The 57,671-nt window shown below is 43.6% G+C and carries 50 protein-coding genes and 1 pseudogene (1 of these 51 running past the window's edge); 36 read left to right on the top strand and 15 right to left on the bottom strand.

From position 1 onward, the window contains the following. Window positions 1-45, bottom strand: partial view of a hypothetical protein gene (locus tag IM475_RS02945; RefSeq protein ID WP_287726631.1) — the 5' portion only. 249 nt of this gene lie to the left of the window's left edge; 45 of the gene's 294 nt are visible here — the first part of the coding sequence; the start codon lies at window positions 43-45; the stop codon falls past the left edge of the window. 240 nt (window positions 46-285) lie between these two features. Here IM475_RS02945 and IM475_RS02940 point away from each other — a divergent pair, with 240 nt between their 5' ends. Continuing rightward, window positions 286-786, top strand: a complete 501-nt coding sequence (locus IM475_RS02940; protein ID WP_287726630.1) for a helix-turn-helix domain-containing protein — start codon at window positions 286-288, stop codon at window positions 784-786. Window positions 787-800: 14 nt separating this feature from the next. On the opposite strand, the gene IM475_RS02935 is transcribed toward IM475_RS02940, so the two are convergent. The 6 genes from IM475_RS02935 to IM475_RS02910 all read right to left on the bottom strand — a co-directional run bounded on the left by IM475_RS02935 (window position 801) and on the right by IM475_RS02910 (window position 6,609). After that, a complete protein-coding gene (locus tag IM475_RS02935; RefSeq protein ID WP_287726629.1) occupies window positions 801-983 on the bottom strand; it encodes a hypothetical protein in 183 nt (60 codons plus the stop codon). Between the two features lie 167 nt (window positions 984-1,150). After that, complete coding sequence (locus tag IM475_RS02930) at window positions 1,151-1,825, bottom strand: dual OB domain-containing protein (protein WP_287726628.1); 675 nt, start codon at window positions 1,823-1,825, stop codon at window positions 1,151-1,153. Beyond that, window positions 1,813-2,259: a DUF488 domain-containing protein gene (locus tag IM475_RS02925; RefSeq protein WP_002804177.1), complete on the bottom strand. Its 447-nt coding sequence runs from the start codon at window positions 2,257-2,259 to the stop codon at window positions 1,813-1,815. Before IM475_RS02925 ends, IM475_RS02930 begins: the two co-directional genes overlap by 13 nt. Next, complete coding sequence (locus IM475_RS02920; protein ID WP_287726627.1) at window positions 2,195-2,896, bottom strand: DUF488 domain-containing protein; 702 nt, start codon at window positions 2,894-2,896, stop codon at window positions 2,195-2,197. The genes IM475_RS02925 and IM475_RS02920 overlap by 65 nt, the downstream gene beginning before the upstream one ends. 117 nt (window positions 2,897-3,013) lie before the next feature. Continuing rightward, window positions 3,014-5,647, bottom strand: a complete 2,634-nt coding sequence (gene cphA / locus IM475_RS02915; RefSeq protein WP_287726626.1) for a cyanophycin synthetase — start codon at window positions 5,645-5,647, stop codon at window positions 3,014-3,016. A 107-nt stretch (window positions 5,648-5,754) separates the two neighbouring features. After that, the gene (locus IM475_RS02910; RefSeq protein WP_287658041.1) at window positions 5,755-6,609 is read right to left on the bottom strand and encodes a cyanophycinase; all 855 of its coding nucleotides are present in this window, start codon (window positions 6,607-6,609) and stop codon (window positions 5,755-5,757) included. A gap of 373 nt (window positions 6,610-6,982) precedes the next feature. Between IM475_RS02910 and trmD the strand changes: the two genes are divergently transcribed. The 8 genes from trmD (at window position 6,983) to IM475_RS02870 (ending at window position 18,563) form a co-directional block, all read left to right on the top strand. After that, on the top strand, window positions 6,983-7,678 hold the full coding sequence (gene trmD, locus IM475_RS02905) for a tRNA (guanosine(37)-N1)-methyltransferase TrmD (protein ID WP_287726625.1): 696 nt from the start codon (window positions 6,983-6,985) through the stop codon (window positions 7,676-7,678). Between the two features lie 530 nt (window positions 7,679-8,208). Further along, window positions 8,209-9,933, top strand: a complete 1,725-nt coding sequence (locus tag IM475_RS02900) for a diflavin flavoprotein (RefSeq protein ID WP_287726624.1) — start codon at window positions 8,209-8,211, stop codon at window positions 9,931-9,933. Between the two features lie 142 nt (window positions 9,934-10,075). Next, window positions 10,076-10,576, top strand: coding sequence for a phosphate-starvation-inducible PsiE family protein (locus IM475_RS02895; protein WP_287657987.1), 501 nt, complete (start codon window positions 10,076-10,078; stop codon window positions 10,574-10,576). A 51-nt stretch (window positions 10,577-10,627) separates the two neighbouring features. Next, on the top strand, window positions 10,628-12,373 hold the full coding sequence (locus IM475_RS02890) for a diflavin flavoprotein (protein WP_287726623.1): 1,746 nt from the start codon (window positions 10,628-10,630) through the stop codon (window positions 12,371-12,373). A 122-nt stretch (window positions 12,374-12,495) separates the two neighbouring features. After that, window positions 12,496-13,203, top strand: a complete 708-nt coding sequence (locus IM475_RS02885) for a hypothetical protein (RefSeq protein WP_287726642.1) — start codon at window positions 12,496-12,498, stop codon at window positions 13,201-13,203. A 5-nt stretch (window positions 13,204-13,208) separates the two neighbouring features. After that, window positions 13,209-13,481 (top strand): hypothetical protein, encoded by a 273-nt coding sequence (locus tag IM475_RS02880; RefSeq protein ID WP_002804170.1) that lies wholly within the window; start codon window positions 13,209-13,211, stop codon window positions 13,479-13,481. Between the two features lie 352 nt (window positions 13,482-13,833). Beyond that, window positions 13,834-14,577: a DUF1995 family protein gene (locus IM475_RS02875; RefSeq protein ID WP_287726622.1), complete on the top strand. Its 744-nt coding sequence runs from the start codon at window positions 13,834-13,836 to the stop codon at window positions 14,575-14,577. 173 nt (window positions 14,578-14,750) lie between these two features. Next, window positions 14,751-18,563, top strand: coding sequence for a class I SAM-dependent DNA methyltransferase (locus IM475_RS02870; protein ID WP_287726621.1), 3,813 nt, complete (start codon window positions 14,751-14,753; stop codon window positions 18,561-18,563). 56 nt (window positions 18,564-18,619) lie between these two features. Here the strand turns inward: IM475_RS02870 and bioD are convergent, their stop codons facing one another. Then, window positions 18,620-19,294, bottom strand: coding sequence for a dethiobiotin synthase (gene bioD, locus IM475_RS02865; protein ID WP_002763308.1), 675 nt, complete (start codon window positions 19,292-19,294; stop codon window positions 18,620-18,622). Window positions 19,295-19,541: 247 nt separating this feature from the next. Between bioD and ilvB the strand changes: the two genes are divergently transcribed. The 4 genes from ilvB (at window position 19,542) to IM475_RS02845 (ending at window position 25,336) form a co-directional block, all read left to right on the top strand. Beyond that, on the top strand, window positions 19,542-21,395 hold the full coding sequence (gene ilvB / locus IM475_RS02860; protein WP_287726620.1) for a biosynthetic-type acetolactate synthase large subunit: 1,854 nt from the start codon (window positions 19,542-19,544) through the stop codon (window positions 21,393-21,395). A 499-nt stretch (window positions 21,396-21,894) separates the two neighbouring features. Next, window positions 21,895-23,472 carry a phosphoglycerate dehydrogenase gene (gene serA / locus IM475_RS02855; RefSeq protein WP_287726619.1) on the top strand — a complete coding sequence of 526 codons (1,578 nt, stop codon included), beginning with the start codon at window positions 21,895-21,897 and terminating at the stop codon, window positions 23,470-23,472. Window positions 23,473-23,591: 119 nt separating this feature from the next. Beyond that, complete coding sequence (gene prmA / locus IM475_RS02850; protein WP_287726618.1) at window positions 23,592-24,488, top strand: 50S ribosomal protein L11 methyltransferase; 897 nt, start codon at window positions 23,592-23,594, stop codon at window positions 24,486-24,488. Window positions 24,489-24,892: 404 nt separating this feature from the next. Continuing rightward, complete coding sequence (locus IM475_RS02845) at window positions 24,893-25,336, top strand: molybdenum cofactor biosynthesis protein MoaE (RefSeq protein WP_287658471.1); 444 nt, start codon at window positions 24,893-24,895, stop codon at window positions 25,334-25,336. 2 nt (window positions 25,337-25,338) lie between these two features. On the opposite strand, the gene IM475_RS02840 is transcribed toward IM475_RS02845, so the two are convergent. Both IM475_RS02840 and IM475_RS02835 read right to left on the bottom strand, forming a co-directional pair. Then, window positions 25,339-26,418 carry an AOC03_06830 family ribosome hibernation factor gene (locus tag IM475_RS02840; protein ID WP_287726617.1) on the bottom strand — a complete coding sequence of 360 codons (1,080 nt, stop codon included), beginning with the start codon at window positions 26,416-26,418 and terminating at the stop codon, window positions 25,339-25,341. A 260-nt stretch (window positions 26,419-26,678) separates the two neighbouring features. Further along, window positions 26,679-28,241, bottom strand: a complete 1,563-nt coding sequence (locus tag IM475_RS02835) for a B12-binding domain-containing radical SAM protein (protein WP_287726616.1) — start codon at window positions 28,239-28,241, stop codon at window positions 26,679-26,681. A 258-nt stretch (window positions 28,242-28,499) separates the two neighbouring features. Between IM475_RS02835 and IM475_RS02830 the strand changes: the two genes are divergently transcribed. From IM475_RS02830 to IM475_RS02725, 22 genes are all read left to right on the top strand, one after another. Then, entirely contained in the window at window positions 28,500-28,661 is a 162-nt protein-coding gene (locus tag IM475_RS02830) for a CAB/ELIP/HLIP family chlorophyll-binding protein (protein WP_487353236.1), read from the top strand. A 1,131-nt stretch (window positions 28,662-29,792) separates the two neighbouring features. Beyond that, complete coding sequence (locus IM475_RS02825; protein ID WP_287726615.1) at window positions 29,793-31,244, top strand: phage tail sheath C-terminal domain-containing protein; 1,452 nt, start codon at window positions 29,793-29,795, stop codon at window positions 31,242-31,244. A gap of 31 nt (window positions 31,245-31,275) precedes the next feature. Continuing rightward, window positions 31,276-31,785: a hypothetical protein gene (locus IM475_RS02820; RefSeq protein WP_287726614.1), complete on the top strand. Its 510-nt coding sequence runs from the start codon at window positions 31,276-31,278 to the stop codon at window positions 31,783-31,785. 11 nt (window positions 31,786-31,796) lie between these two features. Beyond that, window positions 31,797-32,147, top strand: coding sequence for a hypothetical protein (locus tag IM475_RS02815; protein WP_287726613.1), 351 nt, complete (start codon window positions 31,797-31,799; stop codon window positions 32,145-32,147). Window positions 32,148-32,282: 135 nt separating this feature from the next. Continuing rightward, on the top strand, window positions 32,283-33,815 hold the full coding sequence (locus IM475_RS02810) for a hypothetical protein (RefSeq protein ID WP_287726612.1): 1,533 nt from the start codon (window positions 32,283-32,285) through the stop codon (window positions 33,813-33,815). 2 nt (window positions 33,816-33,817) lie between these two features. Continuing rightward, window positions 33,818-34,399 carry a DNA circularization N-terminal domain-containing protein gene (locus IM475_RS02805; protein ID WP_287726611.1) on the top strand — a complete coding sequence of 194 codons (582 nt, stop codon included), beginning with the start codon at window positions 33,818-33,820 and terminating at the stop codon, window positions 34,397-34,399. 62 nt (window positions 34,400-34,461) lie between these two features. Continuing rightward, window positions 34,462-34,878: a PIN domain-containing protein gene (locus tag IM475_RS02800; RefSeq protein ID WP_287726610.1), complete on the top strand. Its 417-nt coding sequence runs from the start codon at window positions 34,462-34,464 to the stop codon at window positions 34,876-34,878. A 148-nt stretch (window positions 34,879-35,026) separates the two neighbouring features. Then, window positions 35,027-38,290 carry a hypothetical protein gene (locus tag IM475_RS02795; RefSeq protein ID WP_287726609.1) on the top strand — a complete coding sequence of 1,088 codons (3,264 nt, stop codon included), beginning with the start codon at window positions 35,027-35,029 and terminating at the stop codon, window positions 38,288-38,290. A 12-nt stretch (window positions 38,291-38,302) separates the two neighbouring features. Continuing rightward, the gene (locus IM475_RS02790; protein ID WP_016515959.1) at window positions 38,303-39,295 is read left to right on the top strand and encodes a phage protein D; all 993 of its coding nucleotides are present in this window, start codon (window positions 38,303-38,305) and stop codon (window positions 39,293-39,295) included. Then, on the top strand, window positions 39,295-40,146 hold the full coding sequence (locus tag IM475_RS02785; RefSeq protein WP_287726608.1) for a phage baseplate assembly protein V: 852 nt from the start codon (window positions 39,295-39,297) through the stop codon (window positions 40,144-40,146). Before IM475_RS02790 ends, IM475_RS02785 begins: the two co-directional genes overlap by 1 nt. Before the next feature lie 4 nt (window positions 40,147-40,150). Continuing rightward, window positions 40,151-40,786, top strand: coding sequence for a hypothetical protein (locus IM475_RS02780; protein ID WP_287726607.1), 636 nt, complete (start codon window positions 40,151-40,153; stop codon window positions 40,784-40,786). Between the two features lie 26 nt (window positions 40,787-40,812). Further along, complete coding sequence (locus IM475_RS02775) at window positions 40,813-41,256, top strand: contractile injection system sheath initiator (RefSeq protein WP_016515962.1); 444 nt, start codon at window positions 40,813-40,815, stop codon at window positions 41,254-41,256. Window positions 41,257-41,261: 5 nt separating this feature from the next. After that, window positions 41,262-43,304: a baseplate J/gp47 family protein gene (locus tag IM475_RS02770; protein ID WP_287726606.1), complete on the top strand. Its 2,043-nt coding sequence runs from the start codon at window positions 41,262-41,264 to the stop codon at window positions 43,302-43,304. After that, window positions 43,297-44,403: a hypothetical protein gene (locus IM475_RS02765; RefSeq protein ID WP_287726605.1), complete on the top strand. Its 1,107-nt coding sequence runs from the start codon at window positions 43,297-43,299 to the stop codon at window positions 44,401-44,403. Before IM475_RS02770 ends, IM475_RS02765 begins: the two co-directional genes overlap by 8 nt. An 83-nt stretch (window positions 44,404-44,486) precedes the next feature. Next, window positions 44,487-44,957: a hypothetical protein gene (locus IM475_RS02760; protein ID WP_287726604.1), complete on the top strand. Its 471-nt coding sequence runs from the start codon at window positions 44,487-44,489 to the stop codon at window positions 44,955-44,957. A 9-nt stretch (window positions 44,958-44,966) separates the two neighbouring features. Continuing rightward, entirely contained in the window at window positions 44,967-47,099 is a 2,133-nt protein-coding gene (locus IM475_RS02755; protein ID WP_287726603.1) for a hypothetical protein, read from the top strand. A gap of 9 nt (window positions 47,100-47,108) precedes the next feature. Beyond that, window positions 47,109-47,285: a hypothetical protein gene (locus IM475_RS02750; RefSeq protein WP_287726602.1), complete on the top strand. Its 177-nt coding sequence runs from the start codon at window positions 47,109-47,111 to the stop codon at window positions 47,283-47,285. 133 nt (window positions 47,286-47,418) lie between these two features. Next, on the top strand, window positions 47,419-47,520 hold the full coding sequence (locus IM475_RS02745; protein WP_287726601.1) for a BrnT family toxin: 102 nt from the start codon (window positions 47,419-47,421) through the stop codon (window positions 47,518-47,520). After that, window positions 47,486-47,800: a hypothetical protein gene (locus tag IM475_RS02740; RefSeq protein WP_287726600.1), complete on the top strand. Its 315-nt coding sequence runs from the start codon at window positions 47,486-47,488 to the stop codon at window positions 47,798-47,800. Before IM475_RS02745 ends, IM475_RS02740 begins: the two co-directional genes overlap by 35 nt. A 6-nt stretch (window positions 47,801-47,806) precedes the next feature. Continuing rightward, window positions 47,807-48,022, top strand: coding sequence for a hypothetical protein (locus tag IM475_RS02735; RefSeq protein ID WP_159254313.1), 216 nt, complete (start codon window positions 47,807-47,809; stop codon window positions 48,020-48,022). Window positions 48,023-48,048: 26 nt separating this feature from the next. Beyond that, window positions 48,049-48,840 carry a hypothetical protein gene (locus IM475_RS02730; RefSeq protein WP_287726599.1) on the top strand — a complete coding sequence of 264 codons (792 nt, stop codon included), beginning with the start codon at window positions 48,049-48,051 and terminating at the stop codon, window positions 48,838-48,840. A 431-nt stretch (window positions 48,841-49,271) separates the two neighbouring features. Beyond that, entirely contained in the window at window positions 49,272-50,708 is a 1,437-nt protein-coding gene (locus tag IM475_RS02725; RefSeq protein ID WP_287726598.1) for an NADP-dependent isocitrate dehydrogenase, read from the top strand. A 69-nt stretch (window positions 50,709-50,777) separates the two neighbouring features. Here the strand turns inward: IM475_RS02725 and IM475_RS02720 are convergent, their stop codons facing one another. The 4 genes and pseudogenes from IM475_RS02720 to IM475_RS02705 all read right to left on the bottom strand — a co-directional run bounded on the left by IM475_RS02720 (window position 50,778) and on the right by IM475_RS02705 (window position 55,037). Beyond that, window positions 50,778-53,498 carry a valine--tRNA ligase gene (locus IM475_RS02720; protein WP_287726597.1) on the bottom strand — a complete coding sequence of 907 codons (2,721 nt, stop codon included), beginning with the start codon at window positions 53,496-53,498 and terminating at the stop codon, window positions 50,778-50,780. 31 nt (window positions 53,499-53,529) lie between these two features. Then, window positions 53,530-53,850: pseudogene (locus IM475_RS02715) on the bottom strand (IS30 family transposase); the annotation flags it as partial. A gap of 24 nt (window positions 53,851-53,874) precedes the next feature. Continuing rightward, a complete protein-coding gene (locus tag IM475_RS02710) occupies window positions 53,875-53,976 on the bottom strand; it encodes a DUF2281 domain-containing protein (RefSeq protein ID WP_256377588.1) in 102 nt (33 codons plus the stop codon). A gap of 278 nt (window positions 53,977-54,254) precedes the next feature. After that, window positions 54,255-55,037 carry an aldolase/citrate lyase family protein gene (locus IM475_RS02705; RefSeq protein ID WP_287658502.1) on the bottom strand — a complete coding sequence of 261 codons (783 nt, stop codon included), beginning with the start codon at window positions 55,035-55,037 and terminating at the stop codon, window positions 54,255-54,257. A gap of 220 nt (window positions 55,038-55,257) precedes the next feature. On the opposite strand from IM475_RS02705, the gene aspS reads away from it, so the two are divergent. Beyond that, window positions 55,258-57,045, top strand: a complete 1,788-nt coding sequence (gene aspS, locus IM475_RS02700) for an aspartate--tRNA ligase (RefSeq protein ID WP_287726596.1) — start codon at window positions 55,258-55,260, stop codon at window positions 57,043-57,045. A 22-nt stretch (window positions 57,046-57,067) separates the two neighbouring features. Here the strand turns inward: aspS and IM475_RS02695 are convergent. After that, a partial coding sequence (locus IM475_RS02695; RefSeq protein ID WP_287726595.1) for a Uma2 family endonuclease occupies window positions 57,068-57,671 on the bottom strand: 604 nt, incomplete at its 5' end.

Genomic DNA, 57,671 nt, shown 5'->3' with positions numbered 1-57,671 from the left:
TTCATACTGACGACGAGATTGGCTAATTAAAATATCATTACTCATATTGTTTGCTTGTATGGGAGCAGAATGAATTAATCCCAACCCAATGAACATACAGAGGATTTTAATGGCTCTCATAGTGAGTAGTTACTGCAAAAACAACCATAAACAGTACCATCCTAACTAATAAGTTTAAACATTTTCAAGACGGAAAAAAACGGATATTGTCGGAAGTTTTGTTAACTATGTCGGAAAATAACGGATAATGACGGTATTATGTCCCCAAATCTTAACATTACTCCCATGGATACCCAAGAAGTCTTCTCACTTATTGATAATCTGGTTTTTGACCACACGGGAAAGCATCTCGATACATTGCAATTAGGGATTTTAAAGAACGTTTTTGATGGTCAGAAATATGCAAAAATAGCAGAAAAATATAATTGTTCTGAAGGTCATGCCAGAGATAAAGCCTATGAACTTTGGCGCATTCTTTCGGAAGTGTTAGGGGAAGAATTAAATAAATCAACTGTTCGATCAGCAATTGAAAGGTTAATTGTCAGCAATAGTATTAATAATTTGGGTAATAAATCTGTAAAAATTGATCAGGTTACTTTTTGTCATAACCCTTCTAATAATCGAGAAATAGAAAATTATCATATTTATAAAACTGAAAACAATGTTATTAAAGCAAAACTAGAAACTGTTCCCAAACTAATAGGATTAGGATTAACAATCGAACAAATTGCTCAAGCTCTTGATTTAGATATAAAATTAATTTTAGATAGTCTCAAACCAGAGTAACTTTGATAATTTTATCAAGATATGGATGTCAAGCTGCTTTGATCCACAATTGACAAGGATAGGGAAATGGGGTTCTTTTGGATTTGGTGGGTAAAATGTATTCTAAGATACAGTCTTGCGGGCGAGGGAGTGGAAGGAACCACAGAGACACAGAGAACACAAAGATCGATCACTACTATATAAGTTAAACTTATCACACAAAGTTGAGAAGAGCCTTATTTTCGCTTGATCGCTCCAGCATTCATGCTAAATTTACCTCGCCCACTTCAGTCTGTTAAACTCAACTGTTCATAGCTCTGAAAATTTCACGAACAGAGATTTTTTCGAGCCAACAACCTATAAAAAAGTTGTCTAGCCGTAATTCCTATAATTCAATTACAGCTGCTATTAATTTCCAGCAGGGAGCTTCTCCTTCCCAATTTGCCGAAGAGATCCAAGGCAGACTAAGACTGACGGTAACAAAACAGTTTTGCTGAGGTTGATAGCCTGTATTTAATTTCTCGACAAATACGGGATCAGTTATCTTTGCTTCTGTCAAACTGTTACCATTCGCTGTTGTAATTGTGCCACGCCACTCAAAATTTCCTTTTGAATTTTCTTTTTGATATACTCTAAAACTCTGCACTTGAATCAACTGGAGAGTATAACGTTGATTGAAATTAAGGTTTTTCAAATAAGAAGGATTAACATATTTAATTGAATTGTGCAGTATTTTTGTTGGGGTTCTACAATACTTTCCCAAATTATTGATATTGAATCTACCTACACATTTCCATTCACCGGGTAAAACGGAAAAATTTTCCGATTCAAACCCAAAATCATTGCCAGTATCAGCAAGGGGAATTTCGAGAATATCTAAAACTTTTGGTTCTTTACCAGAAATTAGTCTAACTGATCGTGGAACCCTGCCATCTTCTGGATAAAGAGAATCACACACAGGACGAACCCAATTTCCTGAACTAATATCAATTCCAGCGATACAGCGTTCATTTAATTTCCATGAATTAGCAAGACAGACAATTTTTTTCAGAGATGACATATATTGATATTCCCCCATTTCTCCTTTAAATATTCCGCCACTAAACGACGGTGACAATTATGAGGTTTTGCCTCACTACAGAGTAAACAAGCGTTATTAATTACATCTGGAGAAACTTTTGTTTCAATCCTGCGGCTACTAATAAGTTGTCTAAATTTTTGTTCGTATATTGTCCAATCAACTTTTTTCTTTTTATATTCATCAAGAATATCTTGAGTTGGAGCTAAGTCTAAAACATGAACATAGTCAATGCCACCGATGACTTTTAAAAAATATTCTAGGTCAGCTTTTTTACTAAATCCTGCTAATTGGGAAACATTATTTAAACGAGTATCTATAACTCTCTTAACGCCAGCTTTTTGTAAGTCATCAAAGAACTTCTGTGCAGTCTTTTGAGTAAAGCCGATTGTAAAGAGATTGATTGTCCTGTTCATCATAATTACCACTTGTTTCTATATAAGCAATTGCATCACCCTGAAGCTTATAAGCTTTCTCCAAACATTCTGCTTTTGTGAGAAGATTGCTATTTGGCTCGACAAATAAAGAAAGCTGAATTTCTTTTTGATTACTGGCTGAAAAATCGGTCAAACTATGTTTGAACAGCATTCTTTCTTCCAAATGGTCATGAGATTCCAAGTCACCATTTTTTAGAATATGATAAATATCTAAATCGCAATGACGTAGATGTTGACAAACCAGAATCGCTCTATGACATTCAATCGGGTCTTTCTCCGCACACATAAGGGCAATTCGATGTTTTTTCACTCCCTGTAAAATTCGTTCAATTCCATGATTAAAATCAGATGTTTTAGCAATTTTTTCGTATAAAGCCTTACCATTGACATAACATTCTTCGCTGCTCGGTCTGGCTCCTAATTCCTTGCCCAAAAACACATAGTAAATGCCTTCACTTTTTAAAGCATTTGACAATATTGACTGATTAAAATGCTTGAGAAATCGGCTATAAGGATGAGAACGAACATCAGCAAGGGCAGTTATATTATGCTTCTTAAGTAGAAGCATAAATGAGGCAATTTCGTGATTAGAGTGACCGATGGTGAATAACTGCATCAATATTATTATTCCTTCGATGAAAGCCTACAATAATCATTGTAGATCAACGATTGCCTAGAGAGGGGAACAGACCATCGGGCTAGAAGTGACTCTATAGGCAGAATATCCCAACTTTTAACCCTGATTATCGGTCAGGGGTCGATGTTTCTCGATCAAATCGATCGCCTGGGTGACACTTTCGGGGAAAATTACCACTAAACCACCCTCAGAAACCGTGCTTAAAGCCTTCTCTAAAGCTTCCGTTTCATCGAGAATAACTTCCGGACGCAAACTGCCATTTTCTTCGCTAATTCCCCGGAGAATTAAATCGGCCACTTCCCCCCGGCGGCGACCGCGAGTATCGTTATCTTCCTTAACAATAATTCGATCGAACATAAGCGCCGATAATTTCCCTAATAAAATTAAATCATCATCCCGTCGATCGCCAGGTCCGCCGACCACGCCGACTTTTTCCCCGGACCAATTGCCGACAAAACCGCCGACGGCTTCGTATCCGGCGGGATTATGGGCATAATCGATTAAAGCGTGATGGTGTCCCAAGTCAAACAGGTTCATCCTGCCGGGGGTCTGGGCCACGGAAGGTTTAAAAGTCCGCACCCCTTGGCGAATTAACTCGATATCGATACCATGCACAAAAGTGGCTAAACAGGCGGCCAGGGCGTTAGCAATCATAAAAGGAGCCATTCCCTGCATAGTCACGGGAATATTGACCGCTTCCTCGATTCTCAGCGTCCATTCTCCCTCTAGAATCGACAGATAGCCATTCTCATAGATGGCGGCCATGCCACCGCGACGGATATGGTCGTGAATAATCGGGTTATCGGGACTCATGGAAAAATAAGCGACTCTTCCCTTGACTTTTTCGGCCATACTAGCGGTCAAGGGGTCATCGGCATTTAAAACCGCGTAACCCTCGGCGCTAACCACCTCGGCCACAACGCTTTTTACCTTCGCCATCTGTTCGATGGTGTCGATATCGCCGATACCCAAATGGTCGGCGGCCACATTTAACACCACCCCCACATCGCACTGATTAAAAGCTAAACCCGATCGCAGGATACCACCCCGGGCCGTTTCTAATACGGCAATCTCCACCGTGGGATCCTTCAAAATCATACTGGCACTGTAGGGACCGGTGTTATCGCCCTTTTCTACCAGATAATCATCGATATATACGCCGTCCGTCGTGGTAAATCCGACTACTTTCCCCGTTTGTCGGCAAATATGAGAAATTAAGCGGCTAGTGGTGGTTTTGCCGTTAGTTCCCGTAATCGCCAGAATTGGCACGCGACTGGGAGTACCGGGGGGGAATAACATATCGATAACTGGAGCGGCGATATTGCGGGGTAAACCGCGACTAGGGGCAACGTGCATCCGAAAACCGGGAGCGGCGTTGACTTCTACGATTACCCCGTCCACTTCTTTCAGGGGTTTGCGGATATCCTCTGTCACCACATCGATCCCGGCAATGTCTAAACCGATTAATTTTGCCACTCTTTGGGCGATCCAGACGTTTTCGGGGTGAATTTCGTCGGTACGATCCACGGCGATGCCGCCGGTGCTTAAATTAGCCGTGGCCCGCAGATAGGCGATCTCTCCGTGGGCTAAAATGCTGGTTAATTCATAGCCCTGTTTCTCTAGCACATTAAGGGCGGTTTTGTCAATAGTTATTTTAGTTAAAACGTTGGCATGACCGTCACCCCGGTTGGGATCTTGATTAGTAATTTCGATTAATTCTTCTACAGTTGAGCGCCCATCACCGACGACGTGAGCGGGAATCCGTTCGGCCACGGCGGCGACTTTACCATTTATGACTAAAATTCGGTGATCACTGCCTTTATAATACCTTTCTACGATCACGCTGCGGGTTTTCGAGGCGGCACTGGCTAGATCATAAGCTTCCTCTGCTTCCTGTTGAGTTTTAACATCGATGCTGATGCCCCGGCCGTGGTTGCCATCGAGGGGTTTAATCACGATGGGAAACCCTCCCACTTCCTCGATTGCCGCTGACAACTCATCCAAGTATTGAATCACCGTACCCCGGGGGACGGGAATGCCACCATCCTTGAGGATAGTTTTTGTGCCTTCCTTGTCACAGGCCAACTCAACGGCTAAAATCCCCGAAAAACTGCTTAAAGTGGCTTGAATGCGCTTTTGGTGAACGCCATAGCCCAATTGCACCATGGCACGAGCGCTCAGGAGTAACCAGGGGATATTTCTAGCTTGTGCTTCTTTGACGATGGTTTCTGTACTCGGACCGAGGGCGGCATTATTGCATAAATCGCGTAAATCGGCTAAATCTTGGGACAATTCTTGCTGAGGATAGGTTCCCGTATCGACAATCGATTGACACAAACGCACGGCAGCCCGACCCGCATAACGTCCCGCTTGCTCGTCAACGTACTCAAATACCACGTTATAGACTCCGGGGGTGGAGGTGGCTCTAGTGCGACCAAACCCGACGGGAGTTCCCGCCAATTCCTGCAATTCTAGGGCGATATGTTCGATAATATGGCCCATATAAGTACCAGTGCGGACTCGTTCAAAGAAACCGCCGCGATAACCGGGGGAGCAGTAATGTTCGACTAAACTGGGGAGAACATCGATTAATCCCTCGTAAAAGCCAGGGATTTCATTCGATGGCTTCTCTGCGAGATCTTCGAGATCTAGACGCATAACAATGAGCTTGTCGCGACGAATACTCCAGTAGTTGGGACCGCGCAGGGTTTGGGTTCTGAGAATTTTCATGATATAGCTGATGTTTGCTGTTGAGAAGCACAAAGAAGCCGTTGTTTATTGTCTGGTTTTCCGAGATCGGTAAACTGTTCACTATGAACAGTTTTTCAGGAGTTTTTTTACCCCAATTTAGCGATCACTTGCTGTTTTTTGAGATGATAGCCATCACCGTAGGAAAGAATATGTACCCGCAGATTATGCAGACTCAGGGGTTCGTTGGCGGTGACGTGATGGTGGTTGGTGTGGGACATTTCCCTGGCATCAATTACCGTTACTGTACCGCAGCCGATTACCGTCATCGTGCCATCCCGTTCAAACATAGCGCAGGTATCCTCATCGATGCCAATTCCTAAACGTTCGGGATAACCGGAGATAGCGCTCATTAACCGAGCCATGCGGTTGCGATTGTGGAAGTGTTGATCGACAATAACTTCAGGAATGAGACCTAATCCCATGGCCATATCCACTAGGGCCCGATTAGGTGCTTCCCCACTGCTGCCCCCAGCAATCATGTGATGACCCATAACGGCGGCCCCGGCGCTAGTTCCGGCCAGGGTTAGTTCTCCCTGTTGCACTCTTTGTCTGATTCTTTCCATCAGGGGAGTATCGGAGAGCAAACCGCATAAACGCAGCTGGTCGCCTCCGGTCATAAATACACCTGTACACTCTTCGATGTAGGCCTGGAATTGGGGGTCTTCTCCCTGCACGCGATCGCGAATATCGATAACTTTGACGTATTTTGCCCCCATTTCCTCAAAAATCTTCTGATAGCGATCGCCGATTAAAACCGGTTCTCTGGAAGCGGAGGGAACAATAGCGATCACTGCTTCGCTACCCCCAGCGCGATTCCAAAAGGTGTGCAGTATCTCTTTACCGTGGACTTTATCCTCGGCACCTCCAATGACTAAAATCGCCGTTTTGAGAGATACGGGGGTAGGATTTTGGTGGTGTTGGGTTTCTAGCTCGATGATCATGTCACTGAACGAATAGACATTTTTAGGGATGGAAGGTTTTTCGGGAAGATGTACAGGTATCTTGATGTTATTTTCCCTGAACGGTTGACGGAAAAAAATGCGGTTTAGGAATATTTTTCGGGACATCAAGCAATAGTAGAGGCGATTTTAGCAATTTTCTTCGATCCACTGGCAATGACGGACTGTTAGTTAACTTTAAGTCTAGGCTAGACTTCGATCACTCAAGCTAGAGCCAGCAAAACCCCTAGACAGTACAGCATAGTCTATCATGTTATCGAGATAGACTAGCGCAAAATTAGCAAGATTTTAACCGATCGAACCGTGACAAAATGATACATTAAACACTATCCCAGTCTAGACCTTAATTTTCCCCGTGCAGTTTGACATTATCACTCTCTTTCCCGATTTTTTTACTTCACCGCTGCAGTCGGGGTTGTTGGCAAAAGCTCTCGAACGCGACATCGCTAGGGTAAATTTGGTCAATCTCCGGGATTTTGCCCACGATAAACACCGTCGCGTCGATGATGAACCCTACGGTGGTGGTGTGGGAATGTTATTAAAACCAGAGCCAATTTTTGAGGCGATCGAGTCTTTAGAAACTCTACCACCCCGGGAGATCGTGCTGATGACTCCCCAGGGGGAACCTCTCAATCAAGCTTTACTGAAAACTTGGGCTAGTAGTTATCAGCAGTTAATTCTCATCTGTGGGCATTATGAAGGGGTAGATGAGCGGGTTTGTGAGCATTTGGTGACTAGAGAGGTATCTTTAGGGGATTTTATCCTAACTTGTGGGGAAATTCCTGCTTTAGCGATTATTAACGGGGTGACGCGGTTGTTACCCGGGACGGTGGGTAAGGCGGAATCGTTGAAATTGGAGAGTTTTGAGGCGGGTTTATTGGATTATCCCCAATATACCCGGCCGCCGGTCTTTCGCGGTTGGCAAGTGCCGCCAGTTTTGCGATCGGGTAATCATCAGGATATCGCTGATTGGCGCTATCAACAACAACTCGATCGCACCAAGGAACGTCGTCCGGATCTCTGGCAAAAATGGCTAGAGGAAGGGGATTAATCCCCAAAAATGCTCGCGTGGGAATGATGAATGATGAATTGGGAAGTGGGAAGTGGGGAGAGGGTACTTAAAAATCAAAATCACCGGTAAAGGAACGACGGATCGTATAGGAAACAGATTGATATTCTGTAAAATGGCAAGTAATCAGTGAGCTTTTCTTCTAATCGCAATAATGGCTCTCAGAGATTTCCTGCAAGGCCATTAATCTTTCTCTTGTTCGTGGATGCCCCGCTGTTAGTGCCTCTTCTCTTCAGGTTTCCAGGCTTTGATGGCAAGGTTTCCAATCCACTTGCGGCATTTTAGGTCTCTTTTTCGTTCCCAGTCTCTAGATTTAGTCTATCTGCTCTTGCCAAAAAATTCCAGTTCTCTAGCTGGTCGGGGTTTAATCTCCGCAACCATAGAGAAAAAGTTATATAAATCTAACTAATCATTTACTTGAGTAATTGGTATTTTACAAATCCCTGAAAGCAAGTCACCATAGGAATTAAGCAAATGCAGTTCCGCATCAAATCCTGTGGGAGATAGAAATTATGGTTGCTTTAATCACCCCAAAACCCGCTAAAACCAGCCGTTTAACCACACAAATCCAAGAAATCGCTGAAAATACCTTTACCCTGCGCTGTTTGGATTGGGACCGCGATCGCTTTGATATCGAATTTGGTTTAGAAAACGGTACCACTTATAACTCTTTTGTTATTCAAGGGGAAAAAACCGCTCTCATTGATACATCTCACCGCAAATTCGATCGCCTTTATCTGGATGAATTAACTAAACTAATCAACATCAATCATCTTGATTATTTAATTATCAGTCACACCGAACCCGACCACAGTGGTTTAGTCAAAGAAGTTTTAGAATTAGTCCCAGAAGTTACCGTGGTGGGGGCAAAAGTTGCCATGCAATTCCTGGAAAACATGGTACACAGACCCTTTAAACAGTTAATAGTTAAAAGTGGTGATACTTTAGATTTAGGTAATGGCCATGTTTTAGAATTTGTTGCGGCCCCTAATCTTCATTGGCCTGATACTATCTTCACTTTTGATGCTAAAACTGCCACCCTTTTTACCTGTGATGCCTTCGGAATGCACTTTTGCGATGATCAAACCTATGATCGAGAAAAAGACCTGCTAGAAGCCGATTTTCAAACCTATTATGACTGTCTGATGCGACCGAATGCTCGTTCAGTTTTAGGGGCAATTAAAAGAATCGAGAAATTTGAAATTAATCTCATTGCCACTGGTCACGGCCCCCTATTAAAACACCATATTTCTGATTGGGTGGGACGCTATCAAGCGTGGAGTCAAGAACAAACTTCTGCCGATACTTTAGTGGCTATATTCTTTACCCAAGATTACGGACAAAGTGAACATTTAGCTACTATGATTAGTCAGGGTTTGACTAAAACTGATGTGGTGACAGAATTAGTCGATATGAATAATGCTGATCCCCACGAAGTCAGAGAATTGATCAATCAATCTAAGGGAGTTATCATCGGAATGCCTCCCCAATCTTCCCCGATTAACCAGACGATTTTAAGCACGATTATTGCTTCAATTAATGGCAAACAAGCGGTAGGATTATTTGAGTCAGGAGGTGGGGAAGATGAACCAATTTTTCCCTTAAGAAATAAATTACAGGAAATCGGGGCGATCGAAGCTTTTCCTCCTCTTTTAGTTAAAGATAATACCAATCAATCCCTCGATTTTATTGCCGATGAAGCAGGAACCGACCTCGGTCAATGGTTAAGCCGAGAAAAAACGATTAAACAAATTAAGTCGATTAACAACGACTTAGAAAAGGCTTTAGGCCGTATTAGTACCGGATTGTATCTAATTACTTCCCAAAAAGCCGATTTATCCAGTGCCATGATTGCCTCTTGGGTGACACAAGCAAGTTTAAATCCTTTAGGTGTGGCGATTGCAGTGGCCAAAGATCGGGCAATGGTATCATTTTTACAGCCTAGCGATACCTTTGTTTTAAATGTTTTGGCTGAGGATAATTACCAGAAATTAATGAAACATTTCCTCAAGCGTTTCTCTCCCGGTGCTAATCGTTTTGAAGGAATTAAAACCTATACTGCCAATAATGGATCACCAATTTTAGCCGATGCCTTAGCTTACATAGAATGTGAAGTCACCAGTCGTTTAGATTGCGGCGATCATTGGGTAGTTTATTGTACCGTTAATAGTGGACGAGTTGCCCGTTTAGATGTCTTAACTGCTGTCCATCATCGCAAAGTTGGCAATCATTATTAACAGTTATCAGTTATCAGTTATCAGTTCACTGATTACTGTTGACTGCTCACTGATAACTGAAAAAAGCTCCCCAATTCATAATTGATAATTCATAATTCATAATTCCCTAACATCCAATTCTATCAATCTTAGGAGAAATAAAATGTACGAACCAATTAAAAACCCTTCCCCAATGATGGTACGAGTAGTGCAAGTCTTAGAAATGATTCAAGATTTAATCGTCATTTCTCTCTGTATCGGTTTATTTAGCTTCATGGTGTTAGAAGTCAGAGAAATGTTTATGTCGCTGCTGCCACCGATTCAATTTCGGATTATTACCGCCGATATTTTATTCCTCTTAATTCTAGTAGAATTGTTCCGATTGTTGATTATTTATTTGCAAGAAAAACGAGTTTCTATCGGTGTTGCCGTGGAAGTTTCTATCGTCTCGGTTTTGCGAGAATTAATTGTCAGAGGAGTCCTAGAAACTCATTGGACACAAGTATTAGCCGCCTGTGCTTTTCTAATAGTTCTCGGGACATTAATGGTGTTAAGAGTTTGGCTTCCTCCCACCTTTGAAGGTATCGATCCTGAACAAAAAGTTTCTGAACGTTATCGTCAACATTTAGTTAAAGAATTAACTGAAATAAACAGCAAAATTTAATCAGTTATCAGTTATCAGTTATCAGTACAACTAACAACCAAATTAACAACTATGACCAATACTACCTTAATTCCCAATCCTGCTATTAATAATCGCCCCCGCGATGTTCAAACCGCCGAAATTGCCGAGCAAACGTGGGTTTTTCGCTCGCGTACTTGGGAAAGATTAAAATTTGAAATAGAATATGCTCGTCAACGGGGAACCACCGCGAATTCCTATCTTATCCGGGGCGATAAAACCGCCTTAATCGATCCCCCCGGAGAATCCTTCACCGAAATTTATTTAGAAGAAATTCGTCAATATGTCCCCTTACATCGTCTCGATTATCTGATTCTCAGTCACGTTAATCCCAATCGTATCGTCACTTTAAAGGCATTATTAGCCGAAACCCATCAAATCAGCATCCTCTGTTCTAAATCTGCCGTCAATACCCTGAAAAATGCCTTTCCCGATGCCCAAATTTTGGGCATACGAACCGATGAAAGCCTTGATTTAGGGCAAGGTCATCAACTCAGTTTTATTAATGTCCCTACCCCCCGCTGGCCTGATGCTATCTGCACTTTTGACAAAAAAACTCAAATTTTATACAGCGATAAATTCTTTAGTGTGCATCTGTGCAGTGACGATATTTGGGATAAAAATTGGAAAGAATTAGACGCAGATCGTCGTTATTATTTTGATTGTCTCCATGCTGTGCAATCCAAAGCGGTAGAAACAGCCCTCGACAAAATTAAAGAATTTCCCGCCCAATATTATGCACCCGCCCACGGTCCGATAATTCGTTATAGTCTTAGTCGTCTTGCCCACGATTATCGCTATTGGTGTCAAGAACAAAAAACTCGACCCCCACAAGTGGCTTTATTATATGCTTCTGCCTACGGAAATACTGCCACCCTCGCCCGCTCGATCGAACGAGGATTATTAGAAAATGATCTGGCCGTAGAATCAATAAATTGTGAGTTTGCCACTCCTGCCGAAATTAGTCAAGCGATCGAAAATTGTGACGGATTTATTATCGGTTCTCCCACCTTAGCTGGTCACGCTCCTACCCAGATCCAAACCGCTTTAGGAATCGTTCTTTCCACGGCAGCAAAAACTAAATTAGCCGGGGTTTTTGGTTCCTACGGTTGGAGTGGAGAAGCTGTAGATTTAATTGAAACTAAACTCAAAGATGCCAATTATCGCCTCGGTTTTGAATCCTTGCGCGTGCGTTTTAGCCCCACAGAAAGCTGTTTACAAGCAGGTTATTTAGCCGGAGAAACCTTCGCCCAGACCTTGAAAAAAACCAAAAAATTGCGGGTTCCCCAACAGGGAATGACCGAAACACAAATCGATCGCACTGCCCAGGCCGTTGGTCGGATCGTCGGTTCCCTTTCTGTTCTCACCACTCGTCAGGGGGAGGATCATGCTGGTTTCTTGACCTCTTGGGTATCCCAAGCCAGTTTTAACCCCCCGGGGCTAATTATCGCCGTTGCTGACGAACAAGCCGCCGACCGCCTAATTAACTCAGGAACCGCCTTTATCTTGAATATTCTCAAGGAAGGGCGCAATTTACGCCGTCATTTTTCCAATCGCATCAAATCTGGCGGCGATGTCTTTACAGGATTAGAAACCCAAGTCGGGGAAAATGGCTGTCTGATTTTAAGCGAAAGTCTCGCCTATCTAGAGTGTACGGTCAAAGAGCGACAACTCTGCGGCGATCGCTGGTTAGTCTATGCCACCGTCGAGCGGGGTCAAGTTTTGGATAGTAACGGTGTCACCGCCATCGGTCATCGTAAATCCGGTAGTCAGTACTAAAACTGGACTAGCGGCGCAAAATTCCTGACTTTCCCCCTATCATCAGCCTAGATTTCTGGGAAACATAGGTTATGTTATTATCTAAGGCTGTCCGACTGGGCCATTTTGTCTTTAGTTTCCCCATGAAAAAATTGCCGCTAGTCCTATCGGTGGGGAGTGTCGCTTTATTGTTGGTGGGATGTCCAGCTTCTAACCAAGCGAATCAATCCCCACCGCTCACCCAAAAAACCCCCACCCCCAGTCCCCCGGCTGCCCAACCACCCGCCTTTAGCAATCCTGGGCAACCGGCTACCGAACCAACTACGCCAAAAGTACCTGGATTGATTCCCGCCACCGATCCCGACCAAAAACGGGCAGAAATTAATCGCGGTCGTAGGGATCCCTTTGCCCCCTTAGACCTACAACCAAATATTACAATCACAGTGGCGGAAGAACCCCCGGCTGGTACTTCATCAGCTACCACAGCCGGACCCGCAGCAATGGGCAATCCTCCCACCCCCGGACAACCGATAGTGAAAGTGCCGCCACCACCACCGCAACCGACGGAAGCGGAAGAAGTGCAAGTATCGGGCATTCTCCGGCTACCTACCACCCCTATGGCGATCGTGAAAGCCCCCGGAGAAGCCACGGAACGTCGAGTTATCCCCGGTTCTACCCTCTCTAATGGTTTAATTTTAGTTAAAGCGATCAACACCGATCCCGATAACCCCTATATTGTTCTACAACAAAGCGGTCGAACTATTACCCGTCGCTTAGGGGATGGTGTCCCTGAACCCGCCGCCGCACCGCAAGCCTCGATCAGCTATAATGTTTCCGAATCAGGAGAATAAAACCCGTGCGATCGATTGCTATTCAACAAAAACAAACCATTATTTATCCCCAAATGCCCTTGGCTATCTATCGAGAGTTAGCCAGCCATTTACAACAGGTTCAAGGTGTGGAAACCCATCTCACTCCCCAGCAGTTCCAACAATTCGATTATCATCAAAGTCAGATCGGTAGTCTAGAAATTAACTATACCGAGACTTTTCAGGAAAGCGATCGCGCTCTGGTGACAGCAATTCTCGATTATTATGCCCAACGTCACGGCTCTTATCAACTTTCCTAAGCTTTCTCTCCTCACCTTTTCTGCTGATTACCGACTTTCTTCTTAAAAACTAAAGGTATTTTATAGGATTTATCTTAATGCTGGGGATGATGCCAGATATCGTCATACTTCATCTAAACTTAAGTAGGGTTTGCGGCAAAAAGTACGGGCGAAGCATTCGGATAGAAAATCTACGGTTTCACCGATAGGTTATTGCCCGAATGCTTCGCCCCTACAGGACGTAGGGTTCATTCATGAATCAACCCTACCTTTTATAAAAATTAAAATCTTTCTGATTTTAAGCCACCGACGACCAGAGGTAGTCACTGATAACTGCTCACTGATAACTGATAACTGATAACTGATAACTGAAATGACCCTACCCAATTCCCTAGAAGAAACGATCCTGCAAGCGAAAGCCGCCACTCAACTGGCTCTAGAATCGGGAGCTAGACGCATACAAGTGGAATTAGTTATCCCAGAAATTGCTCTACAAGCACAAGCTTTAGCCCTTGATTTTACATCTATTTTTGACAGTTATGGTTCTGGTTTAAGGGTAATTTTTCCCGATACCGGGGCCGCCATGTTAGCTCGACGGGATTGGGGAGAAACAGTTTTTCAACTGGGAGATTTAGGTAGTCGTTTTATTCCCATCGAAAACAAAATTAAGCCCGAAGATGAAGCTTTTTTAGTTGTTTGTCCCTCCTCGGTGGAGATTAATTCCGTAGAAAAACTCTGTAACTTGGCCGAAGATCGCCCCGTAGTTCTTCTAATTCCTCAATTGGAAGATGTATCGGTAGTGGGTATCGGTTACGCAGCCCGACAATTGCGAGAAAGATTTTTAAGTATCCTAGAAAGTTGTTATTATTTTCGTCCCTTGGAATCAGCGATCGTGTATCGTTCCTATCCTTCCTTGTGGCAAGTTTGGCTCGAAAAAGAAGACGGTTACGAGTTAATTTCCGAACAATCCACTAAACCCATGGGCGAAGCTTTAGAAAATCTGATTCTGAAAGCTTCTAGTAATAATCCTAATGATAGTTCTAATCCTGCTAATAAAGCCAAAAAGTCCGGTTTATTTGCCACTATGGGACGCTTCTTAAAAGCATTACAACAGTGACATACTCCCCCCGTTAAGCTACGCTGTGACGGGGGATTATTTCCCCATTGCTGTTAGAAATTCCTTGCTTCGACAGATTGACCTCGATTGCAACTTTTGTTCTTTTATTTTAACCGATCATTTGGCAATGCTATAATAAAATTAATCGGTAGTTTCCCTAGAGGTAAACTTTTATGATCGTCAATAAGCGAGAACTTAAGCAAACCTTAAATCGGATGTACTTGAAAATCAAGCCTGATACTGAAACAATTCAGGTTTTTCAAGCTAATTTAACGCGCTTGTTGGAGCAATGTGACAGCAAAAAGTCGGAAGAGTTTAATAAAAATTTGCTGATAGATTTTTTAAAAAATACCTATTATACCGATCGCTATTTTATCAATACAAAAGAGCGCATTGATCTGGTGATTCATAATAATCAGGATGTTAAAAGTCCAGTGGGGGTCATTTTTGAGACTAAGAAACCTACTCGGACAATAAATGCAGAAATGCCAAGACTGGATCATCTCAATACTAAGGCTTTTCAGCAGTTAGTTTTATATTTTCTCCGCGAAAGGGTGACGGATAAAAATCTTAATATTAAACACTTGATCGTGACAAATATTTATGAGTGGTTTATTTTCGATGCGAAGATTTTTGAGGAGTTGTTTTTTGCTAATAAGGCTCTAGTTAACCAGTTTTGCGATTTTGAAGCAGGGAGACTGAGTAGTACGAAAACGGATTTTTTCTATCAACAAATTGCCGAACCGGCGATCACTAAAGTTATTGAGCAAATTAAGTTTACTCATTTTGATCTGCGAGATCTGGAAAATTTAGATTTGCTTGATATTTACAAGATTCTTTCGCCAGAACATTTACTTAAGTTACCTTTTGTTAATGACAGCAATACTTTAAATAAGCCTTTTTATAATGAGCTTTTGTATATTATCGGTTTGACGGAAGTTAAGGAAAAAGGGAAGAAGTTAATCGGACAAATGAAAGAAGGCGATCGCTGTGATGGTTCCCTGATTGAAAATGCGATTAGTCGGTTGGATAGTTTGGATAAAATTGCACAATTAAAAAATCCTGAAGAGTTTGGAACTACGAATGAAGACCGGCTTTTTAATGTGGCGTTGCGGTTATCAATTAATTGGATTAATCGGGTTTTGTTTCTCAAACTATTGGAGGCGCAATTAATTAAATATCATCAAGGCGATCGAGATTTTGCTTTTCTCAACTTGGCGAAAGTTCCCAGTTATGATGATCTCGATAGTTTGTTTTTTGATGTGTTAGCTAGGGAGACAAATAAGCGCGAGGCTAAGGTTAAAACGACTTTTGCTCATGTACCTTATTTAAATAGTTCGCTATTTGAACCAACGGAGACGGAACAGCAAACGATTTTTATTGGCAATTTGCGGGAGCGAACTTTACCCATTTTTACAGCGACGGTGCTAAAAGATAATCAGGGTAATAAGCGAGTAGGTGAGTTAAATACGTTGGCTTATTTGTTTGAGTTTTTGGATGCTTATAAATTCGATCGAGATGAGTTAGAAAATCCTCAAGAAGATAGCGAAAAGTTAATTAATGCTTCGGTGCTGGGGTTAATTTTTGAGAAGATTAATGGTTATAAGGACGGTTCTTTTTATACGCCGAGTTTTATTACCATGTATATGTGTCGGGAAACGATACGAAGAGCGATCGTGCAGAAGTTTAATGAAGTAAAAGGCTGGAATTGTCAAAGTTTGGATAATTTATATGAACGAATTGAGGACAAAAGAGAGGCAAATGTTATTATTAATAGCCTGAAGATTTGCGATCCGGCGGTGGGTTCGGGACATTTTTTAGTTTCAGCTTTGAATGAGATAATCGCGATTAAGAGTGAGTTAAGGGTTTTATTAGATACTTCGGGTAAGTCGCTAAAAGATTATCGGGTAGAGGTGCGAAACGATAAGTTATTGGTTTACGATGATGAGGGGACTTTATTTGCTTATCATCCGAATAATAAAGAAAAGCAACGGGTACAGCAAGCCTTATTTCATGAGAAACAGACGATTATTGAAGGGTGTTTATTTGGGGTGGATATTAACCCTAATTCCGTGACGATTTGTCGCTTGCGTTTATGGATTGAGCTTTTAAAAAATGCTTATTATCGCGAGGATGGCAATTTAGAAACTTTGCCAAATATTGATATTAATATCAAGTGTGGTAATTCTTTGATTAGTCGCTTTGCTTTGGATGTGGATGTTAAACAGGTTTTACAGAAGCAGAAGTTTAGTATTGAGGAATATCGCAATGCGGTACAGACTTATCGCAATGCGGAAAATAAGGAACAAAAGCGGCAGATGGAAACGCTGATTGCTAAGATTAAGGCGGGTTTTAGTGCTAATTTATTAATTAGTGATCCTAAGAAGGTGAAGTTACGTCAATTACAAGGGGAACTTTATAATCTGGAAAATCAGGGTTTATTGTTTGAGGAGACTAAGACGGAGCAAAAAGCGCGGGAGAAAAAAGTAACTAAGTTAAATAATGAGATTGATAAGCTAACTGCTGAAATTGCAGATATTGAAAGCGGTAAGCTGTATAATAATGCTTTAGAATGGAGGTTTGAGTTTCCCGAAGTGTTGAATGATGACGGTGATTTTGTTGGGTTTGATGTTGTCATTGGTAATCCTCCCTATATTCGTCAGGAAGAAATTAAGGAATTAAAACTAACTTTACAAAAATCTTATCAATGTTATACGGGTGTTGCTGATTTGTTTGTTTATTTTTATGAGTTGGGTTTAAACCTGTTAAAGCCTAAAGGTCATTTAACTTATATTTCCTCTAATAAATATTTTCGCGCAGGTTATGGTGAAAAGTTGCGTCAACTTCTGGGAGATTCAACCACAATTTACAATTTAATTGATTTTGGTGATTTCCCTGTTTTTGAAGAGGCTATAGCTTATCCAAGTATTATCACTTTAAGCAAAAATAAATCTAAAAATAATCAATTACAAGCTTTATCCTGGGATGAAACGAAAAAACAAGATATTTCACGGTTTGCAACAGTATTAGAGCAAGATCGGTTAATAATTGCTCAAGAAAATTTAAAGCCTGATGGTTGGCGTTTAGAGTCTTCGCAAATTTTGGATTTATTAGCTAAGTTGCGTAATGCGGGTCAGCCTTTGGTTGAATATGTGGAAGGTAGATTTTACTATGGAATTAAGACAGGATTTAATGAAGCTTTTGTAATTGATCGCGCAACCCGCGACAGATTAATTAATGAGCATCCTTCCTCGGAGGACGTTTTGAAGCCATTTTTAAGAGGGAGAGATGTTAAACGATGGCTAGTAAACAATCCTGATTTATGGTTATTATTTATTCCTTGGCATTTTCCACTACATGAAGATAATACTATAGTTGGTGCTTCAGTGAAAGCAGAAGAAGAATTTCAAAAACAATATCCTGCTGTTTATAATCACCTTTGCCAATTCAAAGAACAATTATCAGGTAGAAACAAAGCAGAAACAGGAATCAGATATGAGTGGTATGCTTTACAAAGATATGCTGCTAGTTACTGGCAAGAATTTGAACAACCTAAAATTATTTATCCAAATATTTGCAAACGAAATGAATTTGCATGGGATGAATTAGGTTATTATACTAATCAAAAGGCATTTATTATTTCTTCTAGCGATAAGGTTTTACTAGCAGTCCTTAACTCTAATGTGGTTATGTTCTTGTTTAAAAATCTATTATCAAAATTACAAGGTGACTTTTATGAGCCAAGTTCTATATTCATGAAAGATTTCCCGATTCCTAATGCAACTGAATCACAACGCACAGCAATAGAAAAACTTGTACAAAAATGTCTTGATGCTAAAAAAGACGATCCTAACGCTAACACAAGCGAATTAGAAAAGCAGATCGATCACTTAGTTTACAAACTCTACCAACTCACCTATAATGAAGTAAAAATCATTGATCCAGAATTTGCCCTAACAGAACAAGAATATCTGGACTTCCCCTAATTTATTCTCCCTTTTACCTCTTGCCTTGTGCCTTTTGCCTCGTCTCAACAAGCAATTTAAATGCTTGACAGCTTAATTTCCGGCCAACTAGCTACCACCGAGGCCAATTTATCCAAATCCCGACGATCTTCGATAAAGGGAAAAACACCTAAAACCGGACAATTAGTCAAGGATTGAATTAAATCGATCGGTGTTAACTGCTCTATTTCCGTCTCCGTGCGCGGTTCAAGACAATTAAGGATAATTCCGCCCAAATTGACCTTTTTCTGCTCTGCTAGGGCAATATTAGCCACCGTTTGGGAAATCGCCCCCAATTTCACCGGCACCACCAAAAGCGTTTTTAACCGCCATTGAGCCGCTAAATCCGCCAAAGTTAGCTCGTGGGTGACAGGACAACCTAAACCCCCCAAACCCTCAATTAAAACCAAATCTTGGCTTTTTTGTAGGTTCAGCAGAGCTTGCCACACTGTCCCCAAAGGAATATCTCGACCTTCCAAATCAGCAGCCACAGGAGGCGCTAAGGGTGCCTGATATTGCAGCGGTGTAATCATTTCTAATTGACCCTGAAATAAGCCCTCATACCATTCTCGATCGCCTTGACCCGTTTGCATTAATTTCATCAGCCCCAAGGCCTTGGATGGATAGTATTTTTGCCAATAAGCCACTAAAGCAGTGGTGACAACGGTTTTACCCGCATCGGTATCCGTAGCCGCAATCAAAAGACTATTCATAAAACTCCCAGGCTCAGTCAAGATCAGGTAAAATCACCAATATTTATCATCTTATCCCCCATCACCCCACTTCCCACTTCCCCAGATATTGCATGGGTAAGATGCAAAAAGAAAAAAAACTGCAGCCAAAAAGGTGAGATGGAATACACTAAAAGTATAAGGTTATCAATTTTGCTATTTTTCAAGTTGCATCCTAGGCAACAGAATTGCAATTATCCCTCTAGTTAGAAATTGGACGGTTTGCCCTGTGGTTTCATCACTTCCCAAGCCCAATAACTCTTTAACAACGGTTCCCCAGCGTTGTTCTGGTGCTTATGCCTTGATGGACAGTCTCAAACGTCATGGTGTTAAGCACATCTTCGGTTATCCCGGAGGTGCGATCCTGCCCATCTATGACGAACTCTACCGCTTTGAAGAGCGGGGAGAATTACAACATATTTTAGTGCGCCACGAACAAGCGGCCGCCCATGCCGCCGATGCCTACGCTAGGGCCACCGGCAAAGTGGGAGTCTGTTTCGGTACTTCCGGCCCCGGGGCGACCAATTTGGTGACAGGCATCGCTAACGCACACATGGACTCCATCCCGATGGTAATTATCACCGGTCAGGTCAGCCGGGCGGCCATCGGTTCCGATGCTTTCCAAGAAACCGATATTTATGGTATTACTCTCCCGATTGTTAAACATTCCTATGTGGCTAGAAATGCCCGGGAAGTAGCGAGAATCGTCGCTGAGGCCTTCCATATCGCCAGTACAGGACGACCGGGACCGGTTTTAGTCGATATTCCCAAAGATGTCGGTTTAGAACTATGCGATTATATCCCCGTCGAACCGGGAGATGTGAAACTAACCGGTTATCGTCCCACGGTTAAGGGTAATCGCCGTCAAATCGAGGCCGCTTTGCACCTCTTGGAAACCGCCGAAAAACCCTTACTTTACGTTGGCGGAGGCGCGATTGCAGCGAATGCCCACGCCCAAATTGCCGAGTTTGCCGAGCGTTTTCAGTTACCCGTCACCACCACGTTAATGGGGATCGGTGCTTTTGATGAACATCATCCCCTCTCGGTGGGAATGTTAGGAATGCACGGCACCGCCTACGCTAATTTTGCCGTGACCGGGTGTGATTTATTAATTGCCGTCGGCGCTCGTTTTGATGACCGAGTAACCGGGAAATTGGACGAATTCGCCTCAAAAGCTAAGGTAATCCATGTGGACATCGACCCCGCCGAAGTGGGCAAAAATCGCGCCCCTGACGTGCCGATTGTCGGGGATGTGCGGGTAGTTTTAGAACAAATACTCCAAAAAGCCAGAGAATTTGATTATCCCACTAATTGCGATCGCACCCAAGCCTGGTTAGCCCAGATCGAGCGCTGGCGCCAAGATTATCCCCTGCAAGTACCTCAACCGGAAGGCAGACTTTCCCCCCAAGAAGTGATCGTTGAGGTGGGTCGTCAAGCACCCCACGCCTACTATACTACCGATGTGGGCCAGCATCAGATGTGGGCGGCCCAATTCCTCAAAAATGGACCCCGACGTTGGATTTCTAGCGCGGGATTGGGGACGATGGGTTTCGGTTTACCTGCTGCGATGGGGGTAAAGGTGGCGATTCCCGATGAGGAGGTCATCTGTATTAGTGGTGATTCCAGTTTCCAAATGAATCTACAGGAATTGGCCACCCTAACCCAATTTAATATTCATGCCAAGACGATTATTATTAATAATGGTTGGCAGGGTATGGTACGTCAATGGCAAGAAGCTTTCTATGGGGAACGTTATTCTAATTCCAATATGGAAGCGGGAATGCCAAATGTGGAACTGTTAGCCCAAGCTTACGGCATTAAAGGGATTACTATTCGCCATCGAGAGGAATTAGCCGCAAAAATTGCCGAAATGTTGGCCCATGATGGTCCGGTTTTAGTCAATGCGATCGTGACTAAGGACGAAAATTGTTATCCCATGGTTGCCCCCGGCCAAAGTAATGCCCGTATGATTGGTTTACCGAAAATTGTCACCGGGGGTTGTGAAATGCACAATTGTCCCAGTTGTGGCGCGGTTAACAGTTGGAATAATAAATTCTGTCCTGAATGTGGGGCGAAATTGTAGCCGAAAATTGTTAATTAATTATCTAGCCTCCGTTATCCTTAACGGAGGTTTTTGGCTTTTTCTCTACTATGTGAACATCATAAGTAGGTAGGCGTTAAAAATTATCAGATGCCTCGTTATTAAGGGGGATACCCCCGCCTATCGGCACCCCCCTTATCAAGGGGGGCAGGGGGGATCGAACCTAAAATCCATTTTTAATTTAATCATAACCAGCTACTTAGAAATTTTCAAATAGAAGCAATGACAGCCCTAGAAAAAGGCTTGAGAAAAAGAAGCGGAAAACTCGATCGCCACCGTGATTAAATTAGCAATATCTCAGTGACAACGGCAAGAGGCTGACATCAACCCCATGGACGACAATTAAGAATAACAACCTAAAATCTTTTCGCTAATTTTGCCATAGACTGCACCCTTTGCTTCTAAAATGGGCTATTGCGGCTAGATACCAATATTGGTCTAGCATTTGCCCGTAGACTGAAAAAAGCACGTTATAAAGATTATGGCCAAAGTTCTGGTATCCGATTCGATCGATCCGGTAGGAGTAGAAATTCTGTCACAGGTTGCCCAAGTGGACGTGAAAACAGGACTATCCGCCGAGGAAATCATTCAAATTATCCCCGAATACGACGCACTGATGCTCCGTTCCAGTACCCGCGTCACCAAAGAAATCGTCGAAGCGGGCAGCAAACTGCAAATTATCGGCCGCGCGGGGGTAGGAGTCGATAATATCGATGTTCCCGCGGCCACTCGTCAGGGGATTATTGTCGTTAACTCTCCCGAAGGTAACACGATCGCCGCTGCCGAACACGCCTTGGCCATGATGTTATCCCTCTCCCGTCATATTCCCGATGCTAATCAGTCGGTAAAAGCGAATAAATGGGAAAGAAATCGCTTTATCGGCACAGAAGTTTATAAAAAGAACCTAGGAGTCGTCGGTTTAGGGAAAATTGGCTCCCACGTCGCCAAAGTGGCTAGATCCCTAGGCATGAAAATTCTCGCCTACGATCCCTTTATTTCCAAAGAACGCGCCGATCAACTCGGTTGCACCCTGGTGGATCTGGAACTACTCTTTGCTGAGTCCGATTTTATCACCCTCCACGTCCCGAAAACTCCCGAAACCCAGCATCTTATCGGTCGGGAAACCATCGCTAAGATGAAACCCACGGTCCGCATCATTAACTGTTCCCGAGGCGGCATTATCGACGAGTTGGCTTTAATTGAAGCCCTCGAATCCGGTAGAATCGCCGGGGCAGCCTTGGATGTATTTGAACAGGAACCTTTAGGCGAATCTAGATTAAGAGAATTATCTAACGTCATCCTCACTCCCCACCTAGGCGCATCGACTACGGAAGCACAGGTTAATGTGGCTATTGATGTGGCCGAACAAATTCGCGATGTCCTCCTCGGTTTGCCAGCGCGTTCAGCCGTTAATATCCCCGGACTAACTCCCGATGTTATGGAAAAACTGCGCCCTTACCTGCAATTAGCGGAAACTATGGGTAATCTTGTCAGTCAGTTGGCAGGAGGTCGCTGTGACTCGTTAAATGTCCGTTTACAGGGAGAATTGGCCACTAAAGACAGTCAACCTCTGGTGGTGGCGGCCATTAAGGGTTTACTGTCCCAAGCCCTCCGAGAACGGGTAAACTATGTTAATGCGGCGATCGAAGCTAAGGAACGCGGTATCCGGGTAATCGAAACCCGGGATGCTTCCACCCGCGACTATTCGGGATCGATTCATTTGGAAGCTAATGGTTCTATGGGGACCCATTCCGTCACCGGAGCGCTGTTAAGTAACGGAGAAATCCGCATTACTGACCTCGATGAGTTCCCCATTAACGTGCCACCGAGCAATCATATGCTATTCACCCTTCACCAAGATATGCCCGGTATTATCGGCAAAATTGGCGCACTTTTAGGCAGTTTTAATGTCAATATCGCCAGTATGCAGGTAGGACGCAAAATTATTCGCGGTGATGCAGTTATGGCCCTGAGTCTCGATGATCCTCTACCGGAAGGTCTTCTCTCGGAAATTATTAAAGTCCCCGGTATCCGCGATGCTTACACAGTGAAACTCTAGATTAAATCAGTTATCAGTTATCAGTAATCAGTGAAAGGAAAGCTCCGAACTTGCCACTTAATACTTTTGACTGAAAACTCAAATCTGATAACTGCTCCCTGATCACTGATAACTGATATATGTCTAATAGTTGGTGGGAAATTACGGTTTTGTGCGAACCTAGTCTCGAAGAAACGGTTTTCTGGAGACTGGAGGATTTTGGCTGTTCAGGAACGGCCACTGCTAAAAAACAATCCTCTTTAGAGATTAAGGCCTATATACCAGAAATTAAAGCGCAATTGCTCGATTTAGAGGCACTAAGCCTCTGGTTAAAGCAGGATGCTTTGATTTTAGGTTTTCCCGAACCTGTCAGCCATTGGCAGTTAATGGACGAGGAAGACTGGGCCAGCAGTTGGAAACAACATTGGCAAATTAGCGAGATCGGCGATCGCTTTTTGATCTGTCCTGCTTGGTTAAATCCCCCGGAAAATAACCAGAGATTGGTGATTAAAATTGACCCCGGTTCCGCTTTCGGCACGGGAACGCATCCCACCACCCAATTATGTCTAGAATCCCTAGAAATGCGTTTAAGTAGCCATCCAGAGCCTAAAATTATCGCCGATATCGGTTGTGGTTCTGGCATACTAGCGATCGGGGCGATTTTATTAGGGGCCAAAAAAGTTTATGCTGTCGATACAGATCCGCTCGCGGTGAATGCGACGTATAGTAATCGCCATCTCAACGGGATTAACCCCGAAAATTTAGCTATTAATCAGGGTAGTGTCGAGGAGTTATTAGAATTAATTCCCGATGGTGTCGATGGCATCGTTTGTAATATTTTAGCCGAGACAATTATCGCTTTAATGCCCGAAATCACCCGTCTGGCAAAACCCACCACTTGGGGAATTTTAAGCGGCATCCTTGTCACCCAAGCACAAGCAGTTACAGATATTTTAGAACCCCAAGGCTGGACAGTGGCTGCCCTATGGAAACGTCAAGAATGGTGTTGTCTTCAAATTCGTCGCGCTGTGGATTAATATAGCTGTCAGTAGTCAGTATTCAGGCGGCAGGGGGCAGGAGATTATTTTTGGTTCTTCGGTTTGTCTTATGCAACGTACAGGATTATAAGAAATGAAACTCTTATAGAGAAAGACATTTGGCGATTTTTGTCAATTGTTTTCGATCTAGAGCGAACTAATCAATTAAATCTCTTGCCAGATAAGGATTTAGTCGATTTATGCCCCCCTATCGAACCATACCAAGTAACGAAGAACCTTATTTTTTTTATTCTCCCTTCTCCCTGCTCCCCCCCTCGCCAATTGATAATTGATAATTGATAATTCATAATTGATAATTCATAATTCATAATTGATAATTCATAATTCATAATTCATAATTGATAATTCATAATTTCCACTCCCCAACCCCCATCACCTCATCCATGACGCTAGATAATTTTCGCATCAGTTTTGCTCCCTTATCTTTGCAGGAAGTATATCAATTAGCCGATGATGGGGCTAATGGTGCTATTGTACTAATGAGTGGCACTGTACGAGAGCAAACCGACGGTAAACCGGTTATTTATCTTGATTATCAGGCCTACGAACCCATGGCGATGGAGGTTTTCCGGCAAATTGCTCGGCAAATTCGACAAACCTGGCCCGATACCAATCGAGTTGTCATTCACCATCGCACCGGTAAGCTACAAATCGGGGAAATTAGCGTCTTAGTAGCTGTGGGTTGTCCCCATCGGGGGGAAGCTTTCGCAGCCTGTCGTTATGCTATCGATACTCTCAAGCATAATGCCCCCATCTGGAAAAAAGAATACTGGTCTGATGGTTCTAGTCAATGGGTTAGTATTGGGGCCTGTGAAACGGAGTCTTAGGTCTAATAACGTAAAATCAAGGCGATTTTTTGGTAATCTTTCAAGGAATCCTCCTCGACTAAAGCTACACGTCCTCCCTTGGCCAATACCACTTCGATAATTTCATCCACTGCATCATCGATTACCTCCGTACCACCGACGTTTTCCACCAGTATCAAATCACCATTTTCGCTTAAAACTGCGGGTACATGGTAATTTTTCTCCACTAATAACAATTTTCCTCGACCTTCCTGCGCTAAACGCCACACTTCTCCCAGGGTAGAGATAACTTTTTGAGCGCTGACTGCCGCATCCAAAGCTTGCAGGGCTTCAGTTTTTTGAGTCTGACGCACTGAATGCATAATCGGCAATACTTGCGGAATTAATTCTGACAGTGAGGTTTTATCAAAATTGCCGGTTAAAGTGCCAACAATTGCTGATGTGTACTGTGAAACTTCTTGAAAGAAGGAAATTTGACGAACCACTCCACCCACAATCAAAGGGGAAGAATCATCAATGTCAATGTATTCACCCAGAGCATTATCTACCTGCTGGAAAAATCGCCGGATTCTATCATCTAGATAACTGGTATCGGCATCAAAGGGCAGTGGTGCGGTGGCCCCCGGTCCAGTCATTTCTAGGGGAAAATTCTGATCGCGAATTTCTTCGAGAGTTTCTCCTGTAGCTGAGATTAAACGAGTAGAACCCTGACTTAATAGTAACAGCCAATAGAGTTGTTCTCGATGTAATCCATAAACTAAATCCCGTGTGGCAAAGGTTTTATCGATGACAACTCTTGCCTGGACAGAAAAAGGCAAGTTATAAAGCTTGGCAATATCCGGACCAATATAGAGAGCTAATCCATCTAGAGTATAAGGATAATCTATTTCAGCCACGAGACTATCGAGGCGCTCGAACAAAGGTTCGATTTCACGTTTAGAGAATTCTTCCGATAATCGGCGCTTTGCCTCATCGACCAAATTTTTAACGAGAATAGGGTCTTGTTTGTTATCCGGTGAGGTGCGATGGGTAGGTAAGAGAATGGAAAGGGCGGGTATTTGAGTTAGGGATTGTAGTTTCTTAAGTTCTTGACGAGTAATCATTGATTTTAGCTTGATTGATAGGGTTAAGGAGCTAAAAATACTGGCTTTATCCAGATTTTCTCGATTTCTTCAGTATTCCAGCTAACATTTTAAGGACAAAATGTAGTTATATCTAGAAAATTAAGAATTTATACTGAATTGCTTTGGCAGAGATTGAGGGAATTTTTAACCAGAAAACTAGGAATATTATTGATTTATCGATCGTCCACCATCAGGACAGAAAATGTTAAGGATGGGTTATTTACCCATCCTCGGAATAATTAGGCAGCTATGACGGTTTTTTCCGCCATTAATGCCTCTTGGCGTTGGAATTCGGCTAATTGTGCCGTAATTTCATCCCGGACAATCTGACGGTATTCCAGGAAATGCTCGTTGTGGGCGCAGACAGTGATATAGTGTTCGGCATTGGCGGGATTATGGCGCAAAATACCGAATAAATTCTGCCAGAATTTCCAGCGAGTGGAACGTTTAAAGCCCTGTCGCCAGATAATTACCGCTAGGGCATAGAGATCAGCCCGGCGAGGCAGTTTAAAGGCAGGTTTAGCTTTAGGTGCCCCTAATTTCAGGAAACAGCGATAGGTGCGATCAAGAAATACCTCTGGATCGTACAATTTCCAGAAGGCTTCAATATATTCTGTGGCAATATCTTCGATCGGCCGGGTGGGAACGAAATTCATCAGGGTACTTTGGTTAATGTCCTGTTTCCCCGTTAATCGTAGTCGTCCTTCTTTTTCCAAGCGAGTCCATAGAGCAGTATTCGGTAAAGCTTGTAACATTCCAAATAGAGCCGTAGGAATGGCCGCTTCTTCGACAAAATTAATGATGCGATCGGCCGCTCCTTTTTTCTCGCCATCAAAACCGATGATAAATCCGGCCATAGGGCGCAATCCAGCTTTAATAATCTTTTCTACCGTCTCGGTTAAGGAACTACGGGTATTTTGGAATTTTTTGGTTAATTGTAAACTTTCTTCGTCGGGGGTTTCAATGCCTAAAAAGACGGCATCAAAATAACAATCGACCATCATTTCCATTAATTCGGGATCGGCGGCTAAATCCACCGATGCTTCCGTGTTAAACCGGAAAGGATACTGGTGTTCTTCTTGCCAAACTTTTAATTCTTTGAGGAGTAATTTAACGTTGCGCTTGTTGCCAATAAAATTATCATCCACCATGAACACGCCCCGGCGCCAACCTAACTCGTAGAGATAATCTAATTCTTTTAATAATTGTGCGGGGGTTTTGGTGCGGGGTTTACGACCGTAGAGAACGATAATATCGCAAAATTCGCACTGGAAGGGACATCCGCGCGAGAATTGTACCGACATGGAATCATAAGCTTCAAAATCGAGCAGATCGTAGCGTGGGATCGGGGTAATTGTCACATCGGGTTTTTCTGTGGTGCGGAAAACACCTTTAGTTTCTCCTTTTGCCAATGCTTCCACAAACATCGGGATGGTGATTTCTCCCTCATCGAGGATCAGAAAATCGGCCTCGGCCACTTCGTGGGGGATAGAAGTGGGATAGGGACCACCCACGGCCACCAGTTTACCCCGTTGTTTGGCTTCGTGAATTTGCTCGATTAAATCTTGACGTTGCACGATCATGCCGGAAAGAATGACTATTTCGGCCCAGTCCCATTCTGCTTCTGTCACCGCCCGAATATTGCGATCAACCAGTTTAAATTCCCATTGCTGCGGTAAAATCGCCGCCACCGTCACCATACCCAGGGGAGGAAGTAAGACTTTGCGATCAACTAATTCCAGAATTTTGTTATAGGACCAGAAAGTCGGCGGAAAAACGGGATAAATCAGTAAGGCACGCATATTCACTCCTCGCTCGATGGCGATCGATTCTTGACCTTTCGCTTGATTGTAATCTTTTTCGGTCAGGTATGGGAAAACCGTTATTTAGCCCTAGAACTAGGATCAGGCTTGATTTTCGGCTGCCATTGCCCACCCTTGACCCTACCCCCATAAAAGTTTATGGTCAACATTAATAAAATTTATGTAAACAAATGTTGCATAGTCTGGAAAGTTATGTTACATTTAATATCAAGCACTTGAATCAAATGCAATTTTATTATAGGAAGGCAATTCACCATGGATAAGCAAGAAAACAAACTCGGCTTCACCGCTTTCGCTGAAAACTGGAATGGTCGTTTAGCCATGCTCGGTTTCGTTATTGGCGTAGCTACGGAATACTTGACCCACAAAGGCATCCTTGCTCAATTAGGCTTAATGTAATTTCAGCCGCGATTGGTGTGCATCTACAATCGTCTTGAATAAATTATTAAAAAAAGGGGAGGAGCCTAGCTCTTTCCCTTTTTAAGTGGGAGGTTGGGGAGATTTTTCAGTGATCAGTAAACAATAATCACTGATCGTGAAGCTAAGTAGTGAGTAGTATCAATAGGACAGAGGGAATCTTTAAGAAATTACCCAAAATCCCAGAAATGTTGAATCCGTACATAAAACTTTACATACAAGCTGACGAGAACAGGTGTTCGCCGAGAGAGCCTAATTTTCCCTCTTGTGATAAAATTAAGTTAACATGGCGAAGTTTATTAAGTAAAGTATCCCCATATATTTGAGGAATTTACCTAAGCCGCAAAATCAAATATACGATTAATATTGTATATTGTATAAATTTAAATGGTGACAGCCATAACCCGACATTTTACACTAAATCTGGTTATCAAAAACTGATTATTTATTCACCCTGTTGTCTTTTGCCTCTTGCATGAGTGCCTGTCCTTATAAGTAGCCTATACTCAACGGATTTAGTATGACTTTCTCCAAGAGAACCAGTTTCAGCATCTACGCCCATCACTAATTTCATCTGATGATAGCCTGACGACCGACTCCTTACCCCACAGTTAATTTTACTTTTGTCCAACTACTTAAACTATTAGTATAGACCTTGTTTCCACACAGAAACCAGAAGAGCCAAGAGTTTAGCATCATGATAATAATCATTATCAGTTGGATGCGGCTAGAATATCATATTTTAGTCGCTTTTTTGCATTATTAAGCTATTATTCAACACTTCTGGTTTATAACCCACTTTCCGCACTTCTTAACATTAAATTGATAATTTTTACTAATATAAGGTAAAGAATTGTAATTTTTTCTCAGAAAAAATCAATTATTGAAAATGTTCTCAATAGTAGTTTCTACAATGAAGGTTTTTCGTCAAAACATCTTGGGGAATGTAAAAATATATAAAAGTATATGAAGGTCGGCGGAATGTCGGCTACAATTAGATCGGCTCGCTTGTGAGTTTGTTCTCTGCTTGGCACGACTGCCAAGCATGACGACGAGAGTAAACCGGGTGGCTACGATAAACCTAAAATTTTCCCAAAATAGGAGGAACCTCTCATGGTTGAGGCCATCTTACCGGGTACTTACATAACAGTACGAGATGAAGGACTGATTAGTGCTGGTCAGGTTGTTTCAGGAAATATCGGAATTGTTGGAACCGCAGCCAAAGGACCAGTGGATGAGGTACAAATTCTTGGTAGTTTTTCTGAAGCCAAGGAAATTTTCGGGGAAATTGATCCCGCTGGTCAACTAACCCTAATTCAAGCACTGGAGCAGATTTACAACAATGGCGGCAAGACTGTCTATGCAGTTCGTACAGGTGCTACAGCCACCAAAGCTACCTACCAAATCAAAGATAGCTCCGACACAGATCTGGTGACACTGGAGGCAAAAACTCCAGGAACTTGGGGCAATGACATCAAGATCAAAATCAGCGATGCCGACTCGCCTGCTAACAGCAAGAAAGTGGAGCTAACCTATCAGACCACTAAGGAAACCTATACCATTTCTAATGCCAGCGAATTGGAAAAGCAAGTCAATAACCAGACCAAAGGTTCTACTTTAGTAACTGCCACTCTAACAGAAGGATCGGTCTCCGATAATTTGCCGAAAAACACCGGTAATATTAATGAGGAATCTACCTCAAGCTCCGAGTCAACAGACGAATCGTTCCCCAATAGTTTGTGGCAAAGCACCGGCATTTATGAGAATTTTGCCGCAGGCTCCGATGGATCTGCTAGTGCTGGTGACTATAAAAATAGTCTGGCACAATTGGAGAATGAACTGGTAAACTTGGTTTTGCTGGCTGGACAGGATGCCAGTGACTCCAAGATGGCGACAGCACTGCTGGGTCACTTGAACGCAACCGCAGGAATCAAGCGAGAACGGATCGGCCTTATTGGTAGCGGAACTTCTGATGATGTTGAAGAGATCGCCAAACACAGCTTGAATAGCGAGCGCCTGATTTTTGTCGCTCCAGGACTGCAAATCTCACCCCAGGTCAAACTCTCAGGCGCTTACACAGCAGCAGCAGTCGCCGGCCTACTGGCATCTCTGCCGGTGCAGGCTAGTCCCACCAACAAACCGTTGACGATTCCTGGTCTCTCCAAAGAGTTTTCCATGTCTCAGTTGGAAAAGCTCGTCGGGAACCGAGTGCTGGCGATCGAAAAACGGGAAGGTTTTCGGGTGGTTAAAGGCATTACCACCGCCACCAACTCGGCTTGGCATCAGATTACTACTCGGCGGATTGTTGACTATGCAATTTACGGGGTGCGTTCCGCCTGCAATCCCTACATAGGCAAGTTGAACAATGAGCGGGTGCGGGGGGCAATGAAAGCTACCATTGATGCCTTCTTGACGCGCATGGTACAGGATGAAGCCCTGATTAGCTATGAGTTAACAGTCACTGCTAACCGAGCCCAGGAAATTGCCGGAGAGGCGATCGTTACCGTGACCCTGCGACCGACCTTCAGCATTGACTTCATCAAAGTAACCATGTATCTCGGTTAACCGACCTATCGATTCCCAGAGGAGAAAAACTATGCCCAATACCAACGTTTTTCGGGGGTCTGATGCCACCTTGGTATTAGCTGTCGATGATAAAGCCACCGAAGAAGGAAAACTGGCGGATGGACTGATTAATGAGTATGACTTTTCTAATATCGTAGGGCGACTGCGAAATGTGCAGGTGAACGTCCACAACGAGGTCAGACCCTATCACGAAATTGGCAAGCGCTTTCCTAGCGAACTTCGCCCCGGTAATGTCAATGTTTCAGGCGTTGCCGAACGCGCTCACATTAACGGCGCACTCTTGCGGTTGCTGTTGGGCGATGCCGCCAACAGTCCCCCACCAGGCGATCCACTCGCCCAACCAACTTTCAACATCGTTATCAGCCTAAAAAATCCAGCGCTTCCCGACAATAGCAGCAAACTTGTCCTGTTTGGAGTCAAGTTTGAAAACTGGAATTTTAGCCTGCCGGAAGATGATTTTGTCATGGAAGCAGTTACCTTCCGCGCTTTACGGATTGGTAGTGAAGAAACCGCAGGCTAGGAACCAAGATTATGGCTGAAATTTCCCTGACTCCAGAAGAACTGTTAGCTGGTGCTGCTATTACCTTTGATGTGGTGATCCCCTTGAGTGTCTTGCGTCCTGGCCAGACAGAAGCCCCCTTGCAATCACCGCCCCTCGTCCAGATGCGCCCCCTGACCATTGGCACGTTTCAATTGATTATGAAAGCCGCCAAACAGGATGCCGGACTGATTCCCTTGTTGATGATCAAAGAGTCCCTGGTTCAACCTAGCCTCTCTTTAGAGCAAATCAAGCGAATGCACTTAGGTTTAGTCAATTTCTTGGTCATACAGATTCGAGAAATCAGCGGACTGACCGAAAAAAAAAGTCCATTGACGAGTTAAGAGCATCTGCCCTAGTTCAGGCAGGGTATCGCTTAGCTCGTGCCTTTGGCTGGACTCCTCAGCAGGTGAGGGAACTGACAATGGCACAGGTGTCCATCTATCTACAAATGCTCACAGCAGAAACTGTCAGTAACTATGAACGATAAAGGATTCAACCCACTGACTGCTTCTAGGGACGCTACGAGTAACGTTCCTAGAGGAGTTCCCTCCTCATCACAGGATGAATGGGTAGCACTAGGCAAAACTCTGAGCCAGGATTTTCAGGACTGGCTAAGGAATCAGAGCGTCGGTTGGCTGGCAGATCAAGACTTAAGACAGGAAATTATCGGGCAAATCAGCCTACTGGAAGCAGAAATTCAGCCATTGCTGCAAATTAATCGGGAATTGGTCGAGTTAGAACAGTTGCTCACCACTGGCTTCAGCACCACAAATTTTGAAGAAGGCGGTGAGCAATCGGCATCTGCAAGCGAAAACCAGCCATCTTCTGGAGCAACAGCACTGTCTTCTGAGGAACTCGCCTCCCATCAAGACGGGATTAATCCCATCTCCGAACCTAAGCTGAAAAAAGAGGCGGAAAGTAGTCCACCTTCTTTCCACCCTCAGCCGGAATCTCAACTACAGGTCGGGGGACTCAAAAACTTAGCTCAACGTCTGGAATTTGAGCAACAGCAACAAAAAAGTTCAGCCAAAACTCAAGCAGAAATCGCCTCTCCCACTCAACTGTTACCAGAAATCCCCAATTCCCCAAGCAGCCAACAGCTAGGAGAGACAACAAACATCGCTTTACCCTTGAGCAGGGAAGGGATAATTAACGAATATCAATCTACTCCCAGTCGAGAATTATCTCCCCCAATTGACAGGGAAGAAGAAAACCCACCACCAAGGAATTATTCCCCTACGTCTAAGGTGAATCCTACTTATGCTTCCTCCTCAATCCTGTCAGCTAATCCTACAGATTCAGCCAAAACTAAACCATTACCAGAAATCCCCAATTCCCCAACCAGCCAACAGCTAGGAGCAACAACAAACATCGCTTTACCCTTGAGGAGGGAAGGGATAATTAACGAATATCAATCTACTCCCAGTCGAGAATTATCTCCCCCAATTGACAGGGAAGAAGAAAACCCACCACCAAGGAATTATTCCCCTACGTCTAAGGTGAATCCTACTTATGCTTCCTCTTCCCTTCTTTTAGCTAATTCTTTACCTGTGGAAACAGTTTCTCCCCAAGAGAAAGAAAAGAAATCAGATGAACCTATCAATGATTCTCCTACAGGTAATAGTATTAACAAGAGCAAAAGCTCAGATTTGTCAACCACTCAGGAAGATAATTTTAGTGATCGCCAAGGGACATTCTCTAACTTAGATCAAGAAAATAGAAGGGAAAGAAAAAATCCATTAACACGAGTTTCTCAGCAAAACTCTCGGATTTTTTCCCTGAAAAATACAGCAAAATTTTCTCATAAATACGCTAGGAGTAAATCACCTTCACCTAATTTTGACACAACTGAACAGCCACAGGTCTTAAAAAAGATCGAGGAAAAAAGTCAGGCTATCTCCGAATCAATCCCACAGCAAAGCCATCTGTGCGAAGCTGAAATAGACCTGATCATCGAGGCGATCGCCCAAGAAATCCAACAACAGTATCGACAGTTTTACGGGAGTTAATTATGACAGTTGAACTAGCGGGAATACAACTCAAACGAGTTCATCAAATCAGCACAATTGAGCAAGCAGCCTTAGTTTATCACCGGATTCCGGGACGAGAAGGAAACTTAGTGCAAAATCTCGGGCGCGACTCAGTACAATTGCAAATAGAAGGAATTTTCTACGGTGCAACTGCTAAAGGTGATTTGGAAAAACTGCGGGAAGTTTATAAAAAACGCCAACCAGTGGACTTTCTGGCAGAAATTACCGGACAAGCTTACTTTGGACAAGTCATTCTCGATCAGTTTCAGGTAGATCAGTCGGCACAATATCCCGATCAATTTAGCTATAGTTTAATCGTTTCTGAATACGCCGTTCCCCTTAAATCAGCAGCGATCGCCACAGACCTTTCCGGTGTCAATGCCGACATTATAACCGAGGCGCAAAGTTTTATGGACATCGCTACTCTGCCGGATCTCCTGGGGTCTGTCCCAGAAATCAACAATCCGATTGAGCCATTGAGCAATGCACTTGCTGATGTGGAAAAAGCGACAACAACCCTCAGTACAGCAACCGAAGGCTTAAAAAAACTCTTCGGCATTTAGTAAAAAATTAAGTTAATGCAGTTAATAGATGCTACCATACCCCGTTTTCCCATTGAGTAAACATGAGTGAAAATTATTTAATTGATCTTGATGCCTGTTGTTTAAATCGTCCTTTTGACGATCAGAATCAACTTCGTATTAAGTTAGAAGCAGAGGCGATCTTAGAAATCATTTATTATTGTCAATTAGGACGATGGCAATTAGTTAATAGTACAGTTTTGGAGTCGGAAATTGGTCAGATATCTAGTCAAACTAAAAAGGAGCAAGTCGAACGATACTTAGCATTGGCTAAATGTCGTATTTTAGTAACTCCTGAAATTATCAAAAAAGTCAAACAATTAACAAATTTTAAAGATGACAGTTTATTTAAAAAAGTGTTATCTTGTCAGGACAAAGTAAATGCTAGAGTTGCCAATCCGATCTCATGGTTAATAGATGTTACCACTAATTTAATAGGAGATGAAAATGACACCAATTGAATTACTGCCAAAAATTAAAACATTGTTCTGTCGTAAGTACCTAAGCAAAATTAATTACACATTTCGATAAAGCTTTTGCCTCTTGTCTCTTGCCTATCTTCACTAGGAAATTTATTCTGCACGACTACTTATAAATCTATCAGTTATTATGAGCACAATCCTCGAACTATTACCCAAGCCATCAGCACTCGACCAAGACTTGAACTCAGTGTTGGGCAATTTTCAAATACCTACAAGCTTCTCTTCTACTGAATTGCAGCAGGTGCTGGCGGAGGGAGGTAACTTGCCAATTCCCGACAGCTTGGCCCTAGTGTCGGAACCTCTAAGTAATTTGCAGCAAATTGCCGCGAAACTCCCCAGTAAACCAGGAGAAATTACGGCAACCTTGCAGCAAGAATTGAATAATCTGCTCAAGAATGGGGGTGCTTTAGGGGATTTACTGAAGCCGATCGCCCGTTTTCTGGAAGTGATTGCCCCGTTGCTGGAAAAATTCGATTTTTTCAGTAATTTTGTGATTCGGATTAATGACAAGGTTAACGGGTTTTCTGAACAGGTAAAAAATCGGAGCCTAGCGGACACAGCATCGCAATTTCAAGACTTATTGGAGATATTTGACCTTTTTCCTGAATTTAACCATGTTTCTCCCTTCAAAGAGCTAAAGGCACAGGTGAAAACACTGCCGCAACTCTTGTCAGGTACTGACATAGTTTCCCAGATTAATGCGTTAGGCGTTGACTTACCAAAAAACCTCAATAATTTGATGCAATGGCGACTGAATGAAGTTTCCCCGATTGATCCTCTAGCAGCCTTAAATTATTCCCTCTGGTTAGAACTTTACAATCAAGCTTTGGAAAGAGTAAAAGAGATTGATCTCAATGATTTAAGTCAGATCAAAACCTACCTGACGGTGCTAGAAACTCAGGTTAGTAAGGTAGGAGCGATCGGGACGGACATCACCAACCAAACCCAATCCGCACTGGGGAAGCTAGAAAGCTTTGATGGTAGTAAATTCTTTGAGAACTGGAGCGAGTGTCTAAAAACTGACCTTATTAGCATCAGCCCCAAAACTCCTGGCGCACTCTCAGAAACACTCGGACAGATGCAGAAGCTGGTCGATGGGTTGGAAATCGGGGCGGTACAATCGGAGATCGCCCGCATTGGCCAGCAGCTTAACCAAATCCCAGGCAAAGTGAATTTTTCCAGCGTCCCTAAGAAAATGGAAGGGATTGCCAACAAGATCGCCAGCACAGTGGATACGGTAGATCAGGGATTGGTGAAGGTTGCTACTTTTCTCTCTAACTTGGTCAAGGAATTGGGGGATTTAATTGGGAGGGTAAATTTACCAGAACTAGGCGAGAAAGTCGAGAATGAGTTTAAGAAATTAAGCGACCATGTGAATGGTTTGTTATCCAAAGTCAAAGTGATTCCTAACACAATAGAAGGCCTAGTAAAAAAATTAGGAACCCAGGTCGAGGGAATCAACCTAGAGGCTCTTAAAAAGAAGATCGCCGAGTTTTTTGAAGAAATTACCTCGGTTCTCAATGACCCCCAAATTCAATACATTCGCACCTCAGCACAACAGGGAATCGAAGCGATCGCCGAGAACCTGTCCAGCCTTAGTCTTAAACCCGTATTTGAGCGGGTGCTGAGTGAGATGGCTGATGTCAAAACTAAACTGGCTACTGTCAATGTTTCTCAACTCAACGATTTATTAAAAAAGGCTTTAAAGCTGGCACTGGACGAGCTTCGCAAGATTGACTTTGCCCAGGATGTCGCCGACAAGCTGAAGGAGGAATTTCACAAAATCCTTGCGAATTGCACTCGTTTAATTAAACCTTTACAAGAGGGATATCAAGAGATTGTCGCCCAGATCAAGCAGTTTGCCCCAGGAACCTTGATTGCGGGAAAACTCGCCCCTTCCTTTGAAAAATTAGTAGCGGAACTGGAGGAATTTGAACCGTCGAAACTGCTGAACTCTCTAAAAGATCTTTATGATTTACTATTAAATAAACTGAACGTTCTCAGTCCTAAAGCCTTGCTCTCTCCTCTGAGTACCTGCTACAGTAAGTTGATGGACTCTTTACGTTCCCTATCCCCCCAGGATTTAATTACACCCCTAAACAATTTACTGAGCCAATTTACTAGCCTACTAGACCGACTGAAAATTGAGGAGTTCATTTTCCAAGCTAACAGCAATTTCAGCAAAATCAAGACCCTGATCGGTAATGTATCGCCTGGACAACCATTACAAAAAAACGATTTTTGGCAGAAATTAAAACAGTTACAAAGTCAGGGGAAAAATCTATTAGAGAATGGGGAAAAGCAGATAGATCAATGTCTGGAAGACCTGATTAAGCTAGTACCGGAGGAGACTCTGAACACATTAACACCGCTGCTCAAGCAACTGCAACAAATGAGGGCCATCATCGACAACCAGATGACTCATCCCGCTGTCCAGCGCTTACAGGAAATTGCCGCGTCCCTCAAGGAACAGTCCTTTGCCAAAGGAGTTACTGAATTAACCAAACTCTGGTTAGCCGAGAAGCAGCGATTTAACGGGATCACGCCGCCACCAGAGTTGGTAGAAGATTATAACCAATTGAAAGAGCAGTTACAGTTGCTCAGTCCGATTCAGGTACTAGGAGAGGCGACAACTAAAGTAGAACGCTTCACCACCAGACTGAGTGCAGTCCAAACCGAACTAACTCTGGGGCAGCAAAATTTAAGCAACCTGCTGACCCCTTACCAGGACAAATTGTTCGCTATTTTGCCCCAACAAGCGACGACGGCGGTTGATTTTTTGCGGTATAGTTTGGCATGGCAAATTGGCCGTCCGGGGAAAAAATTATTGGGAACTCTCAAACAAAAATTGGCTCAGCTTGACCAACTGTTTATCGCCATTGAGGCGATCGCCCTCAAATTCACAGTTCCCCTCGAAGCCTTGACAGCTATTCCTGGTAGTATTGGTGAGTCTTTGCTGGAGATCAAAAAGAAAATTACCGCCCTGAATTTTGACTTTCTCCAAGATGAACTACAAACGGTGATTGACGCAGTTATCAACCAACTCGACAGCCTTAACCCTGATACTTTACTCGACGCTCTGGAAAAAGTCTATCAAAATCTGATCAATACCATCAAGGGACTTTATCCAACGGCAGCGGTTGAGAAACTGGATGATATCTATAAAAATATTGTCTTGGAGAAACTGAAAGCGCTGCATCCCCAGGAAACAATCGCCAAACCCTTAGATAATGAATACCAAAAAATTCGGGAACTTCAGGAACAACTGAACCTGGACAAGATTTTTGACGCACTGATAGGCAAGCTGGACACAATAGAGCAAGAACTAGATGACGGACTGAAGCAGACAGCCACCGCCTTTAATCAACTGTTACAAGCATTGCCCTTATAGGACATAGGACAGATGTTGCAAGTCAATCACAAAATCACTATTGGCAGTGGGTCATTTCTCTCGAATGCACCCAGCGGCTCTGTTCAAGAGCGAACTCGCTTAATTAACCTGCGAGCATCGGCCTCTCTGAATACTCCCACTAATGCCTGTCGCCTAGTTCTCAGTTCCCCTGATGACCTCTCCTTTGCCCCACAAGACCCTGTTACTGTCGAACTGGGCTATCAAGACAATCTCGCAAAAATCTTCACCGGAACCGTTGATACTGTCGAATGGGACATTGATCAGGTGACGATCCGCGCCACTAGCTCGTTCCAAAAACTCCTAGCCGCCAGTTTCAACCTGCTGTACGAAAAATCTAAGGCTGGGGATATCGTCTCCGATATTCTCACCCGTCTGGGGCTGTCCTCTGGTAAGGTGGAGAATGGCATAGAATTTCCGGTTTACATGATTGGGGACAACGACTCAGTTTACCAACACCTCCGCACCCTGGCGCGACAGTGCGGCTTCGACTTCTACGCCGATCCTGAAGATCAGGTGCTATTCGCTCCATATAGTCCAGCGAAAACCCACAAATTTGAGTATGGGGTTAATATTCTGTCCCTGACAGCGGAACAACCCACTACCCCGATCACAGGGGTCGAAGTTTACGGAGAAAGCCCCACCAGTTTCGGACAGGGAGCCGATGCCTATGCTTGGTTGACCAAACAGGAGGTACAGGGCAAAACAGGAGACTCCTCCGGTGTGGTGAAGCGGTTGGCTGATCCCACTGCTCGCACCTTAGAAATTGCCAGCCAAATTGCCCAAGCAATTCTAGCAGCAGAAGTTCCCAAGCGACGGGGTAGCCTGAAAGCAATAGGTACACCGGAGGTGAAATTGGGTTCCGCCATTGAGATTGCCAAAATGCCGATCGCTTCTCAAAATGGCAGCTTCAAAGTAATTGAGATCCAGCATAGTTTGAGCCGCCAGCAGGGATTTTGTAGCCAGATTTATTGGGAGGAAAGGTAATGGATTCTATTGTCAGTGTCATGAAAAAAGTGGCGGAAAAAGAAGTCCAGAAAATTTATACTACTGAACTGGGAATTGTTACTTCTGTGTTTCCCCACGCCTCGGAAAGCGACAAGGATAATTATGAGTGTTCTATCCAATTAAAGAACAAAAAACAGCCTGATGGCAGTGATTTTGAACTGCGTAAAGTTCCCCTACTGACACAGCACCTGGGGTTAGTGAATATTCCCAAGGTAGGTGACTTAGTTCTTGTCACCTTTATTGGGGGTAATCTCAACGCACCAGTTATTATTGGTCGACTTTACAACGATGAAGATCGACCTCCGATTAACCAAGAACAGGAATTTCTCCTTCAGCACAATTTGGAAGAGGGTGGCAGCTTAAAAATTGATGCCGAGGGAGTGATAACCCTTACCAGTAAAAATGAGCAAAACGTTATTACTGTCAAAGACGAAGAAATTGCCACCGCCACCGATAAAGCTAGTGTTACCGTCAAAGACGGGGATATCACCCTCAAAAATGAACAGTGTCAGGTTGTTCTCTCCGGCAGCAATATTACTATCGACAACGGAAGCTGCAAGATCACAATCGCAGGAGGCGGCATTACCCTTGATGCTGGTAGTAGTAACGTCACGGTGAAAAGTACGGGATCGATCAAAATTGGCGATGAGGGAAAAAACACTATAAGTATCGGGGGAATGGCTTCAGCCAATGCCGTTGCTGATAACGATGACATCATCCTATCAACGCACACCCATGTGGGCAATTTAGGCGCTCCCTGTCCAATCATGGTGCCGACGGAGAAGATTAACTCGATTCAAGCAAAGTCTAGAAAAACACAGGTAGGGTAAGTCAATGGTTAGAATTAAGGGCGCGAATAGTGATTATGAATATTCTGTCGCTAACGAGACAGTTCAAGCAGTCGATCCACAACCTGAAAAACTTTACCTGAAACTGTTTATTTGTCCTTACGATCAGCCCAGCAGTGTTGATCCTCACAAAGCAGAAGAACCCTGTTGTAATGGCATTGATCGCACCTGTCCTAATCAGGGAAAAAAGCAGGGACACGCTCTCATTCAATTGCATCAGGAAGACGGTATTCAGTTAGTTACAGATAACAATAATCAAATTGTCATCAATCAGAAGGGAAACATTCAACTACTCCCGTCTCCAGGAGGTCAGGCAGAGGTAAACGGTGCTTTAATGGTCAAGCAGCAGAACCAAGTCCTTTTAGAGATTTCCAATCAAACAATTTCCCTGCAATTGGGGGGTGCAAAAATTAGTCTTACTCCAGCAGGGAAGATTGAAATCTCCACACCCAAGCAGCAAGGAGAAGTCACGATTAACGGGAACTTAACCATCAATGGCAACTTAACAGTAACGGGAAAGATTGTTGGCGACTTTGACCTGAGTAAAGCCAATGTTAGCTTATCTGAAGCAAGCCTGAAAGCGATTAGCGAAGAAGTGAAAAAAAGGCTTCAACAATCATAATCATAAATTTGCAGGGGAGGAGCATTATGACAAATAAACTAAATCAAAAAGATCTATTTCTCAGCCAACGCTATGCAGATCGCTTGACCTCTGATCGAGAACTTGTAGATCTGCGGGTAATCCTGGGAGATTTAGCGGCGATTGAGGGACAAACCAATCTCAGACAAGCAATTCTGAATCGGTTATTAACTCGCAAAGGAGAACTGACAAAACTAGGGCATCCTGACTACGGTTCTCGGCTGCACACCTTAATTGGGGAGGGAAACAATACCAGAACCCGCAGCTTGGCCGACCTCTACATCCGCGAATGTTTGCAACAGGAGTCGCGCCTTGAGGAGATTACCCAACTCAGCTTCGCCCCACTTAGTCCAGAGGGTGATCGCAGTGTCCTGCAAGTCACGATCGCCGTCAAACCCGTCGGACAAGCAGACAACCTGACCCTCAATCTTTCCCTAAATTTGGGAGGCTAGTCATAATGACCTTTGAACCGAAGAAATTTAACCAAGTCTTTGAGGATATGCGCCAGCGCACCGCCGTCCTGACCGATTTTGAAGTCGGCAGTGTAGCGCGTACTGTTTATGAATCCTTTGCCTACGAAATTGCCCTCCTCTACGAAAAGATGAGGCTGGTTTATCTGTCTGCCTATGTGGATACGGCAGAGGGACAGCAGTTAGACATGGTGGTGGCGATTCTCGGGATCAAGCGAGGAGAACCCGAATTTGCCGAAGGCACTATCACTTTTGAACGAGATATAGGTCAGCAGGACATTGAGGTTCCCTGGGGTACTTTGGTGGCCACACCGGAAACACCAACCACTCCCAAGAAGGTTTATCAAACTATTGAAAACAAACTCTTTCCCAAGGAACAAACCAGCTTAGAGGTGAAAATCCAAGCAGTCAACCGGGGGGAAGCGCAGGTTACACCAGCAGAGACTTTAACCGTCCTTCCCCGTCCCATACCGGGGATCAAAGCCGTCAGCAACTCCAATCCGACTCGTTTCACGGGCAAGCGCCGGGAAACCGATGAAGAACTGCGGGAACGGGCAAAGAACACCCTGATTTCCTCTGGTAAAGCCACCATCCTCTCCCTGGAAAATGCCCTGCTGAGTTTGCCCGGTGTCAAGGATGTCAAGGTGAGGGAAAACTTCCGGTTTGCCCGAGGACAGGTAACTCTGACGCGGGGGACGGATTCAGGGAAGATCACCATCGCCAAAGGCACACAACTCACCACGACCTCTAAGGCATTGGCATTTAAGACTACCAACCAGGTGGTTTTGGCCGCCACAGCTAATGCGGTAGAGGTGCCTGTGCAATCAATGATTGAGGGAGAAGCCGGAGAAGTGGCGGCTAATGCTACCTGGACCCCCACTAACACTCTCAGCGTTAGCAATCCGAGTCCGATTCAGTTGGGGCAGTTTGGTCTGATTGAAATCTATGTCGATGGAGTTGACTTTCAAGATAAGGAAGCTGTCGCTGTCTTAGAAAATGAGATCGACCGGGTGAAGGCAGCGGGAATCTTTGTCCGGCTCAAATCGGCCATCGCCGTGACGGTGGATGGAGTATTTAAGATTGAAATCAACCCAGACTTAAAATTATCCCAGGAAGAGCGGCTGAAACTGGAGCAAGCTGTCCAGAACGAGATTGAGGACTATATTAAAAACCGAAAAATGGGGCAGCCGCTGCTATTTTCTCAGATTATCAAGAATGCCCTCTTTCTCGATGGCATCAGCAATCTCGATGAGTTTGTCATTACTACTTTCAAGCAGCGACAGGACGGGACGACCCAGGAGGATTGCTATGATGCCACCGCCAAGCGCATTGAAACAGACGAGTTTGAACGGTTCATCCCCGGTCATCTGTGTGTGGCATCCCAAATCAAACCCCTGCCAGTGACGATTGAGTTGCAGGTAGCAAATCTCGATCAACAGAAGGAGGAAGAATTGGTCAACGCCCTATCTGAATATTTTAAGAACCAAGCCATTGGCAGCACTATTGTCAAAAGTGAGATTATCACCGCGATCAACCGCGTTTCTGGCATCATAGGAAATACCCTGAAACTCATCCCCAAACCCTGGTGTCAAAAGACTGAAGCGCAACCGGAACAGGTGACTGCCAGTTTTGTCGAACAGCCGGTTTTGGGAGAGGTCTTTGCTTATAGCAAGAAACTAAATTTGCAAGGAAAGATTACGATTACTTTACCTGCGGTCTTATCGGAGAGGGAAAAACAGAAAGTGAGCAGCCAAGTCAAAGATAAGCTAGTAAATTATGTCGCTACCCTCAAACCAGGGACGGATGTGGTGTTTGCGGATTTGAGAGCGATCGCCGCCGCTGTCAAGCCGGTGATTATGGTTGAACTCAAACCCATCCAAGTCACCCTGGAAGGGACTTCCCAGCCGACTCGAATATTGGCTAAGCAAGTCAAGGTGGAAACTTTTGAAAAAGTTGAACTAGAGATCACGGTAGAGGCGATCAACAGCGCCACCCTTTCTCGGAGAATCGGAGGTCGAAGCGATGGGTAGGACCCAAGGCATTCTCAGCCGCTTTCCTCATTTTTACTTAGCGGAAGATGGCAACAGTATCTTCTCTGAATTTATCAAGGTGTTTGGCGAAACCCTCGATGAAGTGGAGGCAGATCTGCTAGAGGTGATGTACGCTCATTATGTCAATAAGGCAGATAATGAAGGTTCTCAGGGTTTTAACACCAACCAGAAGGGCGATTTGGACAAAATCTTCTCCCTCTACCTGGAAAACCTGGGAGGAACCTCCCAACTCAAGCAGGTGGATCGCCCTAGCGGTGCGGCGGGTATTGAAAGCGATAAAATCTACCGCCAGCGCATTCGCGGACTGATTGAAGTCCTCAAAAGTGGCGCTTCTACCAAACAGGGTATAATCAACATTGTGGCGGCTAACCTGGGAATTGTTGGGGAAGATGAGAAGGCGATCGCTGCTCGCAATCAGATTCGCATTCTTGAATTTTTGCCAAAATTTCAGACTCTCCACTGGAATAACTGGCATCCCTTACAGGAATTCGATGTGGAAAACCCGAATGTGGTGGAAATCTATCCAGAGGTTCGCCTTTTGATTAAATCAAAGTTGCCATTGCCCTTGCCCTTGACTAATCCCCGGATTATCAATCTGACTACCGGCGAGTATGCTCAATACGAGGGCATGGTAAAGAATGGTGATCTTCTGTCGTTTTTCGCCAACCAAACTGCCTCTCTCAATGGCATTCCCATTGAGGTAACAGGAGGTACTCCTATCTTATGGCCGGGAGCATCTCGTTGGCGTTTTGAGGCTATGGTTGGAGAAGCAGAAGCGGCATTTGACGAGACGCTGTTTGACTTTTCTCGGTTTGAAGAAGAAGAACTGAGTGCACTAGATCCCACACAAGCGAAAAATTTTGACATCGATATCGCCATGACAGTCTCTAAAATTACCCCCGGTTCCTTCATGGTGCGGATTCCCTGGGATATTCCAGGATTTAGCGAGAATCTCGATCAGTTTAGCGATCGTCCCAGGGAACAGATTAAGTACATCGTCGATAAGGTGAAGGCGGCTGGGGTTTTCGCTGTTATCGCTTACGAAAAAAACTTTGGTGAAACTCATGAACTGGGATAGTTTGAAAGCTTCGGCTCAAAGACAACTGTTATAGGAAAAGCATCTTGCTGAATACTTTTGCGTAAAAAACAGGAGGAAAATTTGTGGGACTCTCTGAAGCTCTGAATATGAAAGGGAAGTTAACTGTGCAGCAACGCAATAAGACTAATCAGATTGTGGCAGAATTTTCTGCCGATAATAATATTGTTTTAAGCGGTCGGGATCTAGTCGCCAAGTTATTTATTAATGAGCAGATCGCTCCTATTTCTCATGTTGCTGTTGGTACTGGTACGACTCAGGTTGATCCAAAAACTGATACCAACCTGAATACTGAATTATTCCGCAAAGCCATCACGAAAATCGATCCAACTCAAGATCTCACGATAACCAGTGATGGTAAAATACAGGTGAAGATTACGGTAGAATTAGATTTTAATGAAGCTAATGGTTCCTTGACTGAGGCTGGCTTATTTAATGCTAATGCTGGTGGGGTGATGTACAACCGCGTGGTGTTTTCCGCCATCAACAAAACTAACGATTTTAAATTAACACTGATTTGGGAAATTCTATTTTAAGGAGGAATTATGCCTTTTAAACCTCAAACTAAAAAAACTGGCGATCTAGTCCAATCCCAAGACTGGAATGACGCAATAGAAGAACTGCTACGCTTGGAGAAGGATAAGGTAAATCGATCTGGCAATGATAATAAGATCACTGGTCCTCTGACCATTGAGGGTGCTCTCTCGGCTAAAGAAGTTACTTTCAGCGGCGCTCTGACGGTTAATAATATTAGCGTTGTCAAGAATGTAACTATTAGCAGTGACCTGGCTACTCTAGGCAATGTTAGTATCGGAATTCCTACTGCTGAAAATGAAAATCAGTGGGATCGCGTTCTTGATATTAAAGGCACTAGACATACTAAATTATCCATCAGAACTCAGTTTCTCAATATTGATGGGCGAGTCTTAGTACATCATACTGGCTTTTGGGAAGCGCCAGCAGGCATGATGGTCGGCACACACAGCAACCATCCTTTGAGTTTTGCCACGAATTCTCTTACTCGTCTGACGATTCTGAGTAATGGCAATGTCGGCATCGGCACGAAGAGTCCAGTTACTAAGTTAGATATTTCCTCAGCTACTCGTAGTGGAACTCATCCGACAACTGTTAAAGGTTTATATATAACCGGTGATTTTCTGTCTGATCGTGAGGGTGTAGAATTTCGCCATAGCAACGGTATGGAAGGAATTGGCTTTGGCTACAATACTATTTATGCAGCAGGAAGTAAGACTGATCAAGATTTAGGATTGCAAGCAAAAGGGTCAGGAAAAGTTCAGGTTTTTGGAAAATTATCAGTCAGTGGCAATCTGACTGTTAGTGGGAAGGTAAATGATCGCGATATTTCCGCCGATGGATTGAAGTTAGATGCTCACACCCACAACGGGACTGACAGCCAGAAGGTCAAGCATAGTGATTTAACCCTCGATGGGGGAACTAATCCCCACAAGACAACGGCGGCTGATGTCGGCGCTCTCTCGAATAAAGGCGGTACAGTCAGTGGTAGTCTAAGTATTGTTGTTCCTCAACTTCAAGATCAGATTATTGAGGCTTTAGTTTTAGGACCTACTAATGCTTCTAATCTACGATTAGGCTATCATCAAGATTATTCTTTGATTCAATCTCATGGTAGCAAACCTTTGCTTATCAATGGGCCAGGGAATAATGTTGGTATTGGTAGTACAAAAAATCCAGTTGCTAAGTTAGATATTGCCTCGGCTACTCGTACTGGAACTCATCCCACAGCCGTTAAAGGTTTATATATAACCGGTGATTTTAAAGATGATAGTGATGGTGTAGAATTTCGTCATACCAATGGTACTCAAGGAATTGGCTTTGGTTCTAATACTATTTATGCAGCAGGAAGTAATGCTAATCAAGATTTAGGATTGAAAGCAAAAGGGACAGGAGAAGTTAAGGTTACTGGAAATTTATCAGTAACAGGTTCACTTAGCTTTGGTTCATCAATGCGTCAAATGCTTAATTTATACGGAACTGTACATGCAATTGGCGTACAACATAATACCAAATATTTTCGTACCAGTGGCAACTTTGCTTGGTATAAAGGTGGTTCACACAATGATGCTGCATTCAATGCAGGTACTAATGGAACATCCTTAATGACCCTTGATGTAAGTGGTAATCTTTCTGTTCTTGGGATTATTTCTCCAGCAGGAACTGAGAGTAATAAAGATTTAGTATTGAAAGCAAAAGGGACAGGCAAAGTTAAGATTGATAGCAGTGCAATTATTACTGGCAAAGTCGGCATCGGTACAACTGATACCAAAGCTATTTTGGATGTTAATGGTGATGTCAACGTTAGTGGGAAAATAACGGTAAAAAGTATCACTACTTCTGACTGGATAGCACCAACTTTGGAGAACAATTGGCTAAATTGGGGGACTCCCGATAATCCTGCTGGATATTTCAAAGATAGTTTGGGAATAGTTCACCTCAGAGGGGTAGTAAAAAATGGTAGACAGCCTACTATTTTTACGCTTCCTGATACTTACAGACCTGCCTATAGAGAAGTTCACGCAGTTCTAGCCAGTGCTGTACTTGGTCGGGTTGATATTCAGCCTGATGGAAAAGTTGAAGTAGTAACAGGAAATTTTAGCTGGATTTCTTTAGATGGGATTACCTTTAGGGCCAAAGGATGATATTAATCTATGACTGAATTCATTCTCATCACTGGTGATAAAGCCATGTTTAACCCTACCTTCGGACAAGCAATTGTTACCATGCGTCCATTGCGATCGCAGCTCTGGTCAGTTGGCGGGAAATATATCTGGCTTGATCAAATGACCAAAGAACTAAACATTAGCTGTCAAGCTATGATTAAATAATAATAGCGATTACTTTAAACACCTTATCTCTAAAGAAACATGAAGGAACAACCAGAAAAACGCCTCCCCCCAGAATGTTACCAATAGTGAACAACGTCGTTTTATTCTGGGTTATTCTTTAGAACAGCATCTTTTGTTAGTTATCTATGTAGAAAAAGGAAAAATAAACCGTATAATTTCTGCTCGTCAAGCTACTAGAAATGAAAGGAAACTCTATAAACAAACCAGAAGATGAATATAGCTTAAAACTGCATCCCCGTCTTGAAGAGACAATCTCTCTGGATATTCCAAAAGATACCTTAGCCACCATCAAAAAAGTAGCTGCTAATCGAGATATGTCTTATGAAGCACTGCTGAAGTTGTATATTGGACAAGGATTAAGACAGGATTTAACCAAATTGTTTTCTAACCGTATATTAGAGACAACAGCACAGGTTTTAGCCAAGTATATTGACTCAGAAGCAGAAATATCGAATATCATAGAAGAAATCCTTGCTCAAACAACTTATCACTAAAGGAACATGAAAGAACAAATCCAAGAACGCATCCAACAACTCAAAGCCGAATATGAGTCCGGTCAAAAAATGTTAGCTGATCTAGAAACACAAGGGTCTAATCTAAGAACTACTATGCTGCGCATCAGTGGTGCGATTCAAGCATTAGAAGAGTTACTCGCTCAAGCTGAGGAAGAAGAAAATCTCGACGACGCTAAAAAAGTAGAAGTTCTCTCTCAATGAAATAGTTAATATTCCCCAAAACTGCCATGATTCGAAACCTAGTTTTGAGAATAATCAGCTTGCTAGTTGAAACCTTAGCAAGCGTTGTTTCTCCCGCAGAGCAACACATTAAAGCCGGACCGATTGACTCAAATGATAGCAGTAATCTCCCGATTATTGTGCTAACTCCGGGTTACTTTACCATCAGCCAACAACCCGGAGAAAACACCTCTAATCAACCGCGTCCAGAAGAGTTTCGCGAAAAACTGGCTGTCAGCCAAAAAAAACCTTTAGGGCCATATATCTTAGCCAAAACACCGCTACAAGGAACGATTCAGTGTCAAGTTTTCTTTCCTGAAGGTAGCTTAAAAGAAAAGCAAATTTTGCTTCAGGAAAAACAAGACTTTACCATCAATTATAAAACCAAAGAGTGTAACTTTACCTATGATATATCACAGGCAGAAAGTATCTTGTTTATCTACTCGTTTGTCGGGATTTTTAGCCTAAGAAACTTTGAACAAGAACTTTTCATAGAGGTACAAGCTGCAACTATCAATGAACTGGAAGAATTAACGGCTCTCATTGCTGGCTCTATCCTGACTTACCACGACCAATTAATCGATCCTACCTACCAAACAGAATATAATGCGGATTCCCTGAGAATTTTAGCCCAACTGCGACAAATTCAGTTTTTAGCAGGAAATCCAGCCGATACATCCTCAATTAAAATGAAGCTGAAGTTTTTAGTAACTGGTCAACTAAAAGCAACACGAACAATTAGTGAAAACTTCGGTATCATCGAAAAAATTAAGATTATAGAACCAACGGTTAGTCGATAACTTCCCGATCAATTTTGGGTAAACCCTCATCAAATTCTGGCGAAGCCTCTTGCCTCATCTCAACAAGCAATTTAAATACGCGGGCAGCTTAAAAGAGTCTTAAGTAGGTAGGTGTTAAAAGTTGTCAGACACCCCCCTTATCAAGGGGGGATTAAAGGGGGGACTAAGGGGGGATCGGCACCCCCCTTATTAAGGGGGGATCCCCCCGCCTACCGGCACCCCCCTTATCAAGGGGGGCAGGGGGGATCGAAGCTAAAATCCATTTTTAATTTAATTATAACCAGCTACTTAGCTATAGCAGTTATCTTAATGGTGAGGTACGAAGTTGATACCAGCAAGGGAATCTTTAAGAAATTACCCAAAATCCCTGAGTATAGATATTGACGGCGCTAGACTGCCAACGTATAGATAAATACCGTTCCTGGAAGCCCATGACTGTGAGCTACGAAAAAATTACCCCACCGACAACAGGCTCGAAAATTACTTTTTCTGAGGGAAAACCTCTAGTTCCCGACGATCCCATCATTCCCTTCATTCGTGGTGACGGTACGGGAGTCGATATCTGGCCCGCAACCGCAAAAGTTATCGATGCGGCGATCGCCACAGCCTACGGTGGTCAAAGGAAAATCCATTGGTTTAAAGTCTATGCTGGCGATGAAGCTTGCGAAATCTACGGGACCTATCAATATCTACCTCAAGATACATTGACAGCGATTAGAGAATATGGTATTGCCATCAAGGGTCCCTTGACCACTCCCATCGGTGGCGGCATTCGTTCCCTGAATGTGGCTTTGCGGCAAATTTTTGACCTCTATGCCTGTGTTCGTCCCTGTCGTTACTATGCGGGAACCCCTTCCCCCCATAAAACCCCGGAAAAACTCGATGTCATTGTCTATCGGGAAAATACCGAGGATATCTATCTCGGTATCGAATGGAAACAAGGCACGGAAATCGCCGATAAACTGATTAATTATCTCAACACCGAACTAATTCCCGCCACTCCCGAACACGGTAAAAAACAAATTCCCCTCGACGCGGGTATCGGGATCAAACCAATTAGTAAGACGGGTTCCCAAAGATTAGTCCGCCGGGCGATCGAACGAGCGCTGACTTTACCGAAACCGAAAAATCAAGTTACGCTTGTCCACAAGGGTAACATTATGAAATATACGGAAGGGGCGTTCCGGGATTGGGGTTATGAATTAGCTAAAAGTGAATTCCGGGATGTGTGCGTCACCGAGATGGAATCATGGATCCTGAGCAATAAGGAGAAAAACCCCGATCTGACCATTGAAGATAACGCCCGCATGGTGGAACCGGGTTATGATGCCCTCACGGACGAGAAAAAAGCCAAAATCTGCCAAGAAGTGACCAGTGTTCTCGATGCTATCTGGGAAACCCACGGCCATGGCCAGTGGCAAGATAAAATTATGGTCAACGATCGCATTGCCGATAGTATCTTCCAACAGATCCAAACCCGTCCCGATGAATACTCGATCCTCGCCACCATGAACCTGAATGGCGATTATCTCTCCGATGCGGCAGCGGCGATCGTCGGTGGTTTAGGGATGGGACCTGGGGCGAATATTGGCGATACTTGCGCTATTTTTGAGGCAACCCACGGCACGGCCCCTAAACACGCCGGTTTAGACCGAATTAACCCCGGTTCGGTGATTCTTTCCGGGGTGATGATGTTGGAATACATGGGATGGCAAGAAGCGGCCGATTTGATTAAAAAAGGCATCGCAGCAGCGATCGCTAATCGACAAGTTACCTACGATTTAGCGCGTCTGATGGAACCTCCCGTTAATCCTCCCCTGAAATGTTCCGAATTTGCCGACGCGATTATCTCCCATTTTGGGGATTAATTTTCCGGTTAGGGTAGCCTGAAAACTGCCCTATTTTTCGGAAAATCCCCAAAATTACCCCTGCCTCCGTTAATGCAGGCGTTTTAAGCGTTCTTGGAGAATTTGGGCTTGTTTTTCGGCCTCTGCTAAAGCTTGCTTCGTTTTTTGGATTAAAGCTTCTGGAGCTTTTTCGACAAAGCTAGGTTTACTCAGGCGATCGCTAAAACCCTTGATTTCCCCTTCTACTTTAGCTAAATTTTTCGCTAATTTCCCAGCCAATACCGATATATCAACCAATCCGGACAGGGGTATAAGGATTTCTACCGTAGCGACAACACCGGCGATCGCTTGATTGACTTCCTCGGTTAATTTGGCAGTCAAAATTAAGTTTTCAATCTTGGCCAAGTCTTTTAAGTACACTTGTCCGCGTTGCAAAATAGCTAATTCTTGGCTGTTTTCTGTCTGTAAAATTGCCGTGATAGTTGCTCCCGGTTTAATCCCCGCTTCGGCCCGCAAATTACGCAACACCCGAATACTTTCTATTAATAACTCAAAAGTATTTTCTAAGTCTAGATCGATCAGAGAACTATCAGCTATTGGATAGGTTTCTAAAGCCAAAACTTGCTGATTTTCTTTGGTTAAATGATGCCAAATTTCCTCGGTAATATGGGGCATAAAGGGATGTAATAATTTTAATGTCCCTGCCAAGATAAAAGCCAAAGTTTGCCTGGCTGTAGCGCAGGAAACCGATTCTTTATCCTTCCATAAACGAGTTTTTACTAACTCGATATACCAATCACAGAAATCGCGCCAGATAAATTCGTATAGACCTTTAGCCGCTTCCCCCATGCCATAATTTTCTAGATAATCTCTAGTTTTTTGTACTGTTTGATGATAACGAGATAAAATCCAGCGATCGGCTAATTCTAAATTTTCTAAAACTGGTTCTCCCAATTCTTCTGGGGTTTTTCCCTCCAGATTCATCATGACAAAACGGGAAGCATTCCAAATTTTATTGGCAAAATTTCGGGCAGCTTCTACGGATTCCGATTCATCGGTTTTACGGTTATATTGCAGACTGATATCCTGTCCTGCTCCTGCCACTTCTCGAATTAAGGTATATCGTAAAGCATCGGTTCCATATTTATCAATTAAAATTAGGGGATCGATGCCGTTATTGGCAGATTTAGACATCTTTTTGCCGTTTTCATCCCTAACTAAACCGTGAATATACACATCTTTAAAGGGCATTTGTTGCGTAAAATAGCCCGCCATCATCGTCATTCTGGCCACCCAGAAAAAGATAATATCAAAACCAGTGACGAGGGTTGTAGTGGGATAATAGGTGTCTAGATCAAGGGTTTTTTCTGGCCAGCCCATAGTCGAAAATGGCCACAATCCCGAAGAAAACCAAGTATCTAAAACATCGGGGTCTTGTTGAATAATTATATCCTCTCCATACTCCTGTTTAGCCTTGGCTAAAGCGGAGTTTTCATCCTGGGCAACGACGAAGGGAGTATGGTTAGTAATTTCGTTATTAGTTTCACTGATAATGTACCAAGCGGGAATTTGATGACCCCACCACAGTTGTCGAGAAATACACCAATCTTTTAGTTTAACTAACCAATCACGATAAACTTTTGTCCATCTTTCCGGCACAAAACGGGGCGAGTTTTCCTGATCTAAATAGGCTAAAGCTTTTGTGGCTAAAGGTTCGATTTTAACGAACCATTGGGTAGATAAAAGGGGTTCCACGGGAACTTTACCTCGATCGCTATAGGGGACGCTATGGCGATAGGCTTCAATCTTGACTAAAAAGCCGTCTTCATCGAGTTTTTTAACAACATTTTTGCGGGCAACAAAACGATCTTGACCTGCGAATATTCCGGCATTTTCGTTTAAACTGCCGTCTAAATTCATGATATTAATAAAGGCTAAATTATGGCGTTTACCCATCTCAAAATCTTTAGGATCGTGGGCCGGCGTAACTTTGACGCAACCGGTACCGAATTCAGTATCCACCAATTCATCGGCAATAATGGGGATTTCTCGCCCCATTATCGGTAAAGTGACGGTTTTGCCGATTAAATGGCGATAACGGGGGTCTTGCGGGTTGACAGCTACACCAGTATCACCGAGCATGGTTTCAGGCCTTGTGGTGGCCACTTGAAGATAACCGCTACCATCGCTGAGAGGATAGCGAAAATACCAGAGATTTCCCTCAATGTCCTTGTTTTCCACCTCTAAATCGGAAACGGCCGACCGGGATTCGGGACACCAGTTAACTAAGTATTGACCGCGATAGATTAATCCGTCTTGATAAAGTTTGATAAAAGCAGTACGAACAGCATGGGAAAGTCCCTCATCCATGGTGAAACGTTCCCGCGTCCAATCGACGGATACCCCCAAGCGTCGCAGTTGATTAACAATGGTACTACCGGACTCCTCTTTCCATTGCCAAGCGCGTTCGAGGAATTTTTCCCTTCCTAGTTGGTAACGGTCGGTTTTTTCGGCTTTTAATTGGCGATCAAGTATGGCTTGTACTGCAATACTAGCGTGATCCGTACCGGGCAGCCAGAGGGTATTTTTGCCGGTCATGCGCTTGTAGCGAACAAGTGTATCAATCAAGGCACTCTCGAAGGCGTGACCCATGTGGAGACTACCGGTAACATTGGGAGGAGGGATAACTATACAGTAGGTTTCGCCGCCTTTTTCGGGGTTTGCTCTAAATATTTCTTGATTTTCCCAATATTGCTGCCATTTCGTTTCTGTGATCTTAGGATCGTATTGCTTCGATAGTTCCGAGGTCATGGCCAATTCAAGTCTGGATTTAATCACTGTCTTATCTAATCTCATAGAATACCTTATTCGGGGTACGATAGTCAAGACATTTTCGAGGACGATTGTTAATCAAATTTACGGCTCTTTCTATTTCCTCTGGCTTAAGGATTTTCAAATTCGTTTCCTTGGGAAAAAATTGTCTTAATAGTCCATTAGTATGCTCGTTTAATCCCCTCTCCCAAGAATGATAAGGAGTAGCAAAATAAAAATCTGCTCCCAATTTCTGACTCAACTCTTGATGTCCACAAAATTCATTGACCTTGTCACAAGTAAAGGTTTTTCTTTGGTCAGGGGGAATCTCTTGGAAAAGTTTTTCGGTGACAAGGGTTGATTTCCTTGAAGGCATTCATTCCATATATTCCTTTGAGTGGTTTTCTATGAGATACTTGGCATAGTGCAGAAGTTCGTGCTTTAGAGAATCTGGCATTGTCGAAAGTGTTTGTAAGATTTCTGTATCAATATTGATAATTTCTCTGATTAAACGTCAAGTAATTGGTGGATAATGCCATTGTTTTTAGTACAAAAGTAGGTGCTATCAATATTATAGCCTTGTCGGCACAAACATCAAGCGCAAATTGAAGCACTCTAAACCCCACACCCCAGACCCTGCAACCACGAAAAACTTTTTCAGCTAACCCTAATTAAGAGAAGTTATTCATAATGAGTCCACATCTGTATAACTTTGCTGTCTAGGTTTTGAGCGGTCGATAGAACTGACCAATATCTTTAACCAAAAAGTAAATTATGCAAGATTTCTAAACGCTGGTCATCTTCACCAACAATAGCACCATAATAATTTTTTTTATTCTCTAACCAGAGTAATTCAAACTCGATCGCCTTTGGCAAAGCTAAACTAAAATTATCCAAAGCTTGGGGACAATTAAAGATAACTTTGCGCGTCTCGAAGCGGTCAAAATGTCCTTGGCAGAACATTTTGAAAAACGGTAAAGAATGCAGTGACACCCCACCCCCAATAGCAACAGTCAAACCGGCAGCCTTAGCCTTTTTTGCCAAAGGTAAAGCTAGAGCTAAAACTTGCTCGCTATTGACATCCTGACGAGTTAATCCCAAAGAACAGGCTAAATCCATCCGTCCGATGACGATACCATGGAGAGATTTTATCTCTGGAATCGCCAACATTTCCTGAAAATTCTCACAGGCAGTAATCGTTTCAATATTAACTAATAACTCCACATCTTCCACCCGTTGATCAGCTAAAATTCTCCTAGCTGCCCGCAGATATTTTTGTAAAGCGTAGGCTGTTTCTACCATGGGAGCAATCAAGCGATCGACTCCTAAATTAACCGCATCAAAGATATCTCTGATCGCTTCGCAACCGGCGATTTTCAGATTAAAATCTACCCCCGCTGTCAGACTAATTTCTTTCAACCGCATCGCTTCCGTCAGTCGGGTTCCTTCCGTCTCGAATTCCGCTTTTACTCCTGAAACATGGTGATCTTCCCTGAGTTCTCTTAACAGTTCCACCATTTTTTTTTCTAAGGAATTCATGATTTTAATCGTTGAAAATCGGTAACTGCTAGATGAGCCTTGTTGATTATAGCCGATCCGCGAAAAGCCGATAGCTGAGGACTAAGAGACCATAAAAATACCCTAAACAAGGGGACAAGAGCGACAAAATACCGGCATAATGAACAAGGCCGTCTGATTTTTTTCTGGCCACATCCTTTCTATACTACATTCGTAATATAAGTAATTCTCTAGTTAGACTATGCGAACTCACTACTGTGGCGACCTTAGCGCGATCGAAATTGAAAAAAGTGTCACCCTCTTCGGTTGGGTCGATCGCCGTCGCGATCACGGTGGCGTTATTTTTATTGATCTACGGGATCGCAGTGGTATTGTCCAGATCGTCAGTGATCCCCAACGAACCCCCGCTTCCTACCCCATCGCTGAAACCGTCAGAAACGAGTATGTCATCAAGGTGACGGGAACAGTCAGTCAAAGGCCTACCGAATCCCTTAACCCGCGCATTGCCACCGGAGAAATCGAAATTTACGCCACTAGCATCGAGATTCTCAACGGGGTTACTAAACAACTGCCTTTTGTCGTCTCTAGTTCCGAAAGTGAATCGGTCCGGGAAGATGTGCGCTTGCGATACCGCTATCTAGACCTACGCCGGGAGCGTATGAGTCAGAATTTACAACTACGTCACCAAGTTGTCAAAGAAATGCGCCGTTTTCTCGAAGATGAACAGCATTTTATCGAAGTGGAAACGCCAATTTTAACTCGATCGACTCCCGAAGGGGCGCGGGATTATCTGGTTCCTTCCCGGGTCAACCAAGGCCAATGGTACGCTTTACCCCAATCACCGCAACTATTTAAGCAATTATTAATGGTGTCGGGAATGGATCGCTACTATCAAATCGCTCGCTGTTTCCGCGATGAAGATCTGCGCGCTGATCGTCAACCGGAATTTACTCAGTTGGATATGGAGATGAGTTTTCTCTCCTTACCTGAGATTTTAGCCCTAAATGAGGCTTTAATCGCTCATATCTTCAAAAAAGTCAAAAATATTGATATAAGCCTGCCCCTGCCCCGTTTAACCTATGCTGAGGCTATGGATCGCTATGGGGTCGATCGCCCCGATACCCGTTTTGGCTTGGAATTGGTCAATGTGGCGGAGATTTTTGCCGATTCGGGATTTAAGGTGTTTTCAGGTGCGATCGCTAGTGGGGGGACGGTGAAAGTTTTACCGATTCCCAACGGTAACGAGGCGATTTCTAACGTCAGAATCAAACCGGGTGGGGATTTATTCAAAGAAGCCACCGATGCGGGTGCGAAGGGAATCGCCTACATCCGCGTGCGCGAAGACTACGATTTTGATACCATTGGTGCGATTAAAGATAACCTGACAGAGGCACAAAAACAGGCTTTAATCGAGAAGACTGGCGCAAAACCGGGCCATCTGCTGTTATTTGGGGCGGGAGATACCGATACAGTCAATAAATCCCTATCCCGCCTACGCTTAGTTTTAGGGGAACAATTGGGATTAATTGATCCCGAGAAAATCAACCTCCTCTGGGTGACGGATTTCCCGATGTTTGAATACAACACCGAGGAAAAACGCCTAGAAGCATTGCATCATCCCTTTACTGCCCCCAATCCCGAAGATTTAGAGGATCTAGCCCAGGCTCGCGCCCTAGCCTACGATATGATTTTTAATGGTATTGAAATCGGTGGCGGCAGTTTGCGGATCTATCAACGGGAAGTACAGGAAAAAGTCTTCGCCACCATCGGTCTATCCCCAGAGGAAGCCTATAATAAATTCGGCTTTTTGTTAGAAGCTTTTGAATACGGAACCCCTCCCCACGGTGGCATCGCCTACGGTTTAGATCGCTTGGTGATGTTGTTAGCGGGGGAAGAATCAATTCGCGATGTGATTGCTTTCCCGAAAACCCAGCAAGCTAGTTGTTTACTCACTTCTGCACCTTCAACAGTGGCAGCGAAGCAATTAAAGGAATTATCCGTTGCTTCTACCTACAAACCGCCATCCTAAGATTAGGGTGGGCATTGCCCACCTAATTTTTAAAAGTCTGTTGACACCATGCTCTTAAATTCTTTTCTGCTCTCACTTCATCCTCTTTAGCAGTGGCTAAAAATTCATAGAGTTTAGTTTTCGGAACTAGGGGAAAAGTGGGACTAAATTCTCCTTCCTGATAAACCCCCTTTTCTAACCGATAAATGCGCCAGATTTGTCCATTAAAACGCCATAATTCCGGCACTCCCAAACGGGCATAAAGTGCTAATTTATTAATATCCGTGTGGGTTATATCCACTTCCACCACTAAATCTGGGGGCGGATCTTCAGTTAAATTAATTCTTTTTCCTAGCACTTTAGCTTGATTTTGAATATAGTAAGCATTATCCGGTTCTGCTCCTCGTTCTAAATCTTCCCTAGCTAGAGTTGTGGAACCCATACTTTTAATTTTTAAACCCAATTCTACCACCAAAATCCGGATAAATAATCCGATTAATTCTCGGTAAAACTCGTGTTCTTCTAGGGGCATAGTAATCTCTAAAGTGCCACGATCATAAAATAAATGGGCGCGATTATTTTCCCCTAGGGCCTGTAAAATTTGCCGATAGGATAACCAACTGAGATGATTAAAAACTACCCGTTTT

Origin of the sequence: Microcystis sp. M061S2, assembly GCF_020245605.1 — a bacterium.
Classification (GTDB): domain Bacteria; phylum Cyanobacteriota; class Cyanobacteriia; order Cyanobacteriales; family Microcystaceae; genus Microcystis.
The sequence above is the reverse complement of the archived record's forward strand: the minus strand, read 5'-3'. Positions and strand labels throughout refer to the sequence as shown.

Coding starts and splice junctions, on each gene's coding strand:
- IM475_RS02775 (WP_016515962.1), top strand. CDS start 40,813: ATGACAAATAAACTAAATCAAAAAGATCTATTTCTCAGCCAACGCTAT.
- IM475_RS02895 (WP_287657987.1), top strand. CDS start 10,076: ATGTACGAACCAATTAAAAACCCTTCCCCAATGATGGTACGAGTAGTG.
- IM475_RS02795 (WP_287726609.1), top strand. CDS start 35,027: ATGAGCACAATCCTCGAACTATTACCCAAGCCATCAGCACTCGACCAA.
- IM475_RS02925 (WP_002804177.1), bottom strand. CDS start 2,259: ATGAACAGGACAATCAATCTCTTTACAATCGGCTTTACTCAAAAGACT.
- prmA (WP_287726618.1), top strand. CDS start 23,592: ATGTCTAATAGTTGGTGGGAAATTACGGTTTTGTGCGAACCTAGTCTC.
- serA (WP_287726619.1), top strand. CDS start 21,895: ATGGCCAAAGTTCTGGTATCCGATTCGATCGATCCGGTAGGAGTAGAA.
- IM475_RS02890 (WP_287726623.1), top strand. CDS start 10,628: ATGACCAATACTACCTTAATTCCCAATCCTGCTATTAATAATCGCCCC.
- IM475_RS02835 (WP_287726616.1), bottom strand. CDS start 28,241: ATGCGTGCCTTACTGATTTATCCCGTTTTTCCGCCGACTTTCTGGTCC.
- IM475_RS02800 (WP_287726610.1), top strand. CDS start 34,462: ATGAGTGAAAATTATTTAATTGATCTTGATGCCTGTTGTTTAAATCGT.
- IM475_RS02755 (WP_287726603.1), top strand. CDS start 44,967: ATGCCTTTTAAACCTCAAACTAAAAAAACTGGCGATCTAGTCCAATCC.
- IM475_RS02885 (WP_287726642.1), top strand. CDS start 12,496: ATGAAAAAATTGCCGCTAGTCCTATCGGTGGGGAGTGTCGCTTTATTG.
- IM475_RS02825 (WP_287726615.1), top strand. CDS start 29,793: ATGGTTGAGGCCATCTTACCGGGTACTTACATAACAGTACGAGATGAA.
- IM475_RS02930 (WP_287726628.1), bottom strand. CDS start 1,825: ATGTCATCTCTGAAAAAAATTGTCTGTCTTGCTAATTCATGGAAATTA.
- IM475_RS02705 (WP_287658502.1), bottom strand. CDS start 55,037: ATGAATTCCTTAGAAAAAAAAATGGTGGAACTGTTAAGAGAACTCAGG.
- IM475_RS02940 (WP_287726630.1), top strand. CDS start 286: ATGGATACCCAAGAAGTCTTCTCACTTATTGATAATCTGGTTTTTGAC.
- IM475_RS02725 (WP_287726598.1), top strand. CDS start 49,272: ATGACTGTGAGCTACGAAAAAATTACCCCACCGACAACAGGCTCGAAA.
- IM475_RS02875 (WP_287726622.1), top strand. CDS start 13,834: ATGACCCTACCCAATTCCCTAGAAGAAACGATCCTGCAAGCGAAAGCC.
- IM475_RS02720 (WP_287726597.1), bottom strand. CDS start 53,498: ATGACCTCGGAACTATCGAAGCAATACGATCCTAAGATCACAGAAACG.
- IM475_RS02920 (WP_287726627.1), bottom strand. CDS start 2,896: ATGCAGTTATTCACCATCGGTCACTCTAATCACGAAATTGCCTCATTT.
- IM475_RS02765 (WP_287726605.1), top strand. CDS start 43,297: ATGGGTAGGACCCAAGGCATTCTCAGCCGCTTTCCTCATTTTTACTTA.
- aspS (WP_287726596.1), top strand. CDS start 55,258: ATGCGAACTCACTACTGTGGCGACCTTAGCGCGATCGAAATTGAAAAA.
- IM475_RS02840 (WP_287726617.1), bottom strand. CDS start 26,418: ATGATTACTCGTCAAGAACTTAAGAAACTACAATCCCTAACTCAAATA.
- IM475_RS02845 (WP_287658471.1), top strand. CDS start 24,893: ATGACGCTAGATAATTTTCGCATCAGTTTTGCTCCCTTATCTTTGCAG.
- IM475_RS02810 (WP_287726612.1), top strand. CDS start 32,283: ATGAACGATAAAGGATTCAACCCACTGACTGCTTCTAGGGACGCTACG.
- bioD (WP_002763308.1), bottom strand. CDS start 19,294: ATGAATAGTCTTTTGATTGCGGCTACGGATACCGATGCGGGTAAAACC.
- IM475_RS02740 (WP_287726600.1), top strand. CDS start 47,486: ATGAAAGGAAACTCTATAAACAAACCAGAAGATGAATATAGCTTAAAA.
- IM475_RS02790 (WP_016515959.1), top strand. CDS start 38,303: ATGTTGCAAGTCAATCACAAAATCACTATTGGCAGTGGGTCATTTCTC.
- IM475_RS02780 (WP_287726607.1), top strand. CDS start 40,151: ATGGTTAGAATTAAGGGCGCGAATAGTGATTATGAATATTCTGTCGCT.
- IM475_RS02910 (WP_287658041.1), bottom strand. CDS start 6,609: ATGATCATCGAGCTAGAAACCCAACACCACCAAAATCCTACCCCCGTA.
- cphA (WP_287726626.1), bottom strand. CDS start 5,647: ATGAAAATTCTCAGAACCCAAACCCTGCGCGGTCCCAACTACTGGAGT.
- IM475_RS02815 (WP_287726613.1), top strand. CDS start 31,797: ATGGCTGAAATTTCCCTGACTCCAGAAGAACTGTTAGCTGGTGCTGCT.
- IM475_RS02785 (WP_287726608.1), top strand. CDS start 39,295: ATGGATTCTATTGTCAGTGTCATGAAAAAAGTGGCGGAAAAAGAAGTC.
- IM475_RS02870 (WP_287726621.1), top strand. CDS start 14,751: ATGATCGTCAATAAGCGAGAACTTAAGCAAACCTTAAATCGGATGTAC.
- IM475_RS02750 (WP_287726602.1), top strand. CDS start 47,109: ATGACTGAATTCATTCTCATCACTGGTGATAAAGCCATGTTTAACCCT.
- IM475_RS02770 (WP_287726606.1), top strand. CDS start 41,262: ATGACCTTTGAACCGAAGAAATTTAACCAAGTCTTTGAGGATATGCGC.
- IM475_RS02820 (WP_287726614.1), top strand. CDS start 31,276: ATGCCCAATACCAACGTTTTTCGGGGGTCTGATGCCACCTTGGTATTA.
- IM475_RS02805 (WP_287726611.1), top strand. CDS start 33,818: ATGACAGTTGAACTAGCGGGAATACAACTCAAACGAGTTCATCAAATC.
- IM475_RS02735 (WP_159254313.1), top strand. CDS start 47,807: ATGAAAGAACAAATCCAAGAACGCATCCAACAACTCAAAGCCGAATAT.
- IM475_RS02730 (WP_287726599.1), top strand. CDS start 48,049: ATGATTCGAAACCTAGTTTTGAGAATAATCAGCTTGCTAGTTGAAACC.
- IM475_RS02900 (WP_287726624.1), top strand. CDS start 8,209: ATGGTTGCTTTAATCACCCCAAAACCCGCTAAAACCAGCCGTTTAACC.